This is a genomic window from Calditrichota bacterium, from assembly GCA_020637445.1.
In the GTDB taxonomy this organism is placed as follows: Bacteria; Electryoneota; RPQS01; order RPQS01; family RPQS01; genus JABWCQ01.
In genome coordinates, this window is sequence record JACJVZ010000002.1 from 230,686 (window position 1) to 288,356 (window position 57,671).

At 53.2% G+C, this 57,671-nt stretch carries 42 protein-coding genes; 28 read left to right on the plus strand and 14 right to left on the minus strand.

Annotation, left to right across the window (positions count from 1 at the left end; genetic code table 11):
* Positions 1-97: 97 nt before the first annotated feature.
* The 4 genes from H6507_08795 to H6507_08810 form a co-directional block, all read right to left on the minus strand.
* On the minus strand, positions 98-841 hold the full coding sequence (locus H6507_08795; GenBank protein ID MCB9369187.1) for an RNA methyltransferase: 744 nt from the start codon (positions 839-841) through the stop codon (positions 98-100).
* A 125-nt stretch (positions 842-966) separates the two neighbouring features.
* The gene (locus H6507_08800) at positions 967-1,872 is read right to left on the minus strand and encodes a hypothetical protein (protein ID MCB9369188.1); all 906 of its coding nucleotides are present in this window, start codon (positions 1,870-1,872) and stop codon (positions 967-969) included.
* 3 nt (positions 1,873-1,875) lie between these two features.
* Positions 1,876-3,609, minus strand: a complete 1,734-nt coding sequence (locus H6507_08805) for a Na+:solute symporter (protein MCB9369189.1) — start codon at positions 3,607-3,609, stop codon at positions 1,876-1,878.
* Positions 3,610-3,678: 69 nt separating this feature from the next.
* Positions 3,679-4,053, minus strand: a complete 375-nt coding sequence (locus H6507_08810) for a four helix bundle protein (GenBank protein MCB9369190.1) — start codon at positions 4,051-4,053, stop codon at positions 3,679-3,681.
* A gap of 209 nt (positions 4,054-4,262) precedes the next feature.
* Here H6507_08810 and gdhA point away from each other — a divergent pair, with 209 nt between their 5' ends.
* From gdhA to H6507_08825, 3 genes are all read left to right on the plus strand, one after another.
* The gene (gene gdhA / locus H6507_08815; protein MCB9369191.1) at positions 4,263-5,618 is read left to right on the plus strand and encodes an NADP-specific glutamate dehydrogenase; all 1,356 of its coding nucleotides are present in this window, start codon (positions 4,263-4,265) and stop codon (positions 5,616-5,618) included.
* Positions 5,619-6,449: 831 nt separating this feature from the next.
* Positions 6,450-7,541 (plus strand): T9SS type A sorting domain-containing protein, encoded by a 1,092-nt coding sequence (locus tag H6507_08820; GenBank protein ID MCB9369192.1) that lies wholly within the window; start codon positions 6,450-6,452, stop codon positions 7,539-7,541.
* A gap of 45 nt (positions 7,542-7,586) precedes the next feature.
* On the plus strand, positions 7,587-9,374 hold the full coding sequence (locus H6507_08825; protein MCB9369193.1) for a hypothetical protein: 1,788 nt from the start codon (positions 7,587-7,589) through the stop codon (positions 9,372-9,374).
* Between the two features lie 56 nt (positions 9,375-9,430).
* Here the strand turns inward: H6507_08825 and H6507_08830 are convergent, their stop codons facing one another.
* The 5 genes from H6507_08830 to H6507_08850 form a co-directional block, all read right to left on the minus strand.
* Positions 9,431-12,508, minus strand: coding sequence for a T9SS type A sorting domain-containing protein (locus H6507_08830; protein ID MCB9369194.1), 3,078 nt, complete (start codon positions 12,506-12,508; stop codon positions 9,431-9,433).
* Between the two features lie 412 nt (positions 12,509-12,920).
* The gene (locus H6507_08835) at positions 12,921-13,616 is read right to left on the minus strand and encodes a sulfite exporter TauE/SafE family protein (protein ID MCB9369195.1); all 696 of its coding nucleotides are present in this window, start codon (positions 13,614-13,616) and stop codon (positions 12,921-12,923) included.
* A complete protein-coding gene (locus H6507_08840; protein MCB9369196.1) occupies positions 13,617-14,039 on the minus strand; it encodes a hypothetical protein in 423 nt (140 codons plus the stop codon). It abuts the gene before it with no gap.
* Complete coding sequence (locus tag H6507_08845) at positions 14,039-14,293, minus strand: TM0996/MTH895 family glutaredoxin-like protein (GenBank protein MCB9369197.1); 255 nt, start codon at positions 14,291-14,293, stop codon at positions 14,039-14,041. The genes H6507_08840 and H6507_08845 overlap by 1 nt, the downstream gene beginning before the upstream one ends.
* Before the next feature lie 9 nt (positions 14,294-14,302).
* On the minus strand, positions 14,303-15,571 hold the full coding sequence (locus tag H6507_08850) for a permease (GenBank protein ID MCB9369198.1): 1,269 nt from the start codon (positions 15,569-15,571) through the stop codon (positions 14,303-14,305).
* 265 nt (positions 15,572-15,836) lie between these two features.
* On the opposite strand from H6507_08850, the gene H6507_08855 reads away from it, so the two are divergent.
* The 13 genes from H6507_08855 (at position 15,837) to H6507_08915 (ending at position 33,966) form a co-directional block, all read left to right on the plus strand.
* Complete coding sequence (locus H6507_08855; GenBank protein MCB9369199.1) at positions 15,837-16,925, plus strand: alanine--glyoxylate aminotransferase family protein; 1,089 nt, start codon at positions 15,837-15,839, stop codon at positions 16,923-16,925.
* A 141-nt stretch (positions 16,926-17,066) separates the two neighbouring features.
* The gene (locus H6507_08860; GenBank protein MCB9369200.1) at positions 17,067-18,545 is read left to right on the plus strand and encodes a T9SS type A sorting domain-containing protein; all 1,479 of its coding nucleotides are present in this window, start codon (positions 17,067-17,069) and stop codon (positions 18,543-18,545) included.
* A gap of 13 nt (positions 18,546-18,558) precedes the next feature.
* Positions 18,559-20,955 (plus strand): TonB-dependent receptor, encoded by a 2,397-nt coding sequence (locus H6507_08865; GenBank protein ID MCB9369201.1) that lies wholly within the window; start codon positions 18,559-18,561, stop codon positions 20,953-20,955.
* Positions 20,956-21,158: 203 nt separating this feature from the next.
* Complete coding sequence (locus H6507_08870) at positions 21,159-22,070, plus strand: D-2-hydroxyacid dehydrogenase (GenBank protein MCB9369202.1); 912 nt, start codon at positions 21,159-21,161, stop codon at positions 22,068-22,070.
* Positions 22,071-22,376: 306 nt separating this feature from the next.
* Positions 22,377-24,323, plus strand: a complete 1,947-nt coding sequence (locus H6507_08875) for a T9SS type A sorting domain-containing protein (protein ID MCB9369203.1) — start codon at positions 22,377-22,379, stop codon at positions 24,321-24,323.
* A 22-nt stretch (positions 24,324-24,345) separates the two neighbouring features.
* Positions 24,346-25,743, plus strand: coding sequence for a T9SS type A sorting domain-containing protein (locus H6507_08880; GenBank protein ID MCB9369204.1), 1,398 nt, complete (start codon positions 24,346-24,348; stop codon positions 25,741-25,743).
* A 30-nt stretch (positions 25,744-25,773) separates the two neighbouring features.
* Positions 25,774-27,084, plus strand: a complete 1,311-nt coding sequence (locus tag H6507_08885) for a T9SS type A sorting domain-containing protein (GenBank protein MCB9369205.1) — start codon at positions 25,774-25,776, stop codon at positions 27,082-27,084.
* Between the two features lie 30 nt (positions 27,085-27,114).
* The gene (locus H6507_08890) at positions 27,115-28,641 is read left to right on the plus strand and encodes a T9SS type A sorting domain-containing protein (GenBank protein ID MCB9369206.1); all 1,527 of its coding nucleotides are present in this window, start codon (positions 27,115-27,117) and stop codon (positions 28,639-28,641) included.
* 30 nt (positions 28,642-28,671) lie between these two features.
* Positions 28,672-30,213 (plus strand): T9SS type A sorting domain-containing protein, encoded by a 1,542-nt coding sequence (locus H6507_08895; protein ID MCB9369207.1) that lies wholly within the window; start codon positions 28,672-28,674, stop codon positions 30,211-30,213.
* Between the two features lie 191 nt (positions 30,214-30,404).
* Positions 30,405-31,328: a DMT family transporter gene (locus H6507_08900; protein ID MCB9369208.1), complete on the plus strand. Its 924-nt coding sequence runs from the start codon at positions 30,405-30,407 to the stop codon at positions 31,326-31,328.
* Complete coding sequence (locus H6507_08905) at positions 31,325-31,831, plus strand: hypothetical protein (GenBank protein ID MCB9369209.1); 507 nt, start codon at positions 31,325-31,327, stop codon at positions 31,829-31,831. The genes H6507_08900 and H6507_08905 overlap by 4 nt, the downstream gene beginning before the upstream one ends.
* A 9-nt stretch (positions 31,832-31,840) precedes the next feature.
* A complete protein-coding gene (locus H6507_08910) occupies positions 31,841-32,992 on the plus strand; it encodes a hypothetical protein (GenBank protein ID MCB9369210.1) in 1,152 nt (383 codons plus the stop codon).
* 104 nt (positions 32,993-33,096) lie between these two features.
* Complete coding sequence (locus tag H6507_08915) at positions 33,097-33,966, plus strand: isocitrate lyase/phosphoenolpyruvate mutase family protein (GenBank protein ID MCB9369211.1); 870 nt, start codon at positions 33,097-33,099, stop codon at positions 33,964-33,966.
* Positions 33,967-34,063: 97 nt separating this feature from the next.
* On the opposite strand, the gene H6507_08920 is transcribed toward H6507_08915, so the two are convergent.
* Complete coding sequence (locus tag H6507_08920) at positions 34,064-35,182, minus strand: hypothetical protein (GenBank protein ID MCB9369212.1); 1,119 nt, start codon at positions 35,180-35,182, stop codon at positions 34,064-34,066.
* A 50-nt stretch (positions 35,183-35,232) separates the two neighbouring features.
* Entirely contained in the window at positions 35,233-38,250 is a 3,018-nt protein-coding gene (locus tag H6507_08925) for a T9SS type A sorting domain-containing protein (GenBank protein ID MCB9369213.1), read from the minus strand.
* Positions 38,251-38,490: 240 nt separating this feature from the next.
* Between H6507_08925 and H6507_08930 the strand changes: the two genes are divergently transcribed.
* The gene (locus H6507_08930) at positions 38,491-39,633 is read left to right on the plus strand and encodes an acyl-CoA dehydrogenase family protein (protein MCB9369214.1); all 1,143 of its coding nucleotides are present in this window, start codon (positions 38,491-38,493) and stop codon (positions 39,631-39,633) included.
* A gap of 325 nt (positions 39,634-39,958) precedes the next feature.
* On the opposite strand, the gene H6507_08935 is transcribed toward H6507_08930, so the two are convergent.
* The 3 genes from H6507_08935 to H6507_08945 all read right to left on the minus strand — a co-directional run bounded on the left by H6507_08935 (position 39,959) and on the right by H6507_08945 (position 43,850).
* Positions 39,959-41,215, minus strand: coding sequence for an Nramp family divalent metal transporter (locus H6507_08935; GenBank protein MCB9369215.1), 1,257 nt, complete (start codon positions 41,213-41,215; stop codon positions 39,959-39,961).
* Positions 41,216-41,292: 77 nt separating this feature from the next.
* Positions 41,293-42,567, minus strand: a complete 1,275-nt coding sequence (locus H6507_08940) for a DEAD/DEAH box helicase (protein MCB9369216.1) — start codon at positions 42,565-42,567, stop codon at positions 41,293-41,295.
* Positions 42,567-43,850: a magnesium transporter gene (locus tag H6507_08945; GenBank protein ID MCB9369217.1), complete on the minus strand. Its 1,284-nt coding sequence runs from the start codon at positions 43,848-43,850 to the stop codon at positions 42,567-42,569. The genes H6507_08940 and H6507_08945 overlap by 1 nt, the downstream gene beginning before the upstream one ends.
* Positions 43,851-43,964: 114 nt before the next feature.
* Between H6507_08945 and H6507_08950 the strand changes: the two genes are divergently transcribed.
* The 11 genes from H6507_08950 to H6507_09000 all read left to right on the plus strand — a co-directional run bounded on the left by H6507_08950 (position 43,965) and on the right by H6507_09000 (position 57,615).
* Positions 43,965-44,201: a hypothetical protein gene (locus H6507_08950; protein MCB9369218.1), complete on the plus strand. Its 237-nt coding sequence runs from the start codon at positions 43,965-43,967 to the stop codon at positions 44,199-44,201.
* Positions 44,202-44,292: 91 nt separating this feature from the next.
* Positions 44,293-45,564: a DUF1015 domain-containing protein gene (locus tag H6507_08955; protein MCB9369219.1), complete on the plus strand. Its 1,272-nt coding sequence runs from the start codon at positions 44,293-44,295 to the stop codon at positions 45,562-45,564.
* Between the two features lie 477 nt (positions 45,565-46,041).
* Positions 46,042-46,233, plus strand: a complete 192-nt coding sequence (locus tag H6507_08960; protein ID MCB9369220.1) for a hypothetical protein — start codon at positions 46,042-46,044, stop codon at positions 46,231-46,233.
* Positions 46,234-46,304: 71 nt separating this feature from the next.
* Entirely contained in the window at positions 46,305-48,599 is a 2,295-nt protein-coding gene (locus H6507_08965; protein MCB9369221.1) for a T9SS type A sorting domain-containing protein, read from the plus strand.
* Positions 48,600-48,847: 248 nt separating this feature from the next.
* Entirely contained in the window at positions 48,848-49,948 is a 1,101-nt protein-coding gene (locus H6507_08970; GenBank protein MCB9369222.1) for a hypothetical protein, read from the plus strand.
* Between the two features lie 110 nt (positions 49,949-50,058).
* On the plus strand, positions 50,059-51,249 hold the full coding sequence (locus tag H6507_08975) for a hypothetical protein (GenBank protein MCB9369223.1): 1,191 nt from the start codon (positions 50,059-50,061) through the stop codon (positions 51,247-51,249).
* A 211-nt stretch (positions 51,250-51,460) separates the two neighbouring features.
* Complete coding sequence (locus tag H6507_08980) at positions 51,461-51,955, plus strand: ferritin (protein MCB9369224.1); 495 nt, start codon at positions 51,461-51,463, stop codon at positions 51,953-51,955.
* Positions 51,956-52,873: 918 nt separating this feature from the next.
* Positions 52,874-54,244 (plus strand): right-handed parallel beta-helix repeat-containing protein, encoded by a 1,371-nt coding sequence (locus tag H6507_08985; GenBank protein MCB9369225.1) that lies wholly within the window; start codon positions 52,874-52,876, stop codon positions 54,242-54,244.
* Positions 54,245-54,422: 178 nt separating this feature from the next.
* Entirely contained in the window at positions 54,423-55,967 is a 1,545-nt protein-coding gene (locus H6507_08990; protein MCB9369226.1) for a right-handed parallel beta-helix repeat-containing protein, read from the plus strand.
* 266 nt (positions 55,968-56,233) lie between these two features.
* Positions 56,234-56,557 carry a ferredoxin family protein gene (locus H6507_08995; GenBank protein MCB9369227.1) on the plus strand — a complete coding sequence of 108 codons (324 nt, stop codon included), beginning with the start codon at positions 56,234-56,236 and terminating at the stop codon, positions 56,555-56,557.
* Between the two features lie 92 nt (positions 56,558-56,649).
* Positions 56,650-57,615, plus strand: a complete 966-nt coding sequence (locus H6507_09000; protein MCB9369228.1) for an aldo/keto reductase — start codon at positions 56,650-56,652, stop codon at positions 57,613-57,615.
* The last annotated feature ends 56 nt before the right edge of the window (positions 57,616-57,671 follow it).

A 57,671-nucleotide genomic window follows, 5' to 3' on the forward strand; every position in this document is an offset into this window, starting at 1 on the left:
TCAGAAATCGGAATAGGTATGAGAAATGAGGTAAGAGGTATGAACCCGGATTCCGGCGGGGAACCGTGCTGACGCACTTAATCCCCGCTCGGCGCAATCAGCTCAGCGCGTAGCAGAAGACTGCGGCGGCGGTCACTAAGTTCAAACTCTCGGCGTTGCCTTTGGGTTTCAGGGTGACTTTGTGTTTGCAGGCGGATTCGAGTTCTGCTGAGATGCCGCGTGACTCGTTGCCGAGCACCAAAAGTTTTGGAGATGCAAAGGACTCACTTACGCTCACGCCTTCATGAGCGGCGAGTGCAATTGAATCACCTTTCCAATCTAAAACAAATCGGTGGATATCACCCACCTCGCGGACGGGTTGATGAAAGATCGAGCCCATCGAGCCGCGCACGACTTTTTCGTTCCACACGTCCGCCGAGCCGGGGCCAAGAATCAACTCCGACGCGCCGAAGAAATCCGCGACGCGAAGCAGCGCGCCGCAGTTGCCGGGATCGCTGACCTGTTCGCACAACAGCGTGACGCCCGACTTGCGCGCGGGAAGTTTGAACTGTTTGCCGACGGCGGCGATGCCTTGCGTGGCCTCGACTTGCGACACGCGGCGAAAAACGTCCGTGTTGAGTTGGTAGCTCAGAATTTTGGGGAATTCGTACGCGAGAAATTCCCAGCGCGAGGCCTCCGTGCTCTGTAATAGTAAGCAATCCACGGCCTCGGCGGCCAGCGCCTCGCGCACGCAGACTTCGCCCTCGATCAGGAACAATCCCGATTCGCGGCGAAATTTTTTCTGCGACAGCCGCGCCCAGTCTGCGACCTGCTTACGTGTAGGTGAAAGGAGATCTGTCATAATTTCGCGTCCGGCCCATAGACATTCAGCGTCGGAGTTCGGTATCTCAGATTGAGTTGAAACTCTTCAAGAAGTGTTGGATCGTTGATTTCAAGAATATATGCACCCAAAGCGTATACTCCACTTCATCCCGGTCTGTTTTGCTGCATCAGATTCGTCAACGCACCGTAAATCGACGCAGTGCTTCTCCGGGTATGACAGGGACAATCATCAGCGATCGTTCTCAACACACTAATCAAATTCGTAGAGTCCTCAACAGAAAACATCTGAGGTTGTGTCTCCTTCTTCTTGTGAGAACCTGGACCCAAAAACACCAGTCCATCGATCAACCCTTCGCAGCGCATCGGAGTATCTTTGCTTAGCCCTTCAAAATGCTTGAGCGCGCGCCATGCAAAAATCTTGCGATTGGTCGTGTCTCGCAGTGAATTATATCGCGCGAATAGCAAACGGTTATCGTCATCTTGTTCTGTCGCCCGCTGAACCTCAAACTCAAACCAATTTGAAGTCACTCCAAGATCGAAATACCCTCGGTACTTCCCGGGCAAAAGACCAACCATTGAGTGCGTCGACTCATTGAAGGAGTGTTCCCCGTCATATGGAGGAAATCTATTTTCTTCGACGAGCGGTGCGCCAAGGTGTCCCCACTTCAATTCGTACACCCCGCCGCTCGGTATAAAACACATTGAGTCCGTTGCATCATGCGGGAGCCTTCGCATCACGCTCAAACTCGGCGCCAAAAGATTAAACAACCCCCCGTCGGATTTTTCTAAGTGAATCAGGTGGCGATCTGTATTTTGCCAGCTCAGTTTTGTCGAGGGCGAGTCGACCAGCGTCTCGATATACATTCGCACATACATCTCCTCGCCTTCCACATAGTCCGCCTTCCACATCTTCCCTCGGACGGCGTATTCACTCTTCCGCGCAGAAATCTCCGCAGAAGACAGCGATCGATAAGATCGTGGCTGCGTGTCCGTACATGCTGCCCCAATCAGCCCCAAAACCACGGCAACTATGATACAAGCGGAGCGCATGTCTCAACTCGTCCTCAAATACCCATCTCTCTTTAGCCCCCAGAAGCCTACGACCATCAGCACGAACCAGACCGCCGCCCAGAGGTTGTTTAGCATCAGAAGATAGCCTAATCCGAGGGTCAATCCAAATACGAAGAGGAAGCCCCACGCGAAGCCGCGAGCGGGAGTCTTTAGGGATTGTGTTTTGGGAAGAGTCAAGCCGTGTTTGCGGCAGTGCTCGGCTACCGGTGCCCAAAATCCCGGGGGCGAGGTGCGGCGGTAGAACTCGATTAGTTGCCCCATCGGCGCGGGCTTGGTCAGGAAGGTCGCGGATAGCCAAATCGCCATCGAGCCAAAGGTGATGATCAAGAGTTTCAATCCGAAATACATCGGCCCCGCGCTGAACAGCGCCACGGTGATGACGCTCGAAGCGGCCATCGCGGCAATTTCGCTCCATGCGTTGATGCGCCACCAGAACCATCTGAGAATATACACCGGCCCGGTGCCTGCGCCGAAGGCGATCACGAATTTGAAGGCTTCGGTGACGCTGGACGTGTAGTAGGCCGCGAGTCCTGCCGCAATCAATACGAGTACCGTGGCATATTTACCGGCGCGCAAATAGTGCTTTTCGTCTTTGTCTTTGACTAAGAAATGTCTGTAAAAATCGTGAACCAGATAGCTCGCGCCCCAATTGAGTTGTGTGGAGACCGTGCTCATGAACGCGGCCAAGAGTGACGCGACCATCACACCCAGCCAACCCGACGGCATGACTTTCATCATCAGGTTTGGATAGGCCATCTCGGGATCGTCGACGACGGGATAGATGATCAACGTGCAGAGCGCGACGATCACCCACGGCCACGTGCGAAAGGCCAAATTTGTCAAACTATACCACAACGTCGCCAAAAACGCGTGCTGCTCATTTTTGCAGGCATTTTGCCGCTGAATGATTTTCCCGCCGCCGTCGCTATTGACATTGGCCCACCACGTGATGCCTGTGTAAACCAAGAATCCCAGAAACGCTGGCGTCCACCAGTCCGCCGAGGCCATCGCCGCTGTGCCGGGGTCGGGCATCATCGCAAGTTTCGCCGCTTCGCCGCGCTCGATCAGTGTCTTATGTAATATGGAGAGGCCGCCGACTTCTTTGACGGCAAAGATCGCAAAAGCAATAGCCCCAATTTGGGCAAGAATGTATTGCACCATGTCCGTCAAGGCGACGCCCCACAATCCCGAGAGCATCGTATAGATGAAGGCCAGCCCGGCAAACAGCGCGATGGTTTCAACCTTGTCCCAACCGATGGCGGCATTCATGATTTTCGCCAAAGCCAAAAATACCCAGCCCATTGCAATGACATTGATCGGCAGCGCGAGCCACAAGGCACGAAATCCTCTGAGGCCACGTGTGATCTTTGTGTGGCCGTAACGCAATTCGGTTAGCTCAACATCCGTTAAAACCTTCGCTCTTCTCCATAGCGGAGCCAAAAAGAAGGCCGAGAACAGCGAGCCAATTCCGAAACACCACCACTGCCAATTCTCGTATATCCCCATCGTGCGCACGAGCTTGGTCACATAGAGCGGCGTATCGCAGCTAAAGCTCGTGGCCACCATCGAGGTCCCGGCAATCCACCACGGCAGCGCCCGTCCCGCCAAGAAATATTCTTCGGTAGACTTGTGCGCACGCCGAGTCATGGCGATGCCCACGAGCAAGCTGAGGATGTTGTAACCTATGATGATGGACCAGTCGAGGGGGCTTAGCATTCGCGTTGTGGCTTTGAGTTTATTTCGGAATAGGTAAGAGAAAAGAGGTAAGACGTATGAACCCGGAACTTAGGCGCTCGATCGTGCTGTTTTTAGTATTGCCACAAAGATCGCAATCAACTCATCCGCTTCCTGTTTTAGCGGTCCTAATAGGGACGGCTTAATTAGCTGCAAGTCGGTGATCAGATCCAGCCAATACAACGTTTCTTCCAATTCCTGGAGGCACATCTGATGCTTGTTAACGTAGTCAGCTTTGGAACGCGACCTGTATGCTTCGGCATAGTTGGCGCCCACAGAAGTGCTTGAACGAAGTATCTGCGAGGCAATTACTTTGCTGGGGCCAGATTTCGGCAATTTCGATACAAGGTTAATGATCCGGATTGCGAACTGTCGCGTTCGAAGCCGCAAATCCTGACGAGTTTTCGCCTGACTTTCAGGGCTCATACCTCTGACCTCATACCTCTTACCTATTCTGAAATCCGCCATCTCAAACGCGCCTGCCCCTCCCCTCGAAATAAACAAACCTTCCTCCATTATTGCAAACAAACCGAGTGCTTGAGTGACTTTAGTCGCTTGCGGGAGACAATCGCATTTCTTAGCTTGTTAAATCCTTCACAAACCCTCTTTCAAACCTACTTTCGGAGGTAATATTTATGTCGAAAACTGCGGCCGCTGATAGGGATTATTCAAATTTCATGAAATGGGTCGAAACCCGTAATCCCGGTCAACCGGAATTTCTTCAGGCCGTGGGCGAAGTGGCCGAGTCGGTGTTCCCGTACTATCTCGAGCATGACGAGCTTCGCGAAGCCAGAATCCTCGAGCGTCTGACCGAACCTGACCGTGCCTTCCAATTCCGCGTCGCATGGGAAGACGATCGCGGCAAAGTCCAGGTGAACCGCGGCTATCGCGTGGAATTCTCCAGTGCGATTGGCCCGTACAAAGGAGGTCTGCGGTTCCATCCGACCGTCAACCTCAGCATTCTCAAATTCCTCGGATTTGAGCAAGTCTTTAAGAACGCATTGACGACCCTGCCCATGGGCGGCGGTAAAGGCGGCTCCGACTTTGATCCCAAGGGAAAATCGGATCGCGAAGTCATGAGATTCTGCCAGGCATTTATGTCCGAACTGTTCCGCCACCTCGGCCCGAACACCGACGTACCGGCCGGTGATATCGGCGTCGGCGGACGCGAAGTCGGCTTCCTGTTCGGCAAGTACCGTCAGCTCAAAAATGAGTTCACGGGCACGCTGACCGGCAAGGGCATCACCTACGGCGGCAGCTTGATCCGTCCGGAAGCCACCGGCTACGGCACGGTTTACTTCCTGCAGGAAATGCTGCACCACCACGGCGACAGCCTTGAAGGCAAGAAAGTCGCGATCAGCGGATCGGGCAACGTCTCCCAATATGCCGCCGAGCGCGTCATCAAGGAAGGCGGCACGGTTGTCACGCTGTCCGACTCGAACGGATATATCTATGACCCGAACGGCATCGACCGTAAGAAGATTCTGTGGGTGATGGAACTCAAGAATGAAAAGCGCGGCCGTATCTCCGAATATGCCGAAAAGTATGGCTGTGAGTATCACGAAGGCAAGCGTCCGTGGGAAGTCCCGTGTGACGTCGCTCTGCCGTGCGCGACTCAGAACGAAGTGTCGCTCGACGACGCCAAGACTCTGGTCAAGAACAAGTGCAAGTACGTCGCCGAAGGCGCGAACATGCCGACGGAACCGGATGCTACCGAATACTTCCAGAAGAACGGCGTCATCTACGCACCGGGCAAGGCTTCCAACGCGGGCGGCGTGGCTGTCTCCGGTTTGGAAATGTCGCAGAACAGCCTGCGTCTGTCGTGGACGCGCGGTGAAGTCAACGAGCGCTTGAAAGGTATCATGCAGGATATCCACAAGCAGTGCGTGCACTACGGCTCAGGCAAGAACGGCATGAATTATGTCGTCGGCGCCAACGTCGCAGGATTCGCCAAGGTCGCAAACGCGACGTTCGAACAGGGATTGATGTAAGACGTCTCCCGTGTATCATATGACAGGCCCCCGTGAAAACGGGGGCTTGTTTTTCGACCCGAAGACTATCAACTTTAATCATAACAAATGAGGCGGATGGATGAAAACAGCTTCTTGTCTTGCCTTGCTTATTTTGATTTTGCTCATGGACGGCGACAGCTTGGCCATGAGTATCTCTGCGCAGACTCCACGAAGTGCTTCTCTGGATGACGCAGACCCGAATGCTACGCATGATCTGATTGCCCACGATGTAGGAAATGTCCGGGCAACACTCAGCAATTATGGGGAATATGGCAATCCCAATGGCGTTTCCGGTTTCTATGGGATGGAGTTCCCCATAAACAGCGGCAATAGGTTCTTGTTCTCTGCCGGAATTTGGGTGGGCGCCGTGGTCAACGGCCAAATGCTCGTTTCTACAACGACAGACGGTGACAACGGCACGGGCGAATTTTGGCCCGTGCATATCGGTACGATTCCGGAAACGAACACGAGCGATCCGGATTGGTACATCTCGTCTTGTGCCTTTGCCGAACGAAACGGCAAGTTTTTTGTCCGCGGCGTGATGGAACGTGACGACGACGGAGATTGGAACCTCGAAACCGACGACTTGGACGGCGACTTGCTTCCTTCCGGAAATTGGGACGGCGGCAACGGACTGCTGTTCTTTGATGATGACGGTGACGGGCTGATAGATGAAGAAAGCCCCGACGGAATCGACAATGACGGCGATGGCCGGATCGATGAGGCACGGACGGCCAAAGTGATGCCAATGGCGACGGCAACGAAAGCTACGATCCGGAGCCGCATGTCGACGAAGATCCGGTCGGGGACATGGCCGATGACCACATTGACAATGACCACGACGGATTGGTGGATTCCGACGATCCTGATTGGGACGGGGATTGCTGTCCGGGTTCACTCGACGACGACGGCGACGGGTTGTTTGATGAAGATATCGCCGCGTTTGGCGAGCAAGAGTATTTCTGTGTTTATCAGGACAGCATTCAACCGCAATATGTTTCCAGTCCGGATGTGGACGGGCATACTCCTCTCGATATCGAAATCGCACAGCGAAGCTGTGCCTGGAGTGATTCGCTAGTGCAGAATGTCATCATTCTCGAATATACGGTCCGCAACATGGGGCTTGAAGATCTGGAAGATGTGCATCTCGCGTTTTTCGCGGATGCGGACATTGTTGCTCAAGGCGAGAGTGGTGACGCAGGATCGCTTGATGACGGGACGTATTTCGATGCTGAACGGAAGATGATGGTGACCTATGACGACTACAGAGATGCCGACGGACCGGGTCCCGGTGTTTTTGCAGTCAAGGCATTGCGTCCGCCAATCATGTGGCAAAACACCGAGTTTTCCTACCGGAATTTTGAGCGCTCGTCCGGTGGTGATCCGGAAACCAATGCCGACAAGTTTCTGGTGATTTCGAGTGGGGACCTCGACGGTCCGTCTCGGCAGCTTGGGGATTGGAGGATGTTGATGGGGTGGGGTGCGGCAAACGGCAGTCTTACTCTTGCGCCGACTGAGATCATGAGTTTCAGTGTTGCGATGTTTGCCGCTGCCGATACGAATGATGCAAAGGAGATTGCTGATAGGTTTCTGGGAGATTTTTCTTACCTTGATGCACCAAACAGGCCAAGTATTGCAAGTGAATTTACACTGCACCAAAACTACCCTAACCCGTTCAATCCAACAACGACCATAGGATTTAGTTTGGCGAAAGCAATGACCGTGAGGCTGACGGTCTATGACGGGACGGGACGCGAAGTTGGCACGCTTTTCGACGACCGCGCCGAAGCGGGCACACACACTGTTCTGTTTGACGGAACAGCGTTTGCGTCTGGAACCTATTTCTATTCGTTGAAGTCCGGACGTTCTTACTGCGCCAAGAAGATGATATTGATAAAATAGATCGGCGGTGTATTTTTGCCGCTTGACGACAGGAAGGATGGAATAATGAGACTTGGATATGCGCTACTTTTCGCCGTATTAATCGGAAGCATTGCTAACACGGCAACTGGAACCAACGTGACTTTTCAGTGCCAGATGTCCGTTCAAATCGAACTTGGAAATTTTAACCCGAATTCCGACACTCTCGTTGTCAGAGGCTCGTTTGACGGTTGGGCGGGCAACGATTATCCGCTGCTGCCAAACGGAACTCTCTACGCGATCACCACGGATATTCCGCCCGGAGACATCGAATACAAGTTTGTCATGGTACGCGGAGGATCTGACCAATGGGAGTTTGTGGAAAATCGCACGGTGACAGTCGAGACAACTCCTCTCGTATTGCCCGTCTTCTATTTCAACAACATTGTGTCGTCCCAATCCGCAGACGTGGAAGTCCTGTTTCGCGTCGACATGGGAGTCCAGACCGTCAACGGTAACTTCGATCCAGAGACGGATTGGGTGGTTGTTCGTGGAGGGCACGACAGCCTCTTCTTCTGGGGAGGAAGCCGCCAATTGTATGAAGAGCCGGGTAATCCGGGTGTGTATTCGCGATGGGTTCTGTTCCCAAATCTGCTGGTTGAAAATCTCGTCGAATACAAATTTGTCATATTGGACAATGGTGATGTCAACTCTGCCGATTGGGAAATAGCTCCAAACAGATCGTTTCAAGCGACAGGCCAAGAGCCGGACAATCTTCCTCCTCCTTCCGGTGACGGATACGGCGAGATAACCCCCGGCCTGGTGTACTTTTCCGACTTATCCTGGGATGATGTGCTTGTTTCGAACGTGGACGTCGTGTTTTCCGTTGATGCAAGACCCTTGTACGGCAGAATTGCCGACGAGGTTTTTATTTACGATTTTCAGACTGGTGACACAATCCGCTCCGTTGAGTCGATTCAAGTCGCAGGAGACTTCAATTACTGGCCGTGGGGCAACTTCCCGGCGTCGTACTTCTTAAATGACAGCGGAGTTAACGGCGACAATGTTGCAGGGGATTCGGTATTCAGTCTGACGGTTCCATTTGTCATTGGCGATCCTCGGGACGTCACATACAAGTACGGCGTAAACGAACGGAATGTTGAAGCAACTTTTTGGTATAACCACTTGCAGACGATTGACGACAGCCAACCGTTGTTCCGTTTTGCGACGGACTGTTGGGGTTCGCAGGACAATTGGTATCAGGATTGGCCGTGCCAGCCATTGAATCGAGGAACGGTGTCGCTCGTTTCTTCCGGGCCGCCGGTGTGGGAGTATGAATTGCAGCATCTTTCCGGCGCCATTGACCGCTTCGTGTTCACGGGAACGTGCATTGGAACATCCGCATGGGTAAGCGGCGCTGCGGAATCCGCTGGATGGAGTGCGACAGCCTACGACGATTCCATAGTCCTGTCATCTGCGACTCCGTTGATGAACGGTTTGCTCGGCAGCTTCATGCTTTCACATCCCGTTTGCGATGGCACAATCTCTTGGCACATGGAAGATACTACTGGAACCATTGCCGGACCGTCAGGACAAGGTCTTCCGAGGGCGCCCGACAGCTTGTCCATCTATTGTGATATAGACGAGCCGTCGTTGATTTTGCGCTGGTCGCGGGTCACACAAGACTATATGGGGCAACCTTTGGTTCCTGATGCCTACTACGTTTTTCGTAGTTCGGAACCGGATTTCCCGGGCGGGGGGGATTTGATCGGAACGGTCAGCGGAATGGATCCGCCGGAATTTACCGATTTCGACGTCGGAACAGCGGAGTCGGAATATTTCTACAGAATAAAGGCAGTAGTCTTTCCGGAATAGACGGCAACAGAAAGCCCCCGCATTTGCGGGGGCTTCTTTACGGTCAAGGGTGGCTGTTATCTGAGTAGAAGCATCTTCTTGGTTGTGCTGTGTGCTCCCCATTCCAATCTGTAGAAATAGAGTCCGCTGGAAAGTCCGTTGGCAACAAAGTTGACACTGTGGTAGCCCGCGGTCAGAGTCCCGCTCATCAAAGTCTCCACCAACTGCCCGCGAATATTATAAATCTTCAGCGATCCGTTTGTCGTCACCGGAATCTCAAACTCGATCGTCGTGTTCGGATTGAACGGATTCGGATAGTTTTGATGAAGCGCTGTCGTGGTCGGCAGCGGTTCAACCGGAGGCTTGGGAACGTCGAGCACTTGTGTTCTGAGTGCATTCAACGACGCCGCGAGCAGCTCCTGTGCTTGCTGCTCCTCCACAAAGTAGAGGGGGAAACCGAAAAAGATTTCTCCGGGACCAATCACGGCACACGGCGAATGGTCGAAACCTGAGGTGTCGCTTTCACTCAAGATTACGTCGTACAGCGTCCACGTGTTGCCGCGCCGCCAGAAAAAATCCACTCCCGGCAAGAAGTCGAAATTCGTGATGTTGAGATACCTTAGTTCAGAGAGTTTGGCCATGTCCCACGCGAGTGCCGGGAAGTCCTCATCCGTCGCCGTTGCGCCAACCGTTCGAATGTCGGACAGAGGGTTGGTCGGAAGATACCGCATTGCGGCCCAAACCGAGTCAAACTCGAGCGGAGCAAACTGCGACAATGTGAGCTGAGAACGCAGCACGCCGATGCTGCTTGTGGAACCGTACACCGTGTTGCGTCCGAAACGAATCAGCTTCCCGCCAATCGCGACATACCGGCTAAGCACACTTTCGATGGCGCTTTGATGCAGCGTGCGCAAGGTGTATGGATTTTCGTTGTGCCAAATGACCACTTGATACCGGGCCAAACTGTCGAGCGGCAAGACGTCCGCCTCATTCGGCGGATCATAATAGTCAAACGGCTCGTTTATTTGCCCGAGCAAATGCTGATAGAAATTTCTGACGAGCGTATCCGATACGGCCATTCGAGTATACTCTGCGGCCAATGGAGTTTTGGTCTCGTCATACACGAGAATCGAAAGCGTCGGAGCATAAGGAATCAATGTGATTTCGTTGCCCGGCAAACTCTCGACGACGTTTGTTCCCACGATCACCAGCCAATAGGTATACTCGACACCCGAGAACACAGCTTGGTCTACCAAGAAGGTCGTGGTCAAGTTGTCAAACACTACAGTATCATTCGCCGACGTGCGTACGAGTTTGTAGTGAGAAAACATCGGATCGTCCACGGATTCCCAATGCAGAGAATCGCCGCCGTCAATGGCAGCACCTTCAAGCAATCCGTCGTTGGGAACCGCGCCGACGCGCGCGAGCTTTCGCGCCGGAAAACTGCGATGGCCGTCCACGTCGTAGGTCTCGACTTCGATCAGCCAGTCGTCGCCGTTCGTCAAATCGGCAATCGTGTATTCTGTTTCTGAAATCTGAACTTCCGTAAACTCCGTTCGCTCGCCTTGTCCTCCGTCTGCGATGCCATAGACACGGTAGCCTGCGACTCCGCCGACTTCGGGCTGAAGCCAAGCGAGCGGCAACTCCTGATTCGCGGCGTGAGTCAGCAGCAAATCCACCGCAGGAGTAGGCGGCTGATAGGCATAGCCCGCATCATAGAGTGTGCGTGCGGATTCATAGCTCTCCAAGAGTCCGGCATAGTTAAACAACGTCGAATCGAGATTCGTGGGATCCGGTTGTGGATTGTCGGGATCGTGGAAGTATTCACCGATGAACAGCGTAGACGTGAAACTTCCAGACTCGCCGGGAGCAAGCCGGAAATGGCACATCCCGTCTTCGTCGACGTGATCATAGTGCCCGAATTGATTCCAACTCAGCATAAAGCGGCAGTCGTAACCGTCGGCAATATCTCGCTGCGTCGCATCATCGATATCCACCGCCCGCCATGTGTGGTCCGTTCCGGGATGACAGGGATAATCGTCATTTTGTGCCGGGTGTGCGGCGCGAAGTGCATATTGTCCGTAGTCGTGCTCGCCGCTGGCCAACAAGTCGTACTTGTGCAAGTCTCCTTCGGGAGTTCCCCAAGTACTCATCCAATCGGGAGAATCCGTCCACGACGGTCCGAAGTCGAGACTTAGATCTGCGTTCGGATTCCACCAGTTGTAGCTTCCCGGTTGATTCGTTGAGAGCGAGTCCGCAGAAATTGAGAGACCGGCGAATCCCAGCGCGTGCGGCAAGCGGAAGTCACCCGACTGCACCGTGCGTCCGTCGTTGTCAGCAATCCAACCGAGGGTACGATCCGTTCCATCGTGGACCAGCAATGCACCGGTGATGTCGTCAATATGATCATTGATATTTCCCGCAACGCCGATATCCCCATCCAGATACAATCCTAACACGGGATCGAAAATCGTATCGGGGCTGATGTTCTCAATCTGGAATTCCAAAATAACAAACCGCGCGAAATCTGGAGAGGACCAGAGTCGCGCGGTCTGTGTAATTTCGATTCCGATTGGAACGTGCGGTCCGTCGGTGGGGTCGTTTCGTACAAAGATCTGATCCGTCAAGGTGTCCGTGTACACTGCAACGGCTTCGATATTCGCATGGGCCGACGGATCATAAATACTGTTGCCGAAACAATCCGTCGCGTCAGGGAGATTCGATCTCAGTGTGATTCCGTGGCCGGGTAATTCTCCGGCGTGAAATTCGTTAATCGACGGATTTTGCCAGCCGTCCGTGCCCACGGAGACCCGGAAATTCCGGTTTGTCCCGTCATTGATGTAAGCTCCAATCCAAACAGCGCCTTGAAACAGATAGTTCGCACCTGAGCCGATGGGGTATTCAAACTGCGGCGCCCACTCTCCGTCGCACGGATTATCCAACGAGCCCGATTGATTTGCACCGTCGTTTCCGAAGAAACCCCAATTTGTAAAATTGAGCGCCAACGTGCCGTTATTCAGGACATAATTCTCGTCCTGAGGATGGGCGACATCGAGCGCTCTTCGCGGTTCGCGGAGTGGTCCGCGTTCCATGTTTGCCGACCACGAAACCTGCGCGGCCAGCAGCAGTAGTCCAACCAGCATCCAACGGGACATGTGACACCTCCCGCAGCAGTAGCTGCTTGTTGCGATTCTATGGGACCCCGTATAAGATACCCTCAACCCAAAGAAAAGTCAAGTTGTCCATATTTATCTCAAAGCCGCAGTCGATAGCTTTCACTGACAATCAGATGCAATCTGTGTTAAGACTCGCGCAAGCTTTCTTAGGCTCGACAACCTACTTCAATCAATCTGCAGTTTGATTCGCAGTAGAGTTGGAGATCGCTTCTCGCCTGTTTCATTTAAGAACTAAACAAGGCAAGTAAATAGGTGCTGCCGGAAAGAAGCGCTTTAGGTGGGTGCGCTCTTTTGAAGATCCTTCAGCCGCAGCGGCTTCAGGATGACAAGGGTTTTGAGCGGCCTCAGGATGACAAGGGCTCTGATATGAAATATGAAAATCAGAGCAGTGTCAACTTATCCACTTCAACGTGTACTTCGCCGTCATGTAAAGTCCCACACAAATAAACACCACTCCCGTCGTGAGCCGCGCCCATTTTTCGAAGAAAGTCAGGCGGCCGTAGAGCTTGCCCGTGGCTTGCGCGCCGAAGACAATTACCGCCGCAAACAGCAAAACCGGCAAGGCAGTGCCCACACCATACACCGCCGGGAAAATTCCAATTGAGTTATGTTGCGCCGCCAGCGGAATCAAACTTCCAAAAAACAGCGCCGCCGACACCGGACAAAACGATACGGCGAAGATTGCGCCCAAGAAAAAGGCTCCCGCCGAACCCCACAACTCCGCGCGCTTGGCCAACCGTTCGATGAAACCACTGCCGCTTGCGACGGGAAGTTTGATCCAACCCGCGAGAATCACTCCTATCAAAATCAAAAACGGGCCGAGCGCTTCGTGCATGTATTTTTGCAAGCCAAACGAGAGCTTCGACAGCGACAACACACTCCACACCACGAGCGCGCCGACCACGACATACGCAAGCATTCGTCCGGCGGTGTAGAGCACACCCGACCACATCGCGCTCGCCGGAGCATTGGCTTTGCGCGCGACGAACGACACCGCCGCGATGTTTGTGGCCAGTGGGCACGGGCTGATCGAAGTCAGAATCCCCAACCACGCCGCCGTGCCGAGTCCGAGCAGATACTCGTTCATTTAGCTGCCCAGAAACTCCGCGACCTGCGCTTCGACGTACTTCTTGAATTCTGCTTCGTCATTCAAGTAATCCCACACTTTGTCGCAGTTTTTCCACTTCACTTGCTTGCCGTTTTCATATCTGACCAAAACCAGCGCCTTCGTGAAAAGCTGGAAGTCATCGACAAAGTGCTCGTTGGCTTCTTCGTCGAGATTCTTCATCATCCACGACAGTTCGCCGCTTGCGAGTTGCTCTGAAAATCCGTTTTCAATCGCTTCGTGCGAGTACTTTTCGATCTTCAAGCAATTGGAACAGCGAATCGTATTGTAGAAATAGTAGGCCACATTGGTAACCTGCGGAGTGGCCGCGCTGTCGGGAGTTGTTTCTTCCGCCAGCACAGGCAAGGCGACGGCCATTAGTAAGGAAATAATCAACACTCTCATCACGATTTGTTTTCTCCTGCGGCGGTTGTCAGCAGCGCGGTTAGTTCGGGAACGGTGGGCACGCGGCCGGAGACTTTCACTTCTCCGTCCACCATCAAAGCAGGCGTCATCATCACACCTGCCGCTAAAATCTCATTTATGTCGGTGACTTTTTCGAGCGTAAAATTCAAATTCTGTTCGCGGGCGACGCGCTCGGACAGCTCCGCGAGTTTGTTGCACTTCGGGCAGCCTGTCCCGAGGATTTGTAATTTCATTCTTTTCTCCTATACCATCATTCCGTAAATCCATCCGGTTACGGTGGACATGCTGACGACCAATATAACAAAAACAACTGTCTTGCGCGTGCCGAGGATGGACCTGATGACCAGCATACTTGGCAACGACAGAGCAGGACCTGCCAGCAAGAGCGTCAGCGCCGGGCCTTGCCCCATTCCCGCGCCGAGCAATCCTTGCAGAATCGGGACTTCGGTCAGCGTGGCGAAATACATAAACGCTCCGGCGATTGCCGCGAACAAGTTTGCGAACAGCGAATTTCCGCCGACCATGCTGCCGATCCACGCGGACGGAATTAGTCCTTCGTGTCCCGGTCTGCCGAGCAGAAATCCCGCGACCAGAATTCCAACTAAAAGCAACGGCAGAATCTGCTTGGCAAATCCCCACGTCGCGTCGATCCACTCGCGGGCTGCGCCTTCCGTTCGGGCAAGCATGAGTGACAGCATTGTCACAGCGAGCAAGAACGTCATCTGCGGATAAGAGGGGATCGCTGTTGCAGAAATTATTACAATGACAATCGCCGCGAGAATCCATTTCCAGCTAACGTGCATCAGTGAAATCATTTGCCAGCCCATCAAGATCCCCAGTGCGCCGGTGATCCACCACTTCCACGGATGAAGAGACTGCGTCTCGCCAATCGTTGCCGCAATCAAAATCAAAATCAGCGTCACAAACCATATCGCAACTCGCGCTGAAGAATACTCCGAACTCGCTTGCGTGGGTATCGCCTGCACTCGTTCGGTTTCATCTTTGCGAAAAATCCACGCCATCAACAGACCAATCACAATCGAGAACAGCACAGCCCCCACCGTTCGCGCGACGCCCAATTCCATTCCCAAAATTCGCGCGGTCAAAATAATCGCAAGCACATTGATCGCGGGTCCCGCATACAAAAATGCCGTCGCCGGACCAAGCCCGGCACCCATTTTGTAGATTCCGCCGAACAGCGGCAGCACCGTACACGAACAGACCGCGAGAACGCTTCCCGAAACCGAGGCAACGCCGTAGGCGACGATCTTCTTGGCACCTGCACCCAAGTGTTTCATCACGGCACCTGAGCTGACAAATGTGCTGATGGCTCCGGCGATAAACAGAGCGGGAATCAGGCACAGTATCACGTGCTCGCGGGCGTACCATGTCGCCAGCGCAACAGCTTCGCCCAAGGCACCCCCCAATCCGAGCGATTCCGAAGGCACGAAATAGAAGGTTGCGAACACCGCGACCGTCGCGAGAAGGGGTTTTAATTCCGAGCTTAGCATTATGAAAATCAGCACTATGCGCTTGTTCGTAAAAATACGAAATAACGCCTATCAGAACAAGAGAATTTTGTTCTTAATCCCCGTTGAGTAAGGTTGTCACACGATTGCGATTTTGCGGCTTTATTCTCTTCTTTTCTGCACCATACATGATCGTTACTCATTGCCTCTCAGGTTGGATTTCGTTACATTTTTTGAGTTTCGGTGAGATAGTCTCGAAACTATTAAAACAAGAAAATACAACTGATTACCATACGGAGTTCCTCCCATGCACGATCGCCTTTTCATTCCCGGCCCCACTGAAGTTCGTCCCGAGTTGCTGAAAGCTGTCGCCAGCCCGCAGGTCGGCCACCGCACGACGGCCTACTCCGATCTTCACGGTGCCACGATTCCGATGCTCAAGAAAATCCTCTACACCGATCAGGAAGTCATGCTTTTCACCTGCTCCGCGACCGGTGTGATGGAAGGCTCGATTCGCAATCTGTGCCAGAAAAAAGTCCTGAACACAGTCAACGGATCTTTCTCGGGCCGTTGGTATAAGATTGCCGGACTGAACGGTTTTGCCGCGGACAAACTCGAAGTGCCGTGGGGACAAGCGGTCAAGCCTGAAGCCGTCGACAAAGCTCTGGCGACCGGTGAGTATGACGTCTTCTGTGCGGTCTTCAATGAAACGTCTACAGGTGTGCGCGCGCCGCTGGAAGAATATGCCGAAGTCTTGAAAAAATATCCCGACGTGATGTTCTGCGTCGATGCCGTCTCCGCGATGGCCGGTGACAAAATTGAAACCGACAAACTCGGTCTCGACGTGTGTTTGGCCGGAACGCAAAAATGTTGGGGACTGCCGACGGGTATGACCGTCACGATGATCAGCAACAAGGCGATGGCCAAGGCCGCGACCGCGAAGGCGCCGGGTTACTACGTCAATTTCGTCGACGCGAAAAAATTTAACGACAAGAACCAAACGCCGCATACGCCCGCGATTCCGATTCTGTTCGGTTTGCATGCGCAGTGCAACCACATCCTGAATGAAGAAGGACTTGACAACCGTTGGGCGCGCCATCTTGAAATGCAAAAGCTAACGCATAAGTGGGTGAAGGAAGCGGGCTTTGAGCTTTATCCCGAGAAGGGCTACGAGTCGGTTACGCTGTCTTGCATCAAGAAACCCGAAGGCTTCGATTTCAAAACTCTGAACGGCCAACTCTCAAAGCGGCATCACTGCATCATCTCGAACGGCTATGGCGATATCAAGGAACAGACCTTCCGCATCGCCCACATGGCCGACACGACGGTAGACGATATGAAGCAGCTCTTCAAGTGGATCGACGCGATACTGGCAGAGACCAAAGTTCCGGCATAAGCAGAACACGCGAAAGGCGGAAGGATGTGCTTCCGCCTTTTTTCATTTTCTATAGTGGTTTCTCGTTTCTGACTTCTGACTTCATACTTCTGACTTTTCAGCTCCTCGGTGGGTCCCCAATTAACCGCGAAGGAGGCTACGATGTGGATACTTGTTTTGTTAGCTTTCGTTTCGAGTACTATGGCGCAACCGCAATGGTATGGTGTTTGGACGACCGGCCGGACTATTGCGGACATTGAGGCCTGCGCACATGGGGATTCCGTGGACGTGCTTTGGATACAGACGGATCCCGATTTTGTGGACAGCAATCGAGTAGAGTTGATTTCGTATGACCTGTCTTCGACTTCCTTGTTGACAGATCCGATTATGGTGCTGTGCTGCGAGGAGTGGCCCCGTCTCGATCTCATAGATCTCACGGCAATTGGTGGAGGACGATCTGTTTGTCTGTTTCACAAGAACACGCGAGAAAGTTGGGGCTATGGAACTTTCTACTTTGAAACGCAGCTTCTCAGTGTTAACCTGTCCGCGTGGCAATTCGATGCGACCACTGTCGAAGCCAGCAATTATACGGATTCTCCAACCTTCAATTCCGGCAATTGGACGGAGAGCCACTCGCTTTCAGTTCACGACGGTAGAATCGGCGTGGGTTACGTTGCGGCAGACATTGGTATTTTCGATATTGGGTATGTTTGGGCTTATCAAGAATTTGACAGCTCGCTGAACAGAACTTTAGAGCAAGAAACGATGATGGGGTCAACATACAATGACCCCGTCAACCGAGCCATTGGTGTACCGCTTTCCGGAGACAGCCTGCTGTATTTTTCGGATTTTGGTTTCAACGGCGGCGAAAATCTATTCCTTGGTCCGGTGTCTGACCTTTGGGGCGCACACTACCATTTCCTGCACTGCGACAACTCCGGTCTTCTGCGCGAGCTGTACATCACGCCCGCGGGACGCATCGTTGCGGCGTTCGTCGACAACTCGCTGAAGCAGATCGTCGTCAGTGAAGAACATGATGCGGAGTGTCTGCCGTTTGCCTCGCTTCCAACAAGTTGGTCGCCGAGCTGGGCATTTCATCCGGACTACGGTTTTGCCGCCGTTCAAGCCACGCCCGGCGCGCTATTGCTCGCGCGCATCGACACGTCCGGTAACGAAGTGCAGCCCGTCGGTATGCTCTACGGAGTAGACGGCCCGCCGTACATTGTTGACGCGGACGTTACAATCACCGACGACGGAAAGGTCGTTGCAGTTTGGACGGAATACGACACTTGGGAAGAAGGCCCGCGTTCAATCAAGATTGCGTGGACGGAGTGGGAGACACTTCTCGACACGCCGGAGCAGGTTTCACCGACTCTTCCTAGCGAGCTCTCCCTGTCCACCTATCCCAATCCGTTTAATTCGACCGTGACAATCAGGTACGATTTGCCGCAGGCGGGACATGCTACGCTGACGGCATATGACTTGCAAGGACGTAAGGTTTCGACACTGACGGACGAATTTTCGCCGTCAGGAAACAAGGAGTTGCGCTGGACGCCGGAAAACCTTGCCAGCGGCGTATACTTCTTGACCCTTCGCGCACCTTACGCTTACACCACTCGCAAGATTTTGTACCTGAAGTAGTCCGGGAGATTCTATGCTTCGCTTTGTGTCTTTGTTCTTCGCTTTTGTACTTGTCGGGTCTCTGAGTTTCTCGCAGACCAAACCCATCACCGTTGTTCGTGCCGACAACGACACGCCGCTCGCCGGAGTTTGGGTTTATGACGACGCGCAGTTGACCGTCGAACAGACTGACGAATACGGCACGTTTGATATTTCGAAATTCGCCGACAATCAGGAGATGATTTTCTTTCACCCTGATTTCGTGCGTCGCGTGCTAACGAAGAAAGATATTGAGCGTGAGAATTTTACGATTGCGCTCGAACGAATCAGCTACACGTCCGACGAAGTCGTCGTAGAGGGCCACCGCTTCGGCAATGACCGCGCGCAGATTGCGCAGCAAACGTCCGAAGTCACGGCCAAGCAAATCGAATTCGACCAGCCCCGCACGATGGGCGAGACACTCGAAGAAGCGGGAGTCTACGTACAGCGCAGTCAGTACGGCGGCGGTTCACCGATGATTCGCGGCTACACGGCCAACCAAGTGCTGCTCGTGCTCGACGGCGTGCGCATGAACAACGCGATCTACCGCGCGGGGAATTTGCAAAACTCGATTCAAGCCGATGCCAACGCGATGGGCTCGGTCGATGTCTTATTCGGTCCCGGCTCCGTGCAGTACGGCAGCGACGCCATGGGCGGCGTGATGGTTTTCAACACGCTTGATCCGCTACCGTCGTTAATGAAAGGATCGCAGCTCGGTGTCAAGGCCTTTACACGTTACGCTACTGCCAACGAAGAAGAAACCGTTGGCGGAACGATGCAATACGGCCTGCGCAAGTGGGCGTTTCTCGGTAATGTCACCTACAGCGGATTCGGAGATTTGCGCTCGGGACGCGTGCTTTCCGACGCCTATCCCGATTACGGCCGCCGCCGTGAATACGTCGTGCGCGAAAATGATCAGGACGTCGTTATTCAAAATGACAACACGTCGATTCAGAGATTTACCGGATACACGCAGTCGAATCTTCTCGGCAAAGTTCGCTATTGGCACAATTCGAATTTCTCGGCGACTTACGCTCTGATTTACACCACAAGCTCGAATATTCCCCGCTACGACCGTCTCGAACAGTACCGCAACGGAGCCTTGCGTTATGCCGAGTGGTATTACGGTCCGCAGGAGCTCTTGATGAACCGCATCACGGTCAACGCGGCGCACGGAGGAAACCTGTACGACGACGCGGAATTCACCGTCGCGCATCAGAACTATCAAGAAAGCCGCCACGACCGCACGCGCGACAACGATTTTCGCAACGACCGCGTTGAAGACTTGAGCATGATCTCGGTGAACGCTGACTTGAGCCGTGATTTTGGTCCGAGCAAATTGTTCTATGGCGTCGAAGGAGTCTTCAATGATGTGCAGTCGTCCGCGCACAAAACCAACATCGTAACGGGTGAAGAGCAGCCGCAGTCCACGCGTTATCCTGACGGCGGAAGCACCACTTCTTCGCTGGCTCTCTACGGCGGCTACCGCTTTCCTGTGTCGAGCCGCATCGTCGCTACAGCCGGACTTCGCTACACGCAGAATGCATTAAAATCGAAATTTAATGACAAGTCGTTTTACGATTTTCCGTTTGACGAAATCACCTACAACAGCGGCGCGCCAACGGCGAGTCTGGGCGCGGTTTGTTCGGTCGCGTCGTGGCAGATTCGCGGAGCATTGTCGAGCGGATTCCGCGCACCGAATGTCGACGACGTTGGCAAGATTTTCGATTCCGGCGACGGCGTTCTCATCTTCCCGAACCCTGATTTGAGTTCCGAGTATTCCTATAACGGAGAACTCGGCGTGGACCGCGCGTTTGGTATGTTCAGTGCGGGCGCGACTGGATATTACTCCCTGTTGCGCGACGCCGTGTTGATTCGCGACGCGCAGTTCAACGGTCAAGACTCGATTTTGTACGACGGCGACATGGCGAAAGTCAAGTCGCTGCAAAATTCCGGTCAAGCCTATTTAACCGGATTTGATTTCCACGCGAAGGCTCGTCTCGCCGATCACGTCACCGCAACGACGTCGCTTTCTTACGGCGCAGGCCGTGACACGGACGGCGACTTGCCGATGCGCCCCGTGCCGCCGCTTTACGGCCGCACGAGCGTGATCTACGAAACTCAAAAGTGGACGGGTGAACTTTTCGCGCGGTACAACACGTGGAAAGAAGTGCAGGACATTCCGCTCTCCGGCGGAGAAGTGTCGATCTACACTCCCGACGGCGTCCCCTCGTGGTGGACACTCAATCTTCGTAGCAACGTCCAAGTCGTCGAGCACTTGGAAGTCGTCGCCTCACTCGAAAATATTTTCGACTTGCACTACCGTCCCTACGCGTCCGGCGTCAGCGCGCCCGGAAGAAACCTGATTGTAAGTTTGCGCGCGGCGTTGTAGCTTTCACTGCATATTTTCTGTCTAGCAATTTGTCATCCTGAACGTAGTGAAGGACCCCTCGGAGACTGAGAGGTTCTTCACTGCGCCAAGCCTTCGTTCAGAATGACGACAAATGTAATTCACCTTTTCTGTTTTCTGCGGCGCATCCGTTGCGGATGCCGCGTTCCATTTTCCATTTCCCATTTACTATTTTCTCTCCTCCCATGCCTAAGATCCTACTCAACGACGGAATTGATTCCCTCGCAGCCGAAGCGCTCGTCAGCGCGGGCTTTGACATTGACACCAAACATTATGACGGCGACGAACTGCTCGCAAAAGTTGCCGACGTCGAAGGGCTGACCGTGCGCTCAGCCACCAAAGTTACCAAAGAAGTTATTGACGCCGCGAAGAAATTGAAAATCATCGTGCGCGGCGGCGTCGGTGTGGACAACATCGACGTGGCATACGCCGAATCCAAAGGCGTCGCGGTGCGCAACACGCCCGGTGCGTCGTCGATCTCGGTGGCCGAATGCGCCATCGGTTTGATGTTCGCCATTTCCCGCGCAATCCCCGCGGCAAATGCGTCGATGAAATCCGGCGCGTGGGACAAGAAGTCCTTCTCGAAAGGCATTGAACTCGAAGGCAAAGTTCTCGGCATTATCGGCATGGGCCGTATCGGTACGCAGGTCGCGCAAAAAGCCGCGAGCCTCGGCATGACCGTCATTATGGGTTACGACAAGTTCCCCGAAAAGGTCAAGATCAAAGGATTTCAACTGCACGAACTCGATGAAGTGTTTCAAGAATCCGATATCATCTCCGTGCACATTCCAAAAGGTAAAGACGAACCCGCTTTGATCGGCGCGAAAGAAATCGCGATGATGAAATCCGGCGTGATTTTGATCAACACCGCGCGCGGCGGCGTGATCGACGAAGACGCGCTTCTGGCGGCGCTGAATTCCGGTCATGTGTACGGAGCCGGTATCGACGTGTGGGTCGGTGAGCCCAAGCCGCGCCGTGATTTGGTCGAGCATCCGAAAGTCGTCGCGTTGCCGCACATCGCCGCTGCCACCGTCGAAGCTCAGGGCCGGGTGGGTGACGAAGTCGCTGAAATTCTGACGGACTTTTTCAAGAAGTAGCCGACGGTTGCTGCTTATTAGCCGCGCCAGCGTCTTTGGGTCCAGCGTCCGCGCTGGTTGACTCTGGCACCATCTGTGCGTATTTTGAAATAGTGGGTCTCGCCGTTCACTACCTTTCATAAGGTGGAGGACGATGGTGCCCAACTTACCAACATATCTCCTTGTCTTTGTTGCACTTTCAAAAAAAGTGCTACGAATGTTGCATACTGGGTTTGACAGGGGTAATTACATGTTTATCAAAGCCTTCCGTTGGGAACTTTCTCTCAACGGGAGGCTTTTCTCATTAAAAAAGTCTGGATAAGTTCCATGAAAACCGTCGTCTTATCTCTCCTTATTTATGCCTCTTTAGTTTGTGCTCAGACTTGGGAATGGGAACAGTATACGGGGACGTTTTGGCATCAAACGCCTGATCAAATTCCGTGGTTGGAAGCCGTGTATCCATGGGAAGCCGGTTTTGGAAATATCGTTGTCGGGGATTTCAACGCAAACGGTCGTGATGAAATTATCCGGTTCAGATATGACGGCTTCTACCAACTCATCGAAACTGACGACCCCGGCAATCTCTTTAGTTGGTCGCTTACACAGCGGCCTTTCGGCTGGGTTGAGCCTAATGAAACTCTGGTCTATGCACAGGCCGTCAACCTTGATCAGGATCCCAATGATGAGATTCTTTTCTACACAAGATTGACAAACTTGCCGACCGTCTATTCCGTCCGCTGCTTTGATCCCGACACGTCAAGATTTCCTCAATTTACCGAACGACCCGATATCATCGATTCATTGGACTTTCCCGGATTTCCCTTGCCAAGTCTGCTGGGAAACTTTGACGGCGACGGCTTGCTTGACGGATTCGCCTTTACAGGCTCCTCAATCGAATACTATGAGCGCGAGAGCGGCGCATGGATGATGCGCGAAAACCTGGAGCCGCAGCCATACTTAGGCGACCAGCTTCTGCTCGCCGCCGATATTGACAACGACGGCGACATGGAAATTGGATTTTATGAGCCGGGTGTCGACTGCAACTGCATGTTTGGCTACATCTTTGACTATGTCGAGGGCGAAGGACCTGTAGTAACTTATTCCGGCGATGTATTGCTTTATCCCGGTGACTACGACGGCGACGGCAACGCGGAATCTTTCGTCGAAGGGTTTGAGCTCTCGCTGCCGTCAAGGCTTGTGAGATTGTCCGCGGGCGATCCTTATACCAGTACTGAAATCGCGAATCAATGGGAAGTGAATTCCCACGCTGTTTTCAGTTCAACGACAAACGGCGAAAACCACGTTTACAGTTTTTACAACGGCTATCGTTTTCAATTCGGAGCTTGGATCATGGTTCCGGCGGGTTACTTGATGAGATGGTCAGACTCCACTTGGGTTAAAGCGGGTGACGGCTGGGGATATGGTCAAATTTACTCGGGCAATACCGCCGACATGAACGGCGACGGGAATCGCGAATACATTTACGAGATGCTTGCTGCAGATCTCTGGGGGGGCGGGGAAAGAATGGTCTGGTCGATGGGCAGCGGTGATTATTCGCGCTTCTTCGACAATCCCGACACGGTCTTCACTGCCCCCCGAATCGGTGACGTCGAGGGCGACGGCGCAGGCGAACTTGTCACGCGTGTCACCGACGGCGCTCCTCCGGGACTCTACTTTTACGAGCTCGAACGGGTAGGCACTGAAACCATCGCTACCTACAAACCTGAGTTGTCGGAAGGCTTGCCGACCGAAATGTTCGAGTACACGTTGGCCGACATCGACAACGATGGCCACGCGGAGATATTTGTCTTCACAAATTCAGACGGCTGGCGCTCGTTCTTCTGGCGGAACAATCATTGGGTGGAGTATACGGGGATTCTGCCTCCGGAAATCGGATTGTTCCTGTACTTCGCCGATTTCGACGGCGACGGTGATCTGGACGTCTTTACGCAAGACGGCCTCTGGATCAGTTTGTCTCCTTCACCCGTTAACGACGAGCCCATCCTTCATCCGTCATCATTCATCCTTTCCGCATATCCCAATCCGTTCAATCCGGAAACAACACTGCAATTTGATTTGCCGTTGACTGGTTTGGCAACGCTAAAGATATACGATGTGCTGGGCCGTGAAGTTGAAACTTTGCTCGATGAAAACATGACCGCTGGCACGCACGTCGTTCACTATGATGCCGCACATCTATCCAGCGGAGTCTTCTTCGCGCGGCTGGAATCTAATCATAACCTAATTACTCGGAAATTGCTCTTGCTCAAATAGCTGAAATAATGGAGGGAACATTATGAAAGCGCTGCTTCTTGTGCTGCTTGCTTCGACTGCGCTTGTCGCGCAACCTATGGATTGGGACTATTCTACTCTGCCTATGATTCCCCAGCCACTACACATGAATTGGTCGCAGCTTCACGTGCTGCCTGTTCTAAACGGTCACACTGCCGTTGCGTCGAGTCGCTGGGATTGGCCACCCGTTGCACTGTACGACTCTTCAGGCCAGCAACTCTGGTGCAACTGCGGAGATGAACTAAGCGTCGAAATGCGTCGTCCATTTGCCTTGGGACTATTCTACCAACCTTCCGGTTTTGTTGCGATGTTTTACGTTGAAAACGGAGGAGATCCTGAAATCGTTTATGGCCAGATGTTCGGAGGCTCTGCTACAGCGCAAGCCATTCATTTGGCAAGAGCTGATAGAGCCCTGTATGCCGCTTTTGACGGCAGTAACAGCTACTTTCTCTGTAGAAATGTAGAGAATCCGCAAAGCTACTTTGTCGGCGCAACTACCAGCTCCGGCGAACTCTGGCGCACGCCGTTGCACGGTGATCTGTGGACTGATGTGCCCATTCACTTCGCGCTATCTGCCGGACATGGCGCGGCCTACATCAGCACTCATTCGGAAAACGATTCGCAAAGTCTCACGCTCAGAGTCATTGATGCGACCGGACAATTTGCGGAAACACATGTGCTCGACGAGACTCTCATTCACACTCCGGTCATGCTCGCAACGGACAACGTTTCAGGCTGCTGGGTGATCGGAATGGAAGATCCCACTGCGACGAACACGGACCTTTATTTGTACTACTCCGAAGACCAAACTTATCACGTCATTCCACTCGGCATCGCATTGCCGCCAATAGATTTGGGCACTGTCCCAACCTTGCATGCTGTACCATTCGGAAATGGGATTCTGATAGCAGGCGAGGCCACGCTGCTCTCGGGCGAAGAGTGCCTGTTTACCTTAGCCTACTCGGCGAACGGCAATCCGCGCGTCGACCTAATTCACGGCTTTACCCGGTTGTTGGATGTTGCGGGCGCTGAAAACTACAACTTCACTGCCGCCGTACGCGCAACATCTTCATCGGATATTCAGTTGCTGCGCGCGTACTCTTTAGTGTCATCTGCACATGACATTCAAGTCGCGGTTCCAATATCCTGCTCGCTTTCCGCATATCCCAATCCTTTCAATCCGGAAACGACGCTGCAGTTTGATTTGCCGCTGACTGGTTTGGCAACACTGAAGATATACGACGTGCTGGGCCGCGAGATCGAGACTCTGCTTAACAAGAATATGACCGCTGGCACGCACGTCGTTCACTACAATGCCGCAAGTTTGTCCAGCGGAGTTTATTTTGCACGACTGATTGCTGGAAGCGGCAGCGCGACTCACAAACTTTTACTATTGAAATAGCTTCATTCGCTACTTCTGGAGGGAAGGCTGATGAAACACTTTGCATTTATTCTCGCGCTGGTGGCCGTGGTGCTCTCCGTCTCAAGCCTGAGAGGAGAAAACTATCAATACCTAACGGACCACGAGTACAACTGGATGTTCCCGGGCGATATCATCCGATTTTTCGGACGTGACACGATCTGGGGTGACCACAGAACGAACGGCTGTTTCCACTTTCAAAATGTCGGCGGTTGGCCTACTGTTTATGGCCACGTTTACATGAGTTGCGACACTCCCGAGTGGACCGGACCGTGGCCGATTCCTGCCAACGTTTTCTTTAACGCTCCCCAACTTGAGTTCCCCGACAGCCTCGACATTATCCGGGCATCACAGCAGACCGCAACCTTCAGCATCCCCGGCGACGAATGGCACGCGAGCATTCGCGGGGGACTGCTCATACTCTACCATTATCCTGAAGGAACCTTTTTCGATTCGCTGAGCGCGCAATCCATCTCCGTTTCGCTCTCTCCCCGGGCTGTGATCTTTGTCGACGGTCTGCTGGATATTGAAGGCGAGATGAGCCCAAATGAATGCGAGCTAATTCTGGCCTGCAGTCAGGACATTCGCTTGATTGACAATGTCATGCTGGAAGGGACCAATCTAACCAGCGGTGAACTTCCGGTTGGAGCAACGTCGCGGATTGCGATTGCCTCGGAACGCGGCATCTACATTGCCAATACAATTGCCAACGGACGGAACAATTGTTCTAACGGGGGTCACAGTAACCCCAATCATGCGGCATGCCACATCGTCATTACGGCCTACTTGACCGCGCTGGGAACCGGCTTTCAGATGGAAGACATGAATGACGTCGACGACCCTTATCAAGGCCCGTCGCCTGACGAACGAGGCAATATTGTCCTTACCGGCGGATTGACGCAGAGCTACCGCGGATATGTCCACCGATCTAATCACGGCGGAACGGGCTATAACAAGGTGTATCACTGGGATCAACGCATGGACGACTGGCGCATCGGAGTCTTTGAGCCGTTTGAAGATCATCAAAATGAGTTCACGGACGCCGACGATTTCCTCCTTCCGGAACGCATTTCTGTGAATATCGCGCCAAACCCCTTCAACGCCACGACCACGATCCGGTTCTCGCTGCCGAATTCTGAGATGGTAAGTGCGCGCGTCTTCGATATTCAAGGCCGCGAAGTCGCGACGTTGACAAACAAAACCTTCTCCGCCGGTGAACATACTCTGCAATTCGACGGAACCGCTTTCGCGTCCGGCGTCTATTTTCTGTCCTTCAAAGCTAAAAACACTATTTCAACGCAAAAACTCTTGCTCCTAAAATAACTTCATTCGCTTCTTCTGGAGGGAAGGCTGATGAAATCGATTGCATGTTTTCTTGCTTTGCTTTCTGTGGTTCTTTCTGTTTCTTCGCTGAAAGGAGAGAACTACTTCTACTTTACCGACTATGAGTCCAGCCTGACGTTTCCCGGAGATATCGTGCCAATTTTCAACCGTGACACAATATGGGGACCGGCTCGGACCAATGAATGCTTCAGATTCTCTTCCGATTTTCATATTCCCTTTGCTCCGATCTACATGAGCCGTGATTGGTTCCCCTGGCCGTTTGAAACTCCGATCCCGGACAACATTCATTACAATGTTCCCCAAATCGTGCTTCCAGAGTTGCTGACTTACATCCGCGAGGGCGCTCAAACTTTGTCTATCCCGGGTCAAGAATGGCGGTGCTCAATTCGAGGTTGGAATGCCATTTTGTACTACTACGAAGAAGGAACGTTCTTTGATTCGTTGTCGGCTCAGAGCATAAGGATTCCTCTGTCACCTCGGGCTGTTGTTTTCGTCGACGGCAAATTGGAAATCGAAGGGGAGATGTCGCCTCAGGATTGCGAATTTATTATCGGATGCAGCAGAGATATTACTTTAGTCGACAATGTCATGCTCGAAGGTACGAACATGACTAACGGCACGCTTCCGGCTGGAGCGACTTCGAAAATTGCGATTGCTTCAGAGCACGGAATCTATATCGGGAATACGATTGCGAACGGCAGAGAAAATTGCGGCGGGGATCATTCCAACAATAATCACGATCATTGCCACATTATCATCACGGCATACGTCGTTGCGCTGGGAACGCAGTTTCAGTTTGAGCAGATGAATGACGTCTTCGATTGGTACATCGGCCCCACCCCCGATGAGCGCGGCAATATTGTTCTTACAGGGGGTGTCGCACAGCGCTGGCGGGGATATGTTCATCGCTCGAACCACAACGGCACGGGTTACAATAAAGTCTATCATTGGGACAACCGTTTGACGAACTGGAGTATCGGCGTCTTTGAACCTTTCATCGTCGAGAGTATTCCGGATTCGTTCTATTTCGATGACACGCCTGTCGGCACAACCGGTTTTGATACCGTTGTGGTGACAGGTGCGGGACCTTACTCTGGCGCGTATGCGACATATCCGTTTGCTGCTGCTACCGGCTATGAATACAGCGGCCCAACCCATCGCATACCCGTAACATTCACACCTCCCGGCGTCGGGCCATATTCAGGAGCCTTGACTTTTTATCTCGACGCACACGCCCATGTTGTTCGTCTCTACGGCAACGGCATCCAATCCGCACCCCCGTTGACGACCAAAGTTTTCCCCAACCCCTTCAACAACATTTCGACTCTGCGCCTAACACTTCCCCAGTCATCCCACGTCCGCGCAGTAGTCTACGATATCCTGGGCCGCGAAGTCGCAAAACTCGCCGATGAAACTTTCCCCGCAGGTCAAACAGTTCTCTCCATCGACGGAGCAAACTGGTCGTCCGGCGTTTACTTCTTGTCCCTGCGCACGGAAGATCAAGTCTCCACTCAAAAACTTCTTTTACTAAAATAACTTCATTCGCTTCTTCTGGAGGGAAGGCTGATGAAATCGATCATTTTTGCGCTTACATTGTTCGCCGCGTGCTTGTCGTTGTATGCTCAGACAAACTACATGTGGCTGACAGACCACGAAACCTCGTTGACTTTTCCCGGGGACATTATTCGGTTTTGGGGTCGTGATACCCTGTGGGGACCTGTTCACTCTAACGATTGGATTGCGACGGGAAATGTCGCCGGATTGCCTGTTGCCTATGACGTCGTGAGCACAAGCAGGCCGAGCTTCCGCCCCGGCAGCCCAAACCCCGCTTTTCGTTTCCTCGGCGGCGATCCGGTCTTCAACGCGCCGATCGTGCTTTTGCCTTCGTCGCTTGAAGATTTGCAATCTCTCGCATCGCAAAACGGCGCCTATTTCTCAGAACCGCATCAACGATGGTATGCGAGCATACAAGGGGACATGATTTATTGCTACCATTGTCAGGAAGGAACCTTCCTCGATACGCTCTCTGCGCCGCTAACTATCGTCAATCTGAATTGGTCGCCGTACGTGTACTTTGACGGTACTGTCGATGTGCGGGGAGAGCTATTTGCGGATGACCAAACACTCGTTCTTGGTTCGAGTCACAACATTCGAATTGTTGACAATGTGATGCTCCAAGGAACAAACATGTACCACGGTACCCTTCCTGCCGGCGCAACGTCTCGCATTTGCCTTGCCAGTGAAGAGTGGATCATTATCGGCAATACGACCGCCAATGGCCGAGGAAACTGCGGCGGCCACTACACGGATCATACTCAATGTCACGTCGTGATCACGGCCTTACTTTTTGCGTTGGGCGGTTCGCTTCAGCTTGAGCAAATGAATGACTCTTTCGATCCGTACGTCTCGCCGATAACGCCGGATGAGCGCGGAAATTTGATTCTGACCGGAGGAATCACGCAAAGATATCGCGGGTTTGTCCACAGAAGCAACCTCGGAGGAACCGGTTATAACAACGTGCTGCACTACGACGCGAGGTTGCGTAATTGGCATTTGCCTTTCATGTCTTATGACACCTCAACTAGTCCGGACAGTCTGGTTTTTGAGGACACGCCGGTCGGTACAACTATTACGGATACTTTGACCATCAGCATGGGTGGCAGTTTTTCCGGAGCGTATGCGAGCTATCCGTTTTACACCAATGCTGGCTATCAATTCAGCGGCCCGTACAATATTCCCGTTTCTTTCACACCTCCGTCGGTTGGACCATTCTACGGTAATCTGACGTTCTACCTTGGCGGTCAGTACAACAATGTCATTCTCTACGGCAACGGCACCCAATCCGCACCCCCGTTAACCACCGAAGTCTTCCCCAACCCCTTCAACAACATTTCGACTCTGCGGCTAACCTTGCCCGAAGCTGGACACGTTCGCGCAACGGTGTATAACATCATCGGTCAAGAGGTCGCGCGGCTCGCCGATCAGCAATTTGCCGCCGGGCAGCACATCCTTGCCGTAGACGGAGCGGGCTGGGCGAGCGGGCTGTATTTCCTGCGCGTGGAGACACTTGAGCGAGTGCAAACTAAGAAGTTGATGCTCATCAAATAGATCGTTGTTTGCCATTGCTGGTCTGGAGACCAACAACAGCGGTGTGTCGTTGCCATTGCTGGTCTGGAGACCAACAACGGCGGTGCGTCGTCTGCCATTGCTGGTCCGGAGACCGACAACGGCGGTGCGTCGTCTGCCATTGCTGGTCTGGAGACCAACAACAGCGGTGTAAGAAACTGCTTTACAAGCAGTTGCAAGTCTATTTAGAAATCGCTATCTTTCACCCCGTGCTGATTGCCTACTTGGCCCTGCTCGGGGTGACGTTTTTTTGGGGATTCACCTTCCCCATCGTGCAGTGGTCACTGGACGATAGCTCGCCCATTTTGTTCGTTGCGGCCAGATTCGCAATCGCGGCACTGCTCTTTCCCGTCCTGTTCGGCAAGAAATCCATCTCGTTCAATCCGCAGTTGATCAAACGCGGGCTCGTGCTTGGAGCGCTATTGTGCGGCGGCTATATCTTTCAAACGATCGGTCTCGCCCACACCACCTCCGCGCGCGCAGGATTTATCACCGCGCTCTACGTGCCGTTCACGCCGCTCTTCGGCGCGCTGTTTTTCCGAGCAAGGATCCGCAAACGCATGTGGCTTGCGGCTGCGATTGCTTTTGCCGGCATTCTCGCGATGTCTTTGCCGGAAACACTCGTGGACGGAAAACCCGTGCTTACACAAATGGCGCTGAACCACGGTGACAAACTGATTCTGGTCTGCGCGGTGTGTTATGCCGTACATATTCTGTTGATCAACCGCTGGTCCACACCCGACAGTGAATTGCCGCTCGCGTGGCTGCAAATTTCGGCGACAAGTTTGATCGCCATGGCCGCGCTGCCCGTCGAAACGCTGCACTTTGAACTGACTCGTGAGTTGGCCGTTTCGCTGGTGTTCACGGCGGTCTTCGCATCCGTGATCGCAATTTGGGCCATGATGAAATTTCAACCGCGTGTCCCCGTCACCGGTGCGGCCATCGTTTATTCGATGGAGCCTGTCACCGCCGGACTCGCCGCGTGGATTCTGCAAAATCATGTTCCACCGACTCTCACACTCCTCGGTGCGGCGCTGATTCTCGCCGCCATGCTTATCGCTTCAACCATACAAGAACCGGAAGTTCCCCGTTCATGATTGTTCGTCTGATATTTGCTTTGTTGATGTTCGCCTTGCTCGCCCATGCCGAAAGGCCGCGCGTTGTGGTTGAACGTGATTCAACCTTGATGAAACAGCTCGCAACTCCCAACTACATCCCCGGCACCGACTCCACCGCGCCGCGATATATTATCGATCCGGGCGAGATGATCTACCAGATGAAGGTGGATTCCATCAATAAGGTCGCCGAAGAAAAGATCAAGGAACAAATCATCGCACTGGAGCGTCATTTTGAAGACCCCGAGTTCGAAGAAAAGACCGGGAGAGTCATCGGCACCATCGTTATGCAGCAACAAATGGCGCTTCTCGATTTGCAGATTGACCGCGCGGTATCTCTAAGCGACACACTGCTCCTGATGGGTTTGCAAGTCGGGCTCGGCGAACTTTTGAAAGCACATCCCGAACTTGAATACGAACTGCTTAACCTCGACAAGAGAATCAGCAGCGCGTTTCAGATGATGTATCAACAGACCACTCGATAGCGAAATCGCATGATTCAATCTCCATCTCCGTTTGCACAGCCGCATCCCGGACTGCGCGTCAAAGAGTATCAAGCCGTTGTGCCGCGTCCCACACCTGAGCAGGTTGCGAAATTCCCAGAGGATGCGACCAATTTGCTCGACAATATCTGGAACCGTCACAATGAGTTGATTCCTTACGGTCAGTATGGACTTGATTGGATTCGCGGACGGCATTTTGTATTAGCGGGGGCGACGGGTCCCGGACTCGGCGGCGCGATTGAAAGCGCGGTGCGCCGCTTCACTGCCGTCGACGGGAGCGTCACGGTCATTGCACGCGATCTTTCCCGCAGTGTCGGCTACGAAATGGGAAAACAGATGGTCACCCGCGCACAAAATATGGGCTTCGGTTCGCGCTACCATCTTTCCAACAACGGCATGGCGCTGGAAGGCGACGCCTTCGACTGGGTTTTGCATGCGCTGAAAGAAGCGGGCGCGAAAGAAGTCATCTACATCAACGGTGTCGCCGCGGCGATGGCGGGTATGCTGCCTGATATGCCGCCGATTTATGTCAAGGACGTCGACGACGAAGGACTCTTCCAATACAAGCTCGGCTATCTGACGGATCAGCAAATCGAGAACACGCGCCACATCATGGGCCGCATGGCCGTCGAGTTTCCGCAAAGGCTGGCCGAACACGGAATCAAAGTGCGCGTGACCGGTTACATCGATTGGCGCGGAAGTTTGGACGTTATCAGCCGCGACCCCGAGAGTTCCTTCTACGGCAGACAAGGTCCCTATTCGACGAGTCTCTATCTTCCCAAAGAGTTCTTGCAGGCCGACACCATCAAAGCGTACGGTCATGGCCGCATCGTGATGGATTTGTTTTTGCCTGTGATGCGCACGCGCGCGTTAGGCTTTATTCCCGGCGCAATTCCGCAGTCTTATATCTTCGAGAAGATGATGAAGATGTCCGGCATCCGTATGCGCGACGTTCCCGAACTTGCATTAGGCGTCTTAGACCACATCGGCCGCGCCCTTTCCGGCGGAACCTACAACCCCTTCCCAAGGTTAGATGAACATGAGATCCCCTTAGAAGAGTGGTACTGGCAAATCGTGCAGCGCTTGTGCGACGAACCAGACAGCGAGTTCTACTGGAAGAAATGGATTGAGATGCAAGCGTAGCCGCTTGACCCAACGTGCTGACGCAAAAGTAGAAGCCCGAGGTGTTGCCTCGGGCTTTCTTAAACACAATCGTCGTTTTGAATTGAACTGGGGAGAAAACAGACATGGTTTCTGAAATTCAGAAAGCAAATGCAGAGCGGTTCTTAAAATATCATTACGACGCTGAGCTGCTGGTATTGCTCAATTCGTGGGATATAGCCAGCTCCAAGATCATCGAGGCCTGCGGCTACAAAGCCGTCGCAACCACGAGCATGGGCATCGCCGCGTCGTTAGGCTATCCCGACTGTCAGGTGATCACGCTTTCCAAGATGCTCGAGAGCATCAAGCGAATCGCAGACCACGTCAATGTTCCCGTCACCGTCGACATCGAAGCCGGGTACGGCCGCAATCTGAACGAAGTCGTCGACTCACTCCGGCAAATTATTGCTACCGGAATCGTCGGCATCAATCTCGAAGACAGCCTTGACATGAGTCCGGACCTCGTCGACGAGAACGAATTTTGCGAACGCCTCTCGGCTATTCGCACGCTGTCCAACTCTCTGGGCTTCCATTTGGTGATAAATGCGCGCACCGACGCATTTTACACTCAAAAGGGTTCGCCAAAAGAGAATTTAGCCGAGTCCATCCGCCGCGGCAACAAATACAAAGACTCCGGCGCCGACTGCATCTTTGTCCAGCCGCTGTGGGACAAAGAAATGATCAAGACCTTGGTCAAAGAAATTGACGCGCCCATAAATATTCTTGCAAATCCGCGAATGAGTGAGGAAACGCCGCCGTCCGTGCGCGAACTGCAAGACTTAGGCGTCGCCAGAGTGAGCTTGGGTTCCGGCCTGATGAAATCAACCTTGGCCCTGATTAAGAAAGTCGCCGACGAACTTTCCGGTCAAGGAACCTACAAAACCCTTTTGAGCACAATGTCGCCCATGACCGAAACTGCCGAAGCGTACGCAATGGCGACAAGAATGGGCAACTGATCTGACACGCTATCGACAACAAATTAAAAGCCCGAGGCATCGCCGCGGGCTTTTGTTTTGAGTTTGTTGCAATTCTATCGCGTGAAAAAACTCGACGTCACAAAGAGTTGGCCACTCCGCTCTCCGGCTGATTTCTCTGCTTGGTGCGCCTTTTTATTCTTCGTATAAACAGAACGACAAGTAAAATAAGCGCAGCATACCTTAAGAGTCGCGGCAACAAATCATTCAACACGCGCTCTTTCAACATTTCCAAGCGAAAATCACGCGAGTCTTTTAGGTAGTGTTCCACCTGCAAGTTCGCAAGCTCTTTGATGCGGACGGGTGCCATCTGCGGATAGTGCAAATAGTACTCGATTTGCGCCGCGTGCAAGCCTCCGCAAAGAATGTTGCATTCACTGAGCTCAAGCCTCTTTGCGACTCCGAGCGTAAACAGCGCCTGAAGCGCAGAACGATCCCGGGTAATTTCCAGATACGGAGTTTCCCCTCGCTTCATACTTTCTTCAATCATGAGATAAGCGGGAAGTTCGCCAATGTACTTCCAGGTTCGCCGCGCGGAAAGCTGAACTCTCTCAGAAAGTGGCATTGAGTTCCGATGCTGCATGTAGAAGTCCAGTTCCGGGTCGTTTTGGACCAATAGCATAAGAAACCACAAACCCGTCGCTTCAGACAACCGGTTGGAGAAACTCCTTGCTCTGAAATCGTTCATCTCAGTCGGTTCGGGCTGCATGCCTGCGAACCTGCTTGCGAGACCTTCTTCTACAAACCACGAACCCGGCAGTTGAAGTGTGGCCTTTATCGAAGACTTGTACGACTCATCCGACTTGTTGTCATGGACCATTCCATAAATGTTAAATCGAATGCTGTCGTATTCAGCGACGAGCGGCGGTATCGTCTTCGGCCATTGACCAGGCTGCAAGGAATCGAGCGCGGCCTGCTGCAGCTTGCGCCAGTCCTCGAAGGCTTGCTCAAGAAATGCGTCGTGCGAGTCAAAGTCATAGCCATGTTTCGCATAGAGATTCTTCAGCCGCAGGGTGCTCCCTGCCAGAAGAATATCTGCTCCGCTCAACGGCACAAGAGCGGATCGTGAATCTGCCGCGATTGTTTCATTGGTCGCTGGATGCTCCTCGCGGAAAGCGTCGTTCGTGTCGCTGGCACAGGCAACCTGAATTGAATTAAGGCTTAGCAGGAGACACAGCCCCAACAAAAGTAATTTCATATCAGGTTCTGTTTTTCCCGTCACGGAAACGGGGCAGCGAGGCTTTGCTCTTATTTCAACAACACCATCTTCCGCGCAATCTTCGTGTTTCCTGTGCGAAGCTGATAGAAATACACTCCCGACGAAAGTCCGGCAGCATCGAAGTTCACTCGATGTTCGCCCGCCGCGAATTTTCCACTCGCCACGGTCTGTGCCAATCTTCCCGTTACGTCATACACGTTCAACACAATATCCGAGCTTTGCGGCAAGGCAAACTCTATCTCCGTCGCCGCATTGAAAGGATTCGGGTAGTTTTGTGAGAGCGAAAAGTCCGTGATCACGGGTTCACCGGGCGGATCAACGCTGATGGTCGCCTCATCCAAATACTGCCCGTAAACTTGGTCATACGTGCGGCTGTCTTCCCAGAAACAATAGAATTGATCGCCTTCCGAACCGCGCACGACGACCGGCCGGAATTGCTCGGCAAGTGTATCGCAAATCACGCTGCCGCCGGTTTCCCAATAGCCAATTGTCTGTTCGCCTCGCCTGTTCAGATGCATCGCCACCGCAATGCTGCTGCCCTCGGCGGGATTTGACCCCCACGAAACAATCACTCCACCCGCACCGTCCGTGATTGCAGAATACGAAAATACAAACTCATCATTCACACTGAGCGGAATTCCCACCGCGCCGATAGCCGGCTGCAGATCATCTGTGAACTTGTTGGCATATAGAGTGTTGTTGAGTCCTCCGGTGTTTTGAATCGCAAAGAGTAGCCACACTCCTTGGTCATACATCACCTGCACCGGATTCAACATGAAATCCTCCGTATGCTCCGCCAACAAAACGCCGCTGTCCGCAAGCTGCGCGACTCCGTACATGGACAACCTCTGACCGTACACGTCAGGATATGTCGTGCTGTTTCGCCGGTCTTGCCACACGGCGATGATGTTGCCTGCATTGTCCACCGTCACGTCGCATGTCTGCACAGATGAAAGCCTTGCCGTCGTAGTGACATTTGTCATCCACTCGAGATGTGCTTCGGCGTTCACATTCGCGACACCGAGAGTGTAGGTATCCGTAGACAACAACACCACGCAGTTTCCGTTGGGCATCGCGGCCACGTCGCCGATTGCGTACGATGAACTTTCCGTCCCAAGGGTCAACGGCTCGCTCCATTGCGGCGTGCACGTCGAATCCACAAGCCACGCAAGCTGCTTATAGCTTGAGCCGCCTTCCGCTTGATTCCAAACCACATAGCACCCATAGCCGCCGGTTTGCGCGACACAATACGGCGTCATCGACGGATGATTCGCATACACGTCCACTATCAGTGTATCGCCCGTCACGTCTCCGTTGCTGTCTACATGTCCAACCTTGAGAAATCCGGTGTGGTCCCATGTCCAAGCCTGCACGGCATAGAAACCCCCGTGTCCGTCCGGACAGGCGGCAAATTCCGGCGAGCCAGCCTCCACCGCCTCAGAGAAAACCGGCCTGCCAAACGGTTCGAGAGCTGCTTGCCCGCTCGAGTTGAAAATTTGGAAATAGAGGTTGTCCGTGTAGTTGACACGCGTGTCTTCCCACAGCACGGCAGCGCGGTTATTGTCCAGCGGAAGGCCCGTGAGATCGTAGACACTTCCCAAGATTCCCGAGGCCCACGTCCAGCCGTCCGTGGGAACAATCGGTTGGCCGACTTGCTTGTTGTAGGCCACCGATTTTACGATGTTCGTGTCCACTCTCGTAGCCCATGACACGATGATGTTGTTCGAGTTGCCCGACGCTACAGACAACCATCCGACATTATCGTCAGTCGTCGTGACCCGCGTGCCGCAATCTTCTCCCCACAAGAAGTCTCCAGTCCATCCCAAACGACTCAAGCCGGTTTCATAAACCCAGTCCACTCCATTATGAAAATAGAGAGAGAGCATCGTTAGGATGCCGCCTTGATCGTCGCTGATCATCGAGTACTTCGAGACTGAGTAATAGTCAACTCGCGTGCAAAGATTGATTCCGCCTGTTTGCCATAGCGGAGATCCGCCCTGATCGATCTTCTGAACCATCAGCCCACCGCTGTCAGAAGGAGCAACCGTTTGTGTTTGCCAAGATGCTATCACACCGGCGGCTTGTCCATTCGTTGTGCTGGGAAGCAGCCGCGGAAAGCGTCCGCCCGCCGAACTGCTCTCCAAAATCGTCGGTGATTGCCACAAAGTCAGTCCGTTTGCATTGTAGAGCTGCAGCTTCAGTTGGAATGACTCTTGTGTTGCCTCAGCCCACGCGACGTAGAAACCTTCATTGTCCACGTACCTCGCCGTCATGGCCGCTTGGGAGCCGGCTTCAGTCACGTACTCATGATCCCATGTGACTTCGCCTGCATTGCTCAAACTACGGACATGATAGCTTGTGGAGTCGCTGGTTACTCGCTCGTCCCAAGCAAAGAAGATTGAACCGGCCGCATCGAAATCAACAGCGAAGTCCGTTCCGAGACCGGCGTATGGCAGCAGCTCAAGCGGCTCGCCAAAGGCAAGTTGACCGTTCAAATCCACTCTGTTCGCATAGAGAACAAAACTCTCGCCCCATGGGTCCCAGTCTGCGTAGGCAAAAGCCACGGAGCCGTCTTGCAGGATGCGCAGGGCATGCAGTGCGGCACCGCTGACTCCGAAATGACTGACACGAATTCCCGTGCCATCGTTTTCCTGCCACAGAGAATTACCTTGGCTGTCCAGCCTGAGCATGAACAGGTCGTAACCATTCCAGCCGTTGTTCGCACGTGTGAAGGTGAGCAGATATCCGTCTTGCCAGGTGTACACATTGATGTCGCGCTCACCCACTTCCGACGCAATCAGCCTGCGTCCATGAGGCTCCCATTGCGGGAGTCCCATCATGTCCACCAGTTGCCCCCAAACATCGCCCCGCCCCGTTTCGTAATCCACCCAGACAATCAATGTCATCGCATTCGCGTCCATCACCGAGGAGCTGACTCCCACGGGTGCTTCTCCGCGAACAACTTTCCCCGACGGTTCCCACATGCGCGGGTCGGCCAAGGCAGCCGTCGCCAGCGCGAGTATCAAGACTAAAGTTCCCAGCCGCATCATCGTAGCCTCCGTCTTGTCTTTTTGAACCCACCTGCTACAATATACACCCGGTCAAGCCTTCAAGCAACTCGTGAACTTGCCTCTTGGCGCATTCGCCCCAACTTCAGTTTTCCCCGTTATTCCGACTTAACTTATCCAATTTTATTTGTGTGATTTTCCACTTTTGTCTGTCCCGGGGAATTGATACATTGTGTTTGCTTACAATCGCACACAATAGAGAGCATATCCGCCATGGAAATGGATTACTTCCTGACCGACGACCAAAAAGAACTCAGAGCACTCGCGCGCAAAATCGCCGAAGAAAAAATTCGCCCTGTTGCCGCACAATATGACCGCGACGGCACATTCCCGTGGGACATCGTGAAAGTCTTTGCCGAATCCGGTTTGTTCGGCATCGTGATTCCCGAAGAATACGGCGGACTTGGCATGGGTGTCTTCGAACTCGCCATTGTCACCGAAGAACTCTCGAAGGCTTGCGGCGGTATCACGCTCGCACTTGCGGCGTCCGCGCTCGGCACATTCCCGATTCTTCTCAGTGCCAATGAAGAACAACAGAAGCGCTATCTGCCTGACCTCGCTGAAGGAAAATATCTCGCGGCGTTCGGATTGACTGAGCCCAACGCAGGAAGCGACGCCGGTTCAATGAGAACGCGCGCTGTGCGTGACGGCGACGATTACATTTTGAATGGCTCGAAAATCTTCATCACCAACGGCGGTGCGGCGCATCTCTATACCGTGATTGCCGTGACCGATCCGTCGAAGGGTTCGCGCGGCACGTCGGCTTTCATCGTACAGGATGACTATCCCGGTTTCAAAGTCGGCAAGCACGAAGACAAGATGGGCATTCGCGCGTCGGCGACGAATGAAATCATTTTCGAAGATTGCCGAGTTCCCGTGGCCAACCGTATCGGCGGTGAAGGTCAGGGATTTTTGGTCGCAATGAAGACGCTCGACAAATCGCGTCCCGGCGTCGCCTCGCAGGCACTCGGCATCGCGCAGGGAGCATTTGATCTCGCGGTGAATTATGCCAAGAACCGCTACCAATTTGGACATCCTATCATGAATCTGCAAGCGATTCAATTCATGATGGCGGACATGGCCACGTCTATCGAGTCCGCGCGCGCGCTGTTGTATCAAACGGCCCGCTTGATTGATTCCGGAGCCAAAGACATCGGCCGTTACAGCGCGATGAGCAAGCTGCTCGCGTCCGACGTCGCCATGAAAGTCACCACCGACGCCGTGCAGATTTTCGGCGGCTACGGTTATATGCGCGACTATCCGATTGAAAAATACATGCGCGACGCGAAGATCACGCAAATTTACGAAGGCACAAACCAGATTCAACGCCTTGTTATTGGAAATTCACTTGTAAAAGGTTAATACGACGCGGTGGGTTCCGCATCAGACGAGAGAAAACGCCTGACCATACATGGTCAGGCGTTTTTCTATTTTGACCTCCCCCGCGCTGCGCGGTGGGAATAAGGGGGGCTTTCAGGAATACCGAAAACGTAAGACGTGTCGTCATCCTGAAGCCGCCGCGGCTGAAGGATCTCTCTGCAATTCCCAGAGAGGTTCTTCACTACGTTCAGAATGACGACCTATAGATAGTGTCCGCTTGATTCGCCGAGCCGGGTTAAGGCCGCCGCAACCCGGTCGGAACTCTTAAGCGCTCGCGCCAGCGTCAATCAGTCCAGCGGCACGCTGACTACAGCAAACTCCCAAAATAGACCAGCGACAACCCACTCAGCACTACCACCATAATCCAGCATATCACATTGTAGACCGGGCCGTTGACATACTCTTCCATGAGTTTCTTGTCATTGACCATGATCAGCATCGGCACGAGAATGAACGGCAGCAAGACTCCGTTCACGACCTGCGAGAGGAACATCACCTTGATCAGCGGCAGTCCCGGAATCAGCACAAAGGCGGCGCCCAGCACAATCAGCGCCGTGTAGATAATATAGAACTGTTTCGCTTCGTCGAATTTGTATTTTACACCCGACTCCCAGCCCATCGCTTCGCAAATCGTGTAGCTCGTACTCATCGGCAGAATCGACGCGCCGAACAAACTCGCGTTCAATAAACCGAATCCGAACAACAACGCGCTGAACTCTCCGGCCACCGGAGCAAGTGCTTGTGCGGCTTGCGATGCTTCTTCGATCAAAATCCCTTGCGGATAGATCGTTTCGGCACATACCACCACGATGAACAACGCGATCACGCTGACGCCTATGCCTCCGACAATTGTGTCGATCCGCGAGTATTTGTAGTACTTCAGCGGAATTTCTTTTTCGACGACGCTTGCCTGTTGATAGAATTGCATCCACGGCGCAATCGTCGTTCCCACCAGACCGATGATCATCAGAAGATACGCGTTTCCACCTTTGAATTCCGGCGTTACGAGCGCCATCCCGATCTTGGCCCAGTCCGGTTGCGCGCGCACTCCCGCGATAATATATGCGACGTAAAAGATCACGGCGATCAAGAACACGCGCTCAATCGTCGCGTAGTTCGCTTTCAACACCAAAATCCACACGATAAACGCTGCAATCGGCACTGAGATCCATTTCGAAATGCCGAACAATTCTCCCGCGGCGGCGATGCCCGAAAACTCCGCGACCACGTTGCCGAAATTCGTCGCCAAAAGCGCCATCATCAAATAGAACGTCCACTTGACTCCGAACCGTTCGCGGATCAAGTCCGATAGTCCCTTACCCGTCACGACTCCCATCCGGTTCGACATCTCCTGAATCATAATCAGGACAATCGTCATCGGAATGAAAATCCACAACACGGTCAATCCGAAGTGCGCTCCCGCCTGCGAATAGGTGGTGATGCCGCCCGCGTCGTTGTCGACATTCGCCGTGATCAACCCCGGTCCCATAATCGAAAGGAACAACAAAAACCTCGTCCATGCGGGCGAGGCTTTACGAGTCCATTTAGAGATCAAGGAAGTCATTGTCTTCATTTCCCCCCGGTCGTGTGCTTAACAGGCACTCCGGGGGGATTAAGGGGGGGTCAAGCGTGGAGGGTGATTTATCTACCCGTTCTTCGCGGAATCTTTGGCCGGCGGTGCGACGACTGAAAACTCTTCGTCTGCGGGCCAATCGTGCCGCTCGTCTTTTGCAAGCTATTCGCTTTTTCCGGCGCAGGCTTCATGTAATCAAAGTGATTCAGCGCTGAGCGCGTCATCTGCTGCCCCAAATGTTTTTCGATTTCGCGCAGCAAAATCTCTTCATCCGGCGCGACCAGCGTCAGCGCGTCGCCCAATTTTTCCGCACGTGCAGTGCGACCGGTGCGATGCACATAATCTTCCGCCGTCGCAGGCAAGTCGTAGTTGATCACATGCGTGATCCCTGACACGTCGATGCCGCGCGCCGCGATATCCGTCGCCACCATCACATTGAACTTACCCTTCTTGAAACCGTCGAGTGCCGCCATGCGTTGCTTCTGCGTGCGGTCGCTGTGCAGGCTCGTTACTTCGAATTCTTTCTTCGAGAGCAGTTTCTGAATCCGGTCTGCGCGGTGTTTCGTCCTCGTAAAGATCAGCACCGCCGGAGAATTTAACTCAATCAAAATCTCCGCGAGCAAATCCGGTTTCAAGTGCGCGGGCACCGGAAAAGCCGTGTGCGTCAACCCGCGCGCCGCGCTGCTCTTTTGCCCGATTTGAACGTGAATCGGATCAATCAATATCTCTTTAGAAAGCCGCATCACTTCATCCGGAAACGTCGCCGAGAACAGCATCGTCTGCCGTTCCTTTGGCACGCGCGCCATGATTCTGCGCACGTCCGGCAAAAATCCCATGTCAAGCATGCGGTCCGCTTCGTCGAGCACGAGCATCTTCAACGAGTCCAGCGAGAGCGTTCCGCGCGCGACGTGATCAAGCAATCTTCCGGGAGTCGCCACGATGACGTCCGCACCCTTTTTCAATCCGTCCATCTGCGGACCGTAGCCCACGCCGCCGTACACCGCGAGCACTTTCAGCTTCGTGTATTTTGCGAAATGCTTGAACGAGTCTTCGATCTGAACGGCGAGTTCACGTGTCGGCGACAGCACAAGCGCCATCGGCTTCTCATGCTTTTCGTTCAACACACGGTGCAAAATCGGCAAACCGAACGCAGCCGTCTTGCCTGTTCCCGTTTGCGCCGCGCCCATCACGTCGAGCCCTTTCAGTGCGGGCGGAATCGCCTGCTCCTGAATCGGCGTCGGACGCTCGTACCCCATAAATACCACTCCCCTCAGCAGCCGCTCGTCGAGTTCAAAATGTTCAAACTCGGTGTGCTCTTCGATCTTCTCGATTTCTTTACTCACTAATCCTTCTTCCACGTCTTGTAGAGCGTCGGCATCAGGTCGTCGAGCGAATCCTTGAAACTTACCACGCCCTTTTGTACTCCGTTTTCATCCACAATCGGGATGAACAAAAAATTGTATCGCAGGAAATTCTCCGCGATGTCTTGTAAACTCGCGTCGAGCGGCAGCGTAATCAAGCGGCCCGACATGATGTTCCCGATTTGCAAAGCGGGATCCGTTAACAGCAGATTCCGCATGGACACCACACCCGTCAGAACACCGTCGTCGTCGTGCACGTAGATGTAGTAGTAGGCCTCTATCTCTTCGGCGTTGTCGCGCAACAGTTCGAGCGCGTCCTCCACCGTTTTGTCTTCCGAGAGCTCGAGATAGTCCGTGGTCATCAACGCGCCAGCGGTTTCTTCCTCGTAGCTCATCAGCTCCGTGATTTCCGCGCGCTCGTCTTCGTACTCGAATTCGCTGATGATCTTTTCCGACGCGGTCGTATCGAGATCCGAGAGCAAGTCCGCGGCAATCGACGGCTCCATCTCTTCGATGATGTCCGCCGCGCGCTCCGGCTCAAGATTCTCCAAGATCGCTTTTTGTACGTCGTAGTCCGTCTCTTCGAGTGCTTCGGCGGCCGTCTCGATGTCCATCGAGGCCACCATCACCTGCCGCTGTTCGTGGCTCAGCTCTTCGAGAATGTCGGCAATTTCACCCGGATGCAGCTCCTTGAGCCGCTGAGCACCAACCTTCAATCTGACGGGCCCGGGTGCATCCTGAGTGTCGCTGATCGGCTGTACGAACTTCCACGAAATTAACTCGTCGTCAAATTTGCGGCCCAGCACTCTTGCCGCCTTGCGCAGCGCGGTCTCGTAGCCCAAACGGCGTGCAAGTCCCGACACACCCACGTCGACGTGTACTACCCATTGCCGTTCGCCCACAAGAAGCTGCACGTCGTTCACACGCACGACTTTTGCCCCTTCGACGTCGACAATCTGTCGGTCCCACAGAGTCTCGCGAATGGAGATATCATCTCCCGTAAGCTCCAACGGGATGATCTTGTGCTCGTCGACTTTTAGGCGGCGCGACTTCAAAAAGTCAAAATACTCCATTCCCGTTGCCGGATAGAGCACCAACCGTCCCCCATTCCTGAGCACGAGCCCCTTCACCTCGGGAAACATCTCCGTCACCTGCGCGATGACGTCCCACACCTTTCCCATTCCTGTTCCCAAAGTACGGGAATAGGCGGGCCTGCCCAGCATTGAGGACAGGTAAACCAATTCTTCAGGGAGGCGGGTGGACATTTCTGATCTCCCCCCGCGCTGCGCGGGGGGATTAAGGGGGGTTCTGGATTCTGATCCCCCCCGGTCCTCCGGGGGGATTAAGGGGGGCAAGCGTGCAAATTCCGCGAAAACGTTATGCCTGTCGTCATCCTGAACGCAGTGATGGACCCCTCTGAAGAACCCGGTGCAGCCACAAAACCCCAGAGAGGTTCTTCACTGCGCCAAGCCTTCGTTCAGAATGACGACCTACGAAACGCGACTCGCAATGACGACCGCACACCCCAACTAGGTCGTGCTTCCAAGCACGACACGCGCAAAGTCAGTTCAGCGGCACGCTGGTTTTCGCCTAAGAAGGTAAGATATGCATTCTGAGGCACTTAGTCAAACTATTCTGCTTGATAATTTTGCCGGGTTTGCGTATCTTTTCGCAAACTACCTCATTGTATCTATTCCGGAGTCACAGATGGCCCGTATTCACCCGTTTCGCGGTTTGACCTATTCCCCTGCACTCGCCGCGAAGCTCGACCAATTGGTTACTCAACCGTATGACAAGATTGATCGCGCCCTGCAGGAGAAGTATTACGCACGCGATCCGCACAATGTTATTCGTATCATTAAGTCCGACGAAACCGTCACCAACCCCGAATCCACCTACCCCGGCGCCGCCGCGACCCTGAAACAATGGATCGCCGACGGCACTCTCGTAGAAGCAAAGGGGCCGGCGTTTTATCTCTATTATCAAACTTTCAATTTTCTCGGCAACAAGTACGTTCGCAAGGGATTCATGGCCTCAGTCATGCTCGACGAAGAAAACGTCAAGTCCCACGAACACACTTTGGCCGGACCCAAGGCCGACCGCTTGCGGCTGCTCAAAGCTCTCGAAACCAATGACGAGCTAATCTTTATGCTCTACTCTGATCCCGACGGAGAGAGCGTGAAACTCATGGACTCGATAGCGGCCAATCACAAACCCGCGCTCGAGTGCCGCGACGACTACGGCGAACTGCATCAAGTCTGGGTCGCCGATGATCCCGAAACAGTCGCAAAACTTCAAACACTCGTTTCAAGCTGCGATCTGTTCATCGCGGACGGTCATCACCGCTATGAAACGGCTTGCAATTTCAAACGCGAATGCGTCGAGCACGGTTGGAAGCCCGGCGAAAATCAAGGCTTCGATCATCGCATGATGGGACTTTTCCCGATGGAAGATCCCGGACTCGTGATTTTGCCCACGCACCGTTTGATTCGCAACGTCGAAAATTTCTCCGGCCCCAAACTTCTGGCTGCGCTCGGAGAAAACTTCAAGATCACTCCACTCTCGTCAGCCGAAGCGCTCTTCGCGGAGATGGACACCTTCGAGACCGATCAAGTCTTCGGCATGAAAGCGATTGGCACAAACGACGAGTTCTACTTCCTTGAAACGCGTGAGCAGGGCGGACCGAACCGTACGTTGGGCGTGACCATTTTGCATTCGACGATTCTCGAGAATGAACTCGGCATCGACGCGAAAGTTCTCTCCGCGGGCACGCACGTCGACTATGTCCGCAGTCGTCAAGAATCCATCGACGCCGTCGGCAAAGACGGTATTCAAGCGGCATTCATTCTAAATCCCACCAGCGTCGAAGACGTCAAAACCGTCGCCGCCGCAGGCAAGAGAATGCCGCAAAAATCCACAGACTTCTATCCCAAACTCCTCGCAGGTTTGGTGATGATGAAGCTCGACATTCTAAAGTAGCCGGCGTGAACGCTGGACCCATTGCGCTGCGCGGGGGGATTAAGAACCTATCTTGAAATAGCGGGAGATTCAAGAATCGCGGCGGCAGGTGTCTTCACCTGCCCCGCAAATCGAGATTTTTTAGATTCCGGCGGGGAACCGCTACGCTAAATCGCTTCACTGCGTTCGAGCGCAGGCCCCGTTCGGCGATTCTTTTCCTTGTTTTGGGATAGGCTCTAAGGGGCTTCTGAAAATTCTCGCCGAGCCGGGTTAAGGCCACCGCAACCCGGCCGGAATCTGAGGTCCAATCACCTACTACCGTCGGCCTCCGGCCGCTGCGTATCCGATAGTTCTCGCACACACCCCTGCCAGAGGCAGGGAGCTAGTAGAACATTGAAACGCAGTCGCGCCAGCGTCAATCAATGCAGCGACACGCTGCATTCTCGCGGCGGCATCCGCTGCGGATGCCCCGCATAGCAACCAGAGGAACCTATTGAGATGAACATTCTTCGCTCCTTTCTCGCAGCTATCGTCGCTTGGTTTCCCGCGCACTATATTCCCAGAATGTTCTTCGACCGGGAGAAGAATTTATGGTCCTACGAGGCCACGTTCTTTCTGGTGTTTCTCGTCGTCTTTTGGCTGGCCACGCACCTGATGCGCACGCGTACTCCAAAATCTGAAATGAATTAGAAGACGCGCCGGTGCTTCTCGCTTCATATTTCTGATTTCATATTTCATATCTTCAAACCGGAGGTGGACTCATGAAACAAGCACTACTCACTCTGCTCTGCACCCTCTCCGCACTTGCCCAATGGCCGACTGATCCGGCTCAAAACCTGCTGATCTGCAATCACACCGGCGAAGCGGTGGTGCCGAAAATCGCAGCCACGTCCGACGGCGGATGTTACGTCACGTGGTGGGATCACACCTCGGGCAACTACGACGTCTATCTGCAAAGATTCGACAGCGCTGGAGTGCCGCAATGGACTGTGCCCTGCGGTATTTTGGTTTCCAATCATCCCACGGAAACGTGGCTCACCGATTGGGACATGGTCGTTGATCTTGAAGACTACTGCATCATCGCCGTGAATGACAGCCGCGGAGGGAGCGACCGTGACATCTATGCGTATCGCATCAGCCCCGACGGTCAATTCGCGTGGGGCGCCGACGGCATCACCTTATCCGCCAACAACGGATTCGAACCCGACCCGCGCATTGCAATTGCTTCCAACGGAGATATTGCCTTCGCGTGGCAAGAAGATAATGTCATTCATCTCCGCCGTGTGAATGTCGCGGGACAAGACGTCTTTACGCCATCGACGATCACGCTCACGCACGAGCTTCCTTTGTCCATTCCGCGCATTTGCGGCACCAACGACAATGCAATTGTTCTCTCTTATCTGATTCAACAGGGCACGCAGTTCACGTCGCCGCGGCATATCTACGTGCAAAAATTCTCCGAAGCCGGTGCGACTTTGTGGAATCCCAATGGATTGCCCGTGATGACCACCAACGGCATTGGCATTCAGATGAAACCTGACATTGTTCACGACGGCCGTGACGGAGCGTATTCCTTCTGGTATGACACGCGCAACAACGTGCATCACGTCTACGTGCAGCACATCAACTCCGGCGGTATCGTGGAATGGCAGGAAAACGGCGTGCAGGTTGATCTTTCGGCCAGCGAGTTGCAAATGTCCCCTTCTGCGATCTTGGTTCCCGAAGGCATCGCCGTTTTCTACCAATCAACCAATACGCTTCAATCGCTGGGCGGGGTAGACGCGCAATTGTTGGATTCGACGGGCAGCTATTTGTGGAGCGCCAACGGCGTCACCGTTACTCCGTGGTCGCCCGAGCCGTGTTTCAATGTCCGCGCACACCGTCAGACCACAAACTATAGTGTCTTCTATTCGCAGTATGCGGAGGGCAGCGCGATCAATACGCTCTTGCGTGCAAGCCAGCTTGATCCGGGCGGCAATCCAACGTGGACCCCACCTATCAAAGACCTCTGCACCGTGGTCAGCGAGAAGGGCAGACCCTACACATGCGTGAATCCGCAAAGCCAGATTATCGCTTGCTGGCCGGATGCGCGCGGCGGCGCGATGAACATGTACTTGCAGAACATCAATGCGGACGGTGAACTCGGACCGAACTCCGTTTTCCCGCCTGAAATTGTGATCACGTCTCCCGAAGATTCTGCGACGGTAAACACTGAAGACATTGACATTGTCTTCGAAGTTCACAATATCCTGATTGATCCCAACAACGGCGACGGCTATGTTTCCGTCACGGTAAACGATCAAGATCCCACTTCTACGAATGAAGTCGCACCCTATCCCGTGACGTTGAATTTGGGCTGGAACATGATCACGATGGAAATTCTCGATCTTGATCAACAGCCCTTCGATCCACCGGCAATCGATTCGGTGCATGTGCTCTACGAACCAAATTCTCCCAGTATTGTGATCACAACACCGGTAAACGGTGCCTTGTTGGTCGACTCGGTGACTTTTGTTTTTGCAGTTGAGAATTTTGACGTGTCCGATTCCGGTGGAGACGGTCACATTCTGCTTCTTGTGGATGCAGACGATGATATGATTCACGACACGGTTGACATCTTTGATGTCACTCCGTATTTGTACTTCTTTGGCGGTCGGAGTACCGAGAACAATGTGCCATTAATCATGAGCCTGAGGGACAACCAAGGACACGAGCTTGTTCCCCCCGCAGCGGACACGGTGATCGTGGATATCACGCACATCATTGCCGCCGACGATCCCATCCTTCAGCCTTCATCCTTCAGCCTTCACGAGGCCTATCCCAACCCGTTCAATGCATCGGTAACTCTCTCCTACGATGTCCCCACCCCCGCGCGCGTCTCGCTTGACGTCATTGACATCATGGGAAGAAAAGTTACCACACTCGTGAGTGAAAATTCTACGGCCGGAACCCATTCCATCCAGTGGCAAGCAGACCATTCCCCCAGCGGACTCTACTTTGTCAGACTTACGTCTGGCTCCTTTACTCAAACACAGAAGATTATTCTACTTAAATAAGCTTGGATAATTTGGACTTAGGCAAAAGCGGCGACCCTTTTCGGGTCGCCGCTTTTTGTATGCAAGAGGCGTTGCGCTGTGGGTCAGAAAAATTTACCGCTTTAAGTTGATATAATACAATACGAGTCATGTTCTAAACATCTGTTTTTTGAGAGACTTGAGGCGAGTTTGAGATTGTTTTCGGCACTATATTGTCGGAATTGCTTCTAACCAATAGCTACCCATCCCTTCAAAAAAGAGGACAACGTATGAAAAAGTTTGCGATCGGGCTCCTCGCCCTCATGTTTGTGCTTGCATCCTCAGCTTTTGCTACCATCCGCTATGTCTCATCCACCGGCGCTGGATCCTACACCACCGTCGGCGCTGCTGCCGCTGTTGCTGCATCCGGCGACACGATTCTCATCGGTCCCGGCACATATGCAGAAGGCAACATCAACCAGCCAAGCAAACGCTTGATCTATATCGGTGCGGGCTGGGACCAGTCTATGATTAATTTGTCCAGCATCTGGTACGCCAATGGACCAGGCCAGACAGGAAGTTCTTGGGAGGGCCTGCGAATTGACTCCCCTACCCAAATGTTGAATTTCATCAATGGCACGGATTCGATCACCGTCCGCCGTTGCCTACTCGCTCACTCCCCATCTTCGAGCGCAGCGATTGACAATAATAGCGGACGCACCTTGGTCGTCGAAGATTGTATCTTTCTTTCAAATTTGACAACAGCTTCGTCAGGCGCAATCATTGTGTCGACTTCCAACTATCCAGCTACTATTCGAAACTGCGTCTTTGTAAACCGTGGCGGCAATGCCAATTGCCGCGCGATTTGGGGAGGCGCAGCTTCTGGCACAGTGGAAAACTACAATTGCGTTTTCTTGAACTTCCGCGCGCCATATGCGCTGAATGCCGCTGGCGGCCCACTGATCGCTGTCAATAACGTCTATTATGACTTCTTGGCAACACCCTCGTTCGGATCGTACAACGCATCGAGCGTCTTCGATTACAACTCGTCCGAGTCCGTCGTCGCCGCTCCCGGCACCAACACGACTTCGATCACAACCAATCCGTTCGTGAACTACAACACCACGAACAATTTTGAAGAAGGTATCACCGACCTGCATCTCGATCCCGTGAATGGCGCGAGCTTGATCAACTCCGGTCATCCGAGTTTGCTCGACTTCACGGACGGTTCGCAATCCGATCGAGGAGCATACGGCGGTCCCAAGCCCCTCGTGGATAACGGCGTGCCCAACTATCCGTGGGCCGTCAATATCGCCCTGAACCCGAACCTCGTTGGAGTCGGAACTCCCGTCAACGCCACTGCCATCGGCCGCGTCGGACCCCAATACTAATTCATAAGGAGAATCTCATCATGAAGAAGATTCTTCTTCTCATTCCCCCCCGGTCCTCCGGGAGGGCAAGGGGGGGTAAAATATTAGCGCTTCTGCTACTAATGGCGCTGATGACAACCCTCTCCTTCGCCCAATCCGCCGTAGTCACTCAAGCAGAGTGGTTTGTCGGCGCGGATCCCGGTGTCGGGAGCGGCAACGCGATTTCTATCGGCACACCCGACCCCTCCGAAGCGCTCGCGTTTTCGGTTGCCACGGGTTCTCTCGCTGCGGGTGAAATCACGCGTGTCAAACTTCGCTGCAAAATCGACAGCTTGCGTTCCGGCGCAACCAACATTTGGGGACCTGTCACGGATGGTTATGTCGTGATAGCTCCTGCGACCGGCAGCACACGTCTTGTCGTCTCGATGTCCTACCAAGTCGATGGCGGCAGCTTCACGAACGTCGACGTAACCGACAGCCCAAATGCAATTCTGAATGACGTCGTGGCCACAACAGGCCTGACAAACGGTATCCATCGCTTACGTGTACGTGCCACCGATGACTTGGGCAGAACAGGTCTGATCAACGACGGTTTCTTTGTCGTCTCCAATACGGCAGGCTTCGCCACTCGCTTGGTCACTCAGATGGAATACCGTATCGACGGCGGCGCTTTCACACTGAACGACAACGCCGACGCAGCGGTGGTCAATTTCGCTGACATCATCAACACCAACGCACTCGAGATTGGCCTACATCTCGTCGATCTTCGTTCGACGGACGATCTCGGCCGCGTCGGACAAGTGCATCGCGCGTATTTGATCGTCTCTTCTCCTTTCGTCGGCGGAATTGATCATCACATCGTCGCTGCCGAAGTCTTTGCAGGCGCTGATCCCGGTCCCGGAAACGGTATTGCCATTCCGCTGCCCGGTGACGGCGCGTGGGATGAAGGCACCGAAGACATCAACCATGTTTACACGGGTTTCCCGGTTGGCAACTATCGCGTGGGATTCCGTACTCAGGATGATCTCGGACGCTGGTCTCAGGTTGTATATGACTCCTTGCTTGTCGGACCGATCCTCGTTGTTTCGTCAACTGGAAATGACATCGTCCTGAACTGGCAGTTCCCCGACGGCATTGACCAATACTATGTGTACCGCTCCGCAAATATTGCCGGGCCATACTCTGTGATCGACTCCACGGTCGCTCGCACCTATACCGACACCGGAATTCTGACCTCGCAGGACAAGAACTTCTACTACGTCACTTTCCGTGATGATTCGATCTCGCTGCGGAGGCCGGGAGGCACTCCCGTCCTGCGGTGACGGTTGCCTTTTGCCTGTTTTTTCTGTACGTTAAAAGGGTGAGCCGAACAGCTCACCCTTTTGTTTTTGCGGAACTTCACCTCGCCCTCGGGCGTTAGGAAATAGAACGGGCGAGCAGGCGCGAAAAATGACCGCTTGAGTCCCGTTGCTTATTCATCACTTACCGTTTGCAGGAGTTTCTCCTGCTTGAACTACAACTTTCGGAGACAATATGCTTTCCAAGAAAATGTACGAAATCCTGAATGATCAGGTCAATCACGAACTCGAAAGCGAATACGTGTATTTGCAGCTCGCGGCATGGTCCAAGGCCGCCAACCTTGAAGGGTTTTATAGCTGGATGACCCATCAGGCCGAAGAAGAGCGCGAGCACGCCATGAAGATTCATGACTTCCTGATTGACAACGGTCACGAAGTCATTCTGTCCGGCATCCCGCAGCCCAAGCTCAGCATCAAGAGCCCCATCGACGTGTTCAAGGCTTCTCTGAAGCATGAGCAAAAGATTTCAAAGAACATTCACGATTGCTATGCGATGGCGCTGTCCGAAAAATGCTATCGTTCGCAGGTGATGCTCCACTGGTTCATCGACGAACAGCTCGAAGAAGAAGCCACCGCAGGTTCGATCCTGCAAAAGCTGACGGACCTCAAAGACAGCCCGTCTTCCACGTACTGGATCGACAAAGAACTGAAAAAGCGCGGCAAAGAATAATACTCTCTCTGATCTCCCCCCAAAATCTGCGTAGCAGTTTTGGGGGGACTAAGGGGGGCTTCTGGACTCTCATTTCCCCCCGGTCTTCCGGGGGGATAAAAGGGGGGTCAACCTGCCAAGCTGCTGAAAACGCAAGAGCCGCGATTTCCCTCGCGGCTCTTTTTCTTGAGAAAAAGTCTGGCATATTGACATAAAGATTTTAATCCACTATGATTTAATATGATGGGTACATATTACAACGAAAAGAAAGGTGGCCAGTTATGAAGCTGTTTTTTTTTGTTTTTAGTGATGTCGCTTTCGGTTGTTGCGAGTTTCGCCCAGCCTACGCCCGGGCAGTGTGATTTCACTCCAGTAACAATCGCCGTGGAAACTTGTTTGTCAAATCCGTTCTGTGGTACATATACTGGTTGTCCCACTACAAACTTTACAGTACCTTGTGATTCTTGCTTCTGCATCGATCTTGATTGGGATTGCCCAAACGATGACTGCAGAAAATGTCAAGGTTGTGCATGGGTTTTCCAAGGTGCCACCTACTTAACAAGTGTACATCATCAGGATTGTGCCAATAACGATTGCCACGTATCGAGCTGTGACCAAGGTGGTCAGGTTTTGCTGAAAACTGGGCTGGCCTACACTTTGTACGCCTGTTTCACGAATTGTGACAACGAAGACTGCACTATATGCAATCAAGCTTGCAAACTTCGCGCGACACTTCGTTATCATGACGCAAGCTGTAACTAATTGCGCATGTTTTGCTTGCTTGCTATATTAGCCACCCTTGTCCATTCTGTATTTGCAGCAACTGTTCGTGTGCCGCAGGACTTTCAGTCAATTCAGGCTGCTCTTGAAAATATTGTCCCGAATGATACTGTTCTCGTTGCACCCGGGTCTTATGAGGAAACTGTTGTATCCCCAAGTATGCCCTTCGCCCTCATCGGTGAAATCGCCGGTGACTCGTCCGACATTCTGCGCCCAGTAATCAACCCCTCCTTATTGCCTAATGCAAACACACTGAGCTGTTTTCATTTGAATGGTTCCCATGTGATTGTCGAGAACTTCACGTTCAAGAACGGCCCCGAGATGTTTCCGCACACGCCGCCCGATCAAGGCGGCGTTGTCGTTTCGGGAGATTCGTGTGTTTTGCGAAACTGCCTGTTCGACTCGGCTTCAACTGGACTTTTTTCTTCTTCCTCAGTTTCATTATTCCTTGATGAGTGTGAATTTACAGATTGCGTTACTCTTTCCGTTTCTACTGCGTTCGCCCAACTCGTTTCAAGAGCTTGCCGCTTCGACTCTCGCGGAGTCTCAAGTGGACCAAGTTCTGAGTTCTTCGAGTGCGTTTTTGACAGCATTTCGACAAGCTTCGCTCTTCACATATCTGACCACGCACATATCGAAAACTCCATCTTCCGCCATCATGATGCGATTGGATTGTCCACAATTGAAGGACCCAATGTGAGCGGCGAAATCGTTGGATGCACTTTCATGGAATGTAATCCCTCTTTGTTTGCATTAGGATTTATCAGAGATTGCAGCGCGGATCTATTGATCGAGGACAACCTATTCTTGGACATCGCTCCGCACGCACAAGCAGGAGGAACCATAAGCTACGGCTGCACCGAAAATATTGCGGGGAGTATGGTAACACTGCGGGGCAACACGTTCACGCATTGTGGTGGCAACAACGGCGGCAAGTGCTTTCGCACAGGCAATGATACTGCGAGTATGGTTTTTGAGCACAACCGTTTCATCGACAACTTTGGCAGCGGCTCTGCCGTGTCTCTCAACTCTCAGGGTTCGGTTTTCCGGCAAAATGTATTCATCAACAATGGCTATGCCCTTGCTTCCGTTTACTCCTGTGATGCCCGCTTGAACTACTGGGGCGACAGCACGGGTCCACATAACATGATTCATAATCCTGATGGTCATGGTGACGAGGTCTCAAACTCTGTCGTTTTTGATTCGTGGTATATTGACACATTGTTCTTTGTAGATGCAGTGAGATTTCCAAATGAGTTTCCGCTCGACTTTTCCTTCTCTGTCTATCCCAATCCTTTCAATGGCACAACTCGTATCGCGCTCAATGCTCCTAATGCATTTTTTGCGTCCATTGAGCTCATCAACATTCTCGGCCGGCGTGTGAAAGCGATCTATCATGGGCCTGTGATCGGCTACCAGGAATTTTCTCTCAATGCCGAAAACTTCCCCAGCGGCATCTACTTCGTTTCTATCCACGACGTTGTTCAAAGATTCGCCTTATCCACTCAGAAAGTTACTCTTCTTAGGTAGCCTTTTTCATTTCCATGAGCACTCAAGTTGCTTCTTGGAATATCTTTGCCCAGCTCCGCGTTTCGCGGGACCTATCATTCCTATGTCTATAGATATCAAAGAGCCGCGACCACCTCGCGGCTCTTTTTCTTGAGAAAAAGTCTGGCATATTGACTTCCCCGGCTTTCCGCAGTATCGTATGGCTATGAATAAGCTCTTCATCTCCTCGCTGGCGGCACTGTCGTTTTGCGCTGCCTCATACGCAACTATCCTGCACGTTCCGACGGAATATGCGACGATCCAAGCTGCACTGAATGTCGTTCAGGATTCGGACACGGTGTTAGTAGCTTCGGGCACCTATGGGGAAGCGCTGGTTACTCCGGATGTCTCATTCGCTTTGTTGGGCGAGTCTGCCGTGGATTCACTTCGGCCGGTTGTTGATCCGTCGACCCTGCCTGATCCAACGACGACGAGCTGTCTGGTCTGGAACGGTCCCAATTGCCAAATCGAAAACTTTGTGTTCCGCAATCGATCCGCGATGTACCCGCGGCCCGTTACAACAGACGGCGGCGTGATACTGAATGCAATCGCGGCCTCGTTTCGGAATTGCACCTTCGATTCGACCAATGCCGGACTTTACGTGAGCGGATTCATGCTCTTGACTATGGGCAGTTGCCAATTCGTGGATTGCCCGGGTGCAACGGTGGCCGGCGAATGGGCTCGCATTGTGGCTGAGAACTGCTACTTTGAAAACTACGGCATGCGGCCCGACAGCGGTTCCGTGTTTTCACACTGCACCTTTGACAGCCTGCGCAAATATGCGATGATTCCGCTCGGCGATTTGCTGCTCGAATCCTGCATCTTCCAAAACGGCAACAGCCCCAATTGGCCGATGATTGATGCCGGCTACGTTAATCCGACTGTTCGCAACTGCATCTTTCGCAATTCCATCGTGGCACACTCGGTGTTCTTTATCAGTCGTAATTGCTCTCGCGACATGTTGATCGAGAACAATCTCTTTGAGAATGTCACCTCGACTGCTGAAGATTACGGAAGGGCGGGACTGCTGTGGAGCTGCAGCAGCTCGAACGGACCCAGCGTCGTCACGATTCGCGGCAATACTTTCGTCAACTGCTCGGCTCCCGGGGCGGGAAAGTGTGTTCAAAGTCCGAGCAACGATCTTTCGACCGTTTATCTCGATCACAACCGTTTCATCAATATCGAAGGCGATGGGCCCACGCTTGCGATGCACAGCGGTTACGTCATCGCGCGCGACAATATTTTCATTAATACAAATTTTGCTCTGTCCACAGACGGCTTTTGCGACGCCCGCTACAACTACTGGGGTGATCCGACGGGACCGTACAATGCCATCAACAATCCGCACGGATTGGGCGACGAAGTTTCAGATTCCGTGTTGGTTTTCCCGTGGTATGAAGACTCGCTGTTCAGCGCGGTTCCTCCCCTCGAGCTCCCGCGAGACTTTTCTTTCTCCGTCTATCCCAATCCTTTCAACAGCACGACTCGCATCGCGCTCGATGCTCCCGGTTCTTTCATCGCGTCCATCGAATTGATCAACATCCTCGGTCAACGAGTCCGCGAGATTCATCACGGCCCCGTGCTCGGACATCAGGAATTTCTAATCGATGCAAACTCCCTCCCGAGTGGCATCTACTTCGTCAATATTGGCGATGCTCTGAAAAATTCCGTCTTTTCCACCCAAAAAATCGTGCTTCTGAAGTAGTGATGCCTCTCTCTTGGAAACAGGACTGCGAACCGTCACCCGGCGGCCTCACCCCCTAACTCCTGTTTTTCCTTGCATCTTACCCCGAAATTACCCATATTCTGAGTGGTCAATGGGCCACCGCAAAGCGGACAGGAAACTGCCCGCTTCTTATTTATTATTAACAGCTTGGTGCTGCCATTGCGGGTGTTGACACCCACAACGGCGGACGAGAATATCGCCTTCGTGAGTCTCCAGACCCGCGATGGCACGATGGAGATTGCCTCGTGACTTTCGTTATTACCGACAAATGTCTCGGCGAACGCTACGCCTCCTGTATGCAGGTCTGCCCGGTCTATTGTATCTACCCGGCAGAATACCAAGGCGAAGTCTTTGCCGTGATTGACCCCGAACTTTGCATCGACTGCGGCGCGTGCGTCCCCGAGTGCCCCGTTGAAGCCATCATCGACGATCCTGATCTGTCGCCGCAATGGGCCAAGATCAACGAAGACCTTGCGCCGCAATTCAAAGACAGCCCCATGCCCGATGTGCGTCCTGCGACTGATCCCCCGCGCAAAGGCAACGTCTATAACGACCCAAGAAAAAAGTAGTTTTTTTGTCATTCTGAAGGTTTCGTAGAAACCTGAAGAACCTCTCTGAGGGGTCCTTGACTACGTTCAGGATGACATGAGCATAGGACTTTATGGAAACCAGAAGATTAGGCAAATCCGGACTCCACGTCTCCGAACTCGCGCTCGGCACCATGACCATGGGCTGGCGCAATGACGAACCGGAATCACATCAAATTCTCGACGTCGCGTTCGATCACGGCATCACCCTGATTGACACGGCGGATATTTACTCGCGTTGGGTCGAAGGAAATCCCGGCGGCGTCTCCGAAGAGTTCGTCGGTAGTTGGCTTCAAACCAAATCACGTTATGACGTCGTGCTCGCCACCAAAGTTCGCGGCCGTATGTGGGACGGTCCCTCCGGCGAAGGTCTCTCGCGCATGCACATCATCAAAGCGTGCGAAGACTCGCTGCGTCGTCTGAAAGTCGATCACATCGATCTCTACCAGTGTCACTATCCCGATGAAGACACCCCCATCGAAGAGACCGTCGAAGCGATGGGCGAATTGGTCAAGCAGGGCAAAGTCCGCTATCTCGGGCTGTCGAATTTCCCCGCGTGGCTGCATGCGAAAGCCAATGCATATGCGGCTAATCATGGTCTGCCCGAGTTTGTTTCGACGCAGCCCAAATACAATTTGATCTGCCGCCGCGATGTTGAAAAAGAACTCGCGCCCTATTGTCTCGAAGACGAAGTCGGAGTGATTCCCTATTCGCCATTAGAAGGCGGGCTCTTGACTGGCAAGTATAGACCCAATGAAGAAGGTCCGGCGGACAGTCGTCACACGATCAACGGCCGCGCGCAGGAAAAACTCACGCCGCAGGTGATTCGCACGCTCGAGACGCTCGCGCACATCGCCACCCAGCGCGGCGAGACGATGACGCAAACATCTTTGGTCTGGATGCTCTCGAAAGATTTCATCACCAGCCCGATTATCGGCGCAACTTCGATTGAGCAACTACTCGATTCGCTCGGCGCCGCTGACAAGCGCCTGTCGTTAGAAGAATTAGAATCCCTCGACGAAGTCAGCGCGGGACTGTAGGGGTGGATGGCAATCCACCCGTGCGACAATCTACTACCGTCGGCCTCCGGCCGTCA

Coding starts and splice junctions, on each gene's coding strand:
- H6507_08840 (MCB9369196.1), bottom strand. CDS start 14,039: ATGAGAGTGTTGATTATTTCCTTACTAATGGCCGTCGCCTTGCCTGTG.
- H6507_08860 (MCB9369200.1), top strand. CDS start 17,067: ATGTGGATACTTGTTTTGTTAGCTTTCGTTTCGAGTACTATGGCGCAA.
- H6507_08945 (MCB9369217.1), bottom strand. CDS start 43,850: ATGTCCACCCGCCTCCCTGAAGAATTGGTTTACCTGTCCTCAATGCTG.
- H6507_08955 (MCB9369219.1), top strand. CDS start 44,293: ATGGCCCGTATTCACCCGTTTCGCGGTTTGACCTATTCCCCTGCACTC.
- H6507_08845 (MCB9369197.1), bottom strand. CDS start 14,293: ATGAAATTACAAATCCTCGGGACAGGCTGCCCGAAGTGCAACAAACTC.
- H6507_08920 (MCB9369212.1), bottom strand. CDS start 35,182: ATGAAATTACTTTTGTTGGGGCTGTGTCTCCTGCTAAGCCTTAATTCA.
- H6507_08905 (MCB9369209.1), top strand. CDS start 31,325: ATGATTGTTCGTCTGATATTTGCTTTGTTGATGTTCGCCTTGCTCGCC.
- H6507_09000 (MCB9369228.1), top strand. CDS start 56,650: ATGGAAACCAGAAGATTAGGCAAATCCGGACTCCACGTCTCCGAACTC.
- H6507_08925 (MCB9369213.1), bottom strand. CDS start 38,250: ATGCGGCTGGGAACTTTAGTCTTGATACTCGCGCTGGCGACGGCTGCC.
- H6507_08835 (MCB9369195.1), bottom strand. CDS start 13,616: ATGAACGAGTATCTGCTCGGACTCGGCACGGCGGCGTGGTTGGGGATT.
- H6507_08970 (MCB9369222.1), top strand. CDS start 48,848: ATGAAAAAGTTTGCGATCGGGCTCCTCGCCCTCATGTTTGTGCTTGCA.
- H6507_08795 (MCB9369187.1), bottom strand. CDS start 841: ATGACAGATCTCCTTTCACCTACACGTAAGCAGGTCGCAGACTGGGCG.
- H6507_08810 (MCB9369190.1), bottom strand. CDS start 4,053: ATGAGCCCTGAAAGTCAGGCGAAAACTCGTCAGGATTTGCGGCTTCGA.
- H6507_08960 (MCB9369220.1), top strand. CDS start 46,042: ATGAACATTCTTCGCTCCTTTCTCGCAGCTATCGTCGCTTGGTTTCCC.
- H6507_08875 (MCB9369203.1), top strand. CDS start 22,377: ATGAAAACCGTCGTCTTATCTCTCCTTATTTATGCCTCTTTAGTTTGT.
- H6507_08825 (MCB9369193.1), top strand. CDS start 7,587: ATGAGACTTGGATATGCGCTACTTTTCGCCGTATTAATCGGAAGCATT.
- gdhA (MCB9369191.1), top strand. CDS start 4,263: ATGTCGAAAACTGCGGCCGCTGATAGGGATTATTCAAATTTCATGAAA.
- H6507_08915 (MCB9369211.1), top strand. CDS start 33,097: ATGGTTTCTGAAATTCAGAAAGCAAATGCAGAGCGGTTCTTAAAATAT.
- H6507_08885 (MCB9369205.1), top strand. CDS start 25,774: ATGAAACACTTTGCATTTATTCTCGCGCTGGTGGCCGTGGTGCTCTCC.
- H6507_08890 (MCB9369206.1), top strand. CDS start 27,115: ATGAAATCGATTGCATGTTTTCTTGCTTTGCTTTCTGTGGTTCTTTCT.
- H6507_08975 (MCB9369223.1), top strand. CDS start 50,059: ATGACAACCCTCTCCTTCGCCCAATCCGCCGTAGTCACTCAAGCAGAG.
- H6507_08950 (MCB9369218.1), top strand. CDS start 43,965: ATGCCTGTCGTCATCCTGAACGCAGTGATGGACCCCTCTGAAGAACCC.
- H6507_08820 (MCB9369192.1), top strand. CDS start 6,450: ATGGCCGATGACCACATTGACAATGACCACGACGGATTGGTGGATTCC.
- H6507_08805 (MCB9369189.1), bottom strand. CDS start 3,609: ATGCTAAGCCCCCTCGACTGGTCCATCATCATAGGTTACAACATCCTC.
- H6507_08830 (MCB9369194.1), bottom strand. CDS start 12,508: ATGTCCCGTTGGATGCTGGTTGGACTACTGCTGCTGGCCGCGCAGGTT.
- H6507_08910 (MCB9369210.1), top strand. CDS start 31,841: ATGATTCAATCTCCATCTCCGTTTGCACAGCCGCATCCCGGACTGCGC.
- H6507_08855 (MCB9369199.1), top strand. CDS start 15,837: ATGCACGATCGCCTTTTCATTCCCGGCCCCACTGAAGTTCGTCCCGAG.
- H6507_08870 (MCB9369202.1), top strand. CDS start 21,159: ATGCCTAAGATCCTACTCAACGACGGAATTGATTCCCTCGCAGCCGAA.
- H6507_08990 (MCB9369226.1), top strand. CDS start 54,423: ATGGCTATGAATAAGCTCTTCATCTCCTCGCTGGCGGCACTGTCGTTT.
- H6507_08965 (MCB9369221.1), top strand. CDS start 46,305: ATGAAACAAGCACTACTCACTCTGCTCTGCACCCTCTCCGCACTTGCC.
- H6507_08985 (MCB9369225.1), top strand. CDS start 52,874: ATGCCCTTCGCCCTCATCGGTGAAATCGCCGGTGACTCGTCCGACATT.
- H6507_08850 (MCB9369198.1), bottom strand. CDS start 15,571: ATGCTAAGCTCGGAATTAAAACCCCTTCTCGCGACGGTCGCGGTGTTC.
- H6507_08865 (MCB9369201.1), top strand. CDS start 18,559: ATGCTTCGCTTTGTGTCTTTGTTCTTCGCTTTTGTACTTGTCGGGTCT.
- H6507_08930 (MCB9369214.1), top strand. CDS start 38,491: ATGGATTACTTCCTGACCGACGACCAAAAAGAACTCAGAGCACTCGCG.
- H6507_08800 (MCB9369188.1), bottom strand. CDS start 1,872: ATGCGCTCCGCTTGTATCATAGTTGCCGTGGTTTTGGGGCTGATTGGG.
- H6507_08880 (MCB9369204.1), top strand. CDS start 24,346: ATGAAAGCGCTGCTTCTTGTGCTGCTTGCTTCGACTGCGCTTGTCGCG.
- H6507_08895 (MCB9369207.1), top strand. CDS start 28,672: ATGAAATCGATCATTTTTGCGCTTACATTGTTCGCCGCGTGCTTGTCG.
- H6507_08935 (MCB9369215.1), bottom strand. CDS start 41,215: ATGACTTCCTTGATCTCTAAATGGACTCGTAAAGCCTCGCCCGCATGG.
- H6507_08980 (MCB9369224.1), top strand. CDS start 51,461: ATGCTTTCCAAGAAAATGTACGAAATCCTGAATGATCAGGTCAATCAC.